The organism is Pantoea sp. App145 (genome assembly GCF_047947045.1).
In the GTDB taxonomy this organism is placed as follows: domain Bacteria; phylum Pseudomonadota; class Gammaproteobacteria; order Enterobacterales; family Enterobacteriaceae; genus Pantoea.
Window position 1 is genome coordinate 115,187 of the sequence record NZ_CP133292.1, and the last position, 57,671, is coordinate 172,857.

The window sequence follows — 57,671 nt, forward strand, 5'->3', positions numbered from 1 at the left end:
AGTCAGGCAGGTTTTTTATTATGGTCAGACATACGTTTACTGGCCCCGCGTTTTTTAAACTCGGGACAATAAAAAGGATCTTGTTTTTCATTTAATGGTGTCTTTTAAAAATTGATAAATTTATCTATGTTTTATCCAGTACCCGTCATAGTCGATATCGTTGAGGTACTTATCAAAATCTTTTTCGCTATAACTCAGCAGAAATACCGGGCTTGTCCAGGCGTAGGACCATAAGCCCCCCATCGACAACGTCCTTCTCTGGGTATAGATATTGATGACCAGCAAACTTAGCAGGGCAAATACCACTAGAAAATTCCTAAGCAGAATGCGAAATTTGACCGAGTTAACCCCGGCAGAAAACAAATAGATATAGCAAAGCCTGATCGCGAGCAAATATTGAGCAATGTTAAGGTAGCGACCCATTGCCGTGTATGAAATAGACATGATGAAACAGCTGGGAATGAATACATTCAGGAATCTATCGAATCCTTTCAATTCACTTTTACTCAGCAAATAAAAGATCAGAGAAGCAAATCCAAGCAACCGCGTAATGAGTGCAACAACAATTGTATTGCTATCGTTGGGGGAGGAACTAAAAGAACCGTCAACATATCCTCCCATTGCATAGTCACCAACACCCATAAAAGAGATGCTGGGCAGAATCGATCGCAATGCAACAGCACTCAACAGGCCAAAAAATATGCTCAGGGGAATGACAAATTTCTTTTCAACTCTAACGAAAAGGCTTCCTAAAAATACCAGCAATACAAACGCCATGGAAAAGTGCATGAGTATTGAAAGTGCAACAAATAGTCCACATCGTATCTTGCCACGGCTGTAGTAGCTGGTAACCGCATAGATCATAAATACCAGTGAAGTACCGTAGCGAATGCCCAATACCAGGTTTAAGATATTGAGTGTTGAAAACACAGTAAAATAAGTTAATGCCAGTTTCCCGGAAGATACCGGACGATCTTCTATCCCTGAATTTTTTATCAGCGTCACATTTCTGAACGAGGCCAGTAACAAATAACACATCAGCCCGCCATAAAAGGCAGGAATAAAAAAGAACGGGATTTTCAGCAACTGGAATATCCAGCCATTGACATAAAGCAGGACATCAGTATGCACCCCGGCAATATCTGAAAATCTTGTTCCCGGACCATAGGCGCTGATCTCCAGATAGCGCCGGTAGAGATCGCCCAATGGCGGAATCTTAATCAGCAGGAAAAAGTAGAACATCGACATGACAAAAAATGGCAGACGGTTCATTCCCTTTTTATCCAGAGAGAAAAAGGAAAGTGCCAAACCGCCTAATGGAATAGTCATGCTCATTGCTAAGCTCAGGGGCATTAGCTTATTCAGTCTCATAGTCATGAGCGCACCTTACATTATTGTCAGTGATTCTTTATTTCTGGATACCAATAAGCTTTCTGACTTTGTGCTTAGCCAGTATCAGCAGATTGTCAATGCCAGGATAGCTCATAAATTCTTTAAAATTTATCTCATCTTTCCTGTTCTGCTTATCCTGAAAATAGAGAGAATTAAGATGCTGACGACTCAGATGTGCTTTATGTGTGGTAATAAATTTCTGATATCCCTGCCAGGCCTTACTTCCTGTTGTAATTCTTGGCCGATCATCTTCAATGTTCACCACATAAGTTGCATCATTCATTCTGTAACATGCGCCGTAACGCAAAATCATGCGATACCAGAGATCATAATCCTGCCAGGCCGGAAAAGTGGTATCAAAACCGCCGATATTTTTCATCATCACCGTTTTAATAAATACCTGGTTCCCAACCCAGTTTTTAAATCCCATCATATTTAACGTGACATCACCGGTATATTCTTTCCATTTGCGTTCGATATCCCTGTTCTTGAAGATCATATTGGCACAGAGGAATGATTTGTTCAGCCTGCGACTGGCTTCGACAAAGTTAGCGATCCTTTCACTTAAGAAATAATCATCATCATCAAGACCGGTGATAAACTCACCCTGTGCAATTTCAATACAGCGATTGCGGGCATAGCAGGCCCCCATCGGTACATCGTTTTTCAGATAAACGATCCGATTGTCACTCTTTTGCATTTCAGCGATGACGACTGCGGTGTCATCTGATGAACCATCATCACAGATAATAATTTCCAGATTTTTATAAGTCTGGTTTTGCACCGATGCGATTGCGCTCTTAACCAGCGACGAACGGTTATGCGTGGGAATGTAAACTGTGACCAATGGCTGTGCTGTGTGCCTGGCATTCATAATCTTATCTCCATGCATAGAAAATAATATGCATCTTTATTTTTAGATAACGTATTTATAATAAAAATTAATTCACCTGATTCGTTTAATAACTGCTATTACCCTTTACCAACGGATTCATATGAATATTGAATATCGCTGTAACTGTAGTAACCATTGGCGCGGATTTTGGCCCCATTCAGAATAAAGCCATTCACTGTGATACCGCTGCGCTCAAAACGACGCAGACTAATTTCGATTTCTTTTACTGTATTTTTTGCACAGCGAACCACCATCATCGTGGTTCCGGCGTAGGTGCCGATAATTTCCGCATCTGTCACCGCCAGCACCGGAGGCGTATCTATCACCACCAGATCGTAATTTTTCTCCGCCCACCGCATTAACTCGCCAAATCGTTTACTCATCAAGAGTTCGGTAAAACCCTGAGCAACTTTGCCACGAGCGATAAAGTGCAGGCTGTCACTGATTTCAACCGGCAGAACTGCTGAGATCGGATAATCCGCCGCAAGTATTTCCGCTAACCCTGCCTTACCCGGGATATTGAAAATTTGATGTGCAGTCCCCTTGCGTAAATCCGCATCAATCAACAGCACTTTTTTTCCTGTTTGTGCAATTACTGCACTGAAGTTAGTGCTGACGAATGTTTTCCCTGCACTCGCGCTGGCACCCGAAATCATCAGGATGTTGTTACGTGCTTCAAGCATGGCAAAATACAGATTGGTACGCAGGCTGCGCATCGCTTCAATTGCCAAATCGTCAGGATTTTCACGTAGCAGAAAAGCCGAAGACATTTGGCAGGACTTTTTCCGATTCCTTTTTTCCAGCCATTCCGAATACGGAATGCTGGAATACACCGCCATGCCGCGTTGTTCTAACTCATCTGACGATTCCACAGCCTTATTCATCGCTATTCTGATAAAGATCACTGTCGCTGAGACAAAAAATCCCAATAACAGGCCCTGAAAAACAATAATGAGTTTTTGCAGTGACAGTGATTCGGAATCATCGACCGCGCTATCGACAATGCGGACGTTGCCTATTGCGCCGGAAATGGCGACTTTCAGTTCCTGCTGCCTTGCCAGCAAACGCATGTAGATATCATGTTTAGCATCCACGTTCCGCGTCAGGCGCAATATCTCCTGCTGGATAAGGGGCATGCCGGAAATCTTCTCATTCAACTTCGCTTTTGCTGTCAGCAACGTGTTACGTTTTTCCTGCAGGGTCTTATAAGCCGGATGATCTTTGGTATAAAGCTGCGCAATTTCAGACTCGCTGATGGTGAGGTCATTCAGCTGGCTATCAATAGCTACCGACTGGTCAAGAACAGACTGCGCCTCTAACGGCAGATCAACCGTCCCATTAATCTCTCTGGCGGCATTGAGCTTATCTTCATAGTGATCTAAATCACTACGGACAATCGGCAGTTGCTGATCTAAATACGCCAGACTTTGACTATCCTGCGCCGCCTGCTCGCTGATATTCTGGCTCAGATAATGCGATGCGATATTATCCAGGATCTTAATGGTTTCACTGCGGCTATTACCTGTCAGTGTCAGGGTCAGCATGCCGCTATTCATGACAGGGTCCAATACTGTCAGATTACGCATCACCGCGTTGATTGCATTTAGCCGTGAGGTATAGGTTGCGATAAATTGCGCACCAGGCAGGGCACTAATTCTGTCTGCCAGAATCTTCACCCCCGCCTGACCGGCCACTTTGCCGGTTTCAGCAATGAATGATTTATTATGATAGTCAACCTGATAGTGATGACTATCAATCACCGTTAATGTGGCCTGGTCCGTTTTATCGTCCGTTGCCCCGGGGAGATAGAGCTGACTTACATCAATTTCGCCCCCGGTTTCACCCGTCAGCTGCGCTAGCGCATTACCTACTATCGGTAAACGCTTTGGTTGTACATTGGCCTGTAAATTCAGGTCATCCACTGTCTCACCGATAATCTGTCTTGACTGTAACAGCTTCACATCAATTGAAGAGACCGGCTTACCGTCTGGCATCAGGCTGCTGCGGCTGGCCAGAACAGTATTGGTCGGTTCTGGTTCAACCTGAATCAGCGCGTTTGCCTGGTACGTGGCGGGCAATAGAAAGGCGTAGCCCAAAGCCAGCAGCATAAAACCAGTGGTGATACCCAGAATCAAATGGCGCGAGTCAAGCAACTCTGCGCAGAGCCGGCTGACCTCAACGCCATCTTCTTCTTCCCTATAAATACTCACAACGGGTTTTGTTGCCATGATTTCATCCTGTTATCTTGCTGCATAATTTACAGGCATAGCCCGCGCCAAATGACAGACAGGCAAATATCTGCGGCAATCTCCATATTGAGATTTTTCGCAGTAATGGCTGCCAGTGGCGAGTGCGCCATAAAATGAATCAATGCCAGAGAGATTAACAAGGCGGCGTTAAAGTGTATGCGCTGCTGTAAAGTAGTCATAAAAGTAAATCCAATCAATTACATCACTGAATATTTTATTTTACGTGTTTGCTGTAAAAATCTTAAAAATGCGAAACCAGTTCTTCCGTAAAGGCATCATTAACAATGAATTCATTTCAATAGCGAAAGCGACTGACTTTTACGGATAAGAATCCGTCCCGTATCTTGTCCAGCAAGCGCCATTTACTGGTTAAATCGTGGGATTGCGCCAGTGAATAATTAAGTGTATTAACCACCTGTATCGCTACATCAATCTTTTCCATTTTCAGCAATTCGAGCCGACTAAAAAATCCGGTATCACAACCATTCAGTGTAAAATGACTGTCGAACACGCTCGCACTTATCGCAGAAAATTTCTCCACCAAAGAGCGATAGATCACCAGGCCTAAACCTAATGATTTTACGTTTACTTCAGTATTGATCTTCAGGCCATCACTGGTTTTGCATACCGAATCGTTAATGATTGGATAGTATACTTTTCCATCCAGTCGGCCCCGGATACTCGGTATCTGTAAATCCACACCATTTTCATGATAACGATCCAGTCTTTTTATATATTCTTTGTTCAGAATGCTGTCATCATCAAAGAAAATAAATCGCTCGTACCTCTCACTGACTCTGATGACGTCGTTGCAGACTTCACCGAGCGGCAGGTCACCAATCGACTCTTTAATATCGATACTATTCACAAAAAAGCCCAGCGTATGAATAAAATCCTTATCAAATTGCAGTGGATTAGGTCCCCGGTTGATAATCAGAAGATCCGTATCAGCATAGGTCCTGTTCATCATGCAATTCAGTACGCGTGAGTCTTTATAGTTTTTACCACTTAAAATCACTACGAATATAGTTTTACGCATAGGAAAACCCTTAACCATTGAGTTTAGCGTTTAAAAGCAGTCTCTTTTGCAGGACGGCAATTTCATTTACTCACAGCTATCGTCCATTTTTTTCTTCTGCATAGGTGTAGTTATATGGGCTATATCCGTAGACATAATAACTACTCATTTTATTGACCACGCCATTAAGAACGCATCCTTTAATTTCCACCCCTGCGCTTGCAAAACGTTTAATGCTGACTTCGACTTCCCTGAGCGTATTAACCTCAAACCGTGCCACCAGCATCGACGTACCGGCATGGCGTCCAATAATGGCTGCATCAGTTACGGCCAGAATCGGTGCAGTATCAACAAGGACCAGATCATAATTGTTGGATGCCCAGGCTAAAAATCCTTCAAATCTTTTGTGAGAGAGCAATTCCGCAGGATTCGGCGGAACACTTCCGCGAGCAATAAAATCGAATGCTGCACAGGGGATCTTCTTATCTAACTCCACTGGGTTCACTGCGCCAGTGATAATGTCCGACAATCCCTGCGTGCCCGTATGGTTAAACAGCTTGTGGGCATAACCTCTGCGCATATCTGCATCAACAAATAATACCCTCTTGCCTGATTGAGCCATCACTGCTGCTAAATTACTGGCAATAAATGTCTTACCCGCATTTTGTGTGGGACCAGAGATCATCAGAACATTGTTTCTGGCTTGCATCATGGCAAAGTAAAGACTGGTGCGCAGACTGCGCATGGCTTCAATGGCAATATCAGCAGGATTCTCGATCGCCAGAAATTTGCTCTCTGAAACGGAGTTCTTCCCTTTGAAGCGTTTTGCTTTCCCGCTGTTATTCAGTTTACTGAGCCATTCGGACAGCGGGACACTGGCATAAACGCTAATACCCTGCTCTTCCAGCTGTTCAGGAGATGCAATTCTGCGGCGCAGCAGAATTTTCAGCACGATCACAAGTAGTGCAAACATCAAACCAAAAACCAGACCTGTGACAACCACCATCGGTTTTTGGGGCTGGACGGGTTTAGGTTGTGTGACGGCCGTGTCAATAATACGCACACTGCCGATGACGCTGTTCTTCGATACATCCAGCTCTTGTTGACGATTGATCAGCTGCATGTAAACCGCGCGGCCAGAATCCACATCGCGGCTCAGTCGCTCAACTTCCTGTTGGGTCGCGGGCATTTCGGCGACACGGTTATTCAGGTTATCGCGTTCCTGCAATAAGGTCTGACGCTTTTCAAGTAACGTCTTATACGTCGGATGACCTTTGGTATACAGCTTGGAAATATCAGCTTCAAGGAAAGCAAGCTCATTCAGCTGGCTATCAACATTCACCATCTGATCAAGCAGGGATTTTGCTTCAAGTGATAAATCTACTGAGTCTTTCTGACTACGATAATGATTAAGTTTGTCTTCTGCGGTATCGAGATCACTACGCACCTGCGGCAGTTGCTGGCCGATAAAATCGAGACTTTGTGAATCCTGGGCCGCTTGTCGGATAACGTTCTGATCTAAATAGTTCTGGGTGATATTGTTGAGGATCGAACCTGCCCTGGCTTTATCGTCGCTGCTCAACCTCAGCAGCAGGATCCCGGTATCTTTACCCTGATCCTCCACGCTGAAGGCATCCTGCAGAGTAGCAATCGCGGCCCGGCGTGAAACATATTGAATGGTGAACTGGGTTCCCGGCTGAGCATTCATGCTGTCAACATTCAGAGCGATGCCATCGCGGGTCACGAGCTTACCCACTTCACCATCAAACTGAATGTTATCACCCTCAACATGAAAGCGGTTGTTGTCCAAAACCGTCAAGGTCATATGCGGGACATCTTTGCTGGTCCGCGGCATATATAACCGGCTGATACTGAGTTTGCCCGGCACTTCTCCGGTCATTCTTGCCCAGCCACGACCAAATAGCGGAAAATAGTTCTGACTAATAACGGCCTGTAAGTTCAAATCCTCTACGGTTTTTCCGAGGATCATGCGCGATTGCAGCAATGCTATTTCGGGTTTAGCAACTGACTGCGTATCCGGCAGTATCTGGTTAATACTTTCGAGGATGACATTACCCTGATTTTTCTCAATCCGAACCATCGCATTTGCCTGATAAACCGGCGTGGCGAATAACGCATAGGTTACCGCAAGCATCGTGGAAACGATTGCCGCGCCAATAATCAATTTACGATGATCAAGCAGCTCACCGTACGCGCGCCCCAAATCGATTTCATCTGATTCGGCGGTGATGATTTTATGTTTGATAGCCGTCGTCATGCCATGATTCCTGTGTAATCAGCCAGTGAGCCTTTTTGCCCCACGCTTACAGGCCTGATCGATAAGTTGAAAAACGGTTCGCAAGCTTCCGTGTTTTGGTGCCAGGTATTGATAATGAATCGCTGGCTTAACCCGTGCCCAAATAGCATGATTTTCCCTCTTACCTGAGGCGAACGCGCAACCATCAGCACATCACCAATGCCGAAACGATATCGAATTTTTCTAATTTCATCTTCCAGCGACTGGCTGGAAATCATCGTTTTCAGTTGCAATGACTCTATTAATTTTTGGTATTAATGGAGAGAGGAGATCCGATATTCATCGGTATCAAACCTGCATCCATTTACTTAACCAGATCTTGACTACTCATGGATAAAACATGTTCAGAAACCAGGACGCAGGCAGGAAAAATAAAACAGATATCGCGGTACCAGATAGCCTGCAAGAAAATGTCTTCGTCCTGGTTGGCACTATCTGCCTATTAAGGTCAAAAGAATATAGCCTCTTTCCGAAAATACGAGAAATGCTGACAATGCATACTCAATGACAACCTTATTCCGGTATCTCGCTATTCCTTTCTGACGCCTTGATTTACTTTCCATAGCGTAGTTTCCCGATTGATATAATAGCGTCAGGTAGAATATTAAAATCTCTAACCTCCGGTTTTTAAAGAAGGATTTTTAGTGATTTTCAATGTTTTTCAGAATCTGGACATGGCGTCATAAACAAGCCTGAATATTTTTTTCAGACTCAGATCACTGAACATAACGGCTCTTTGAGACGCCACCGCAAGGATATTTGATTTAGTGATTATCTTATAGCGATTGTAGGAAAGAGGTGATAGGCCTTGATATGAATGCGTACGAAGAATAAAAACAGGCAGGCTAAAACACTCAAAAAATCATCATAACTACAGAGGGTTATGACATGCCCATCATAATGACACTCAGGTCAGAACTGATCGACAGCGTAAGGCCTTCAGATTCCTGCCACAGGGCATTTCATTCCCTTATCACCCCCAATCTAAAGTAACAGTCATCGGTATTACGCCCTGGCTTTTCACAACCCTCACGAGACGCCTCCCATGGCACATTGATAACCTTTATTGCAGTTACTTATTTTTCTTTTAATGTTTAATGGTCTGTTACTGCGATTTATCTTAGTACCAGACCTTACAGCAAAGCCATTGCCAGATTCTGACCATTTGGGTTACGAGTGATTATTAATATGTGTTCATAATACCTGCATCACATTCATGATTTCTTATTAAGAAAGATTTTAATTCAGGCTAGTCGTCACTTCTCTGCGGAAAATACAATCATCAATTAACATAGAGGCTCGCAGCAACATAGTTATGTGCTGTGAGTAAACCAATGGGCGTGCAGATCACCCCTTCTTTAAACAGGGGGTAAACAATATCAGGATGAGAATGTTGGCGACAGGTCCAGTGAAAAGTACGCTCCCGAACAGCATCATCCCATTCATCGTGGCATCTGACTATAAAACACGACTAATCTGCGGACTTATTATCAGGGTGTCACTGCTATTAATCTGATTTATTGAAAATGGACTTCACTATTTTTATATAAACAACCACACTACCCACCAAATAAAATGCGTAAAACAATGAGTGAGAATATATATCCATCTGAATAAATAGCAGCCTATCAGATAAATATACATTTTGTTCATAAGTAAACAACAAAAATAACTATACATATGAGAGACATGAAATGTACTCTAACGCAATATGGATCATGTTAGAAAAATCAGTCAATATTATCGGGCTGATATATATTAATTCACTTATGGCGAAGTACATTGGACCTGAAAACTTTGGGAAAATAAATATTTCAACCTCGCTGTTTATATTTGTGCAAACATTATCATGGTTTGGTGGTCAGAATATTCTATTTAAACGCATGAGTGAGAGAACAAAATCCGGAATCGCAATGGCGATACACACTCAGAACCAACGGCGGATCCTCTTTCTCCTGTCATCAGGTGCAATTTTAATTTATCTCTACTTATTCACTGATTCGATTGTGTTTTTATTTGGTGTGGCCAATTGCATTGCCACATACTATATCGTGATGGATTTCTTTTCCATTTACAACAACACTCAATTAAAGTCAAAGATCAACACAATAACCAATGTGATTGGGTTGTCTTTCGCGTTATTAATCAGATTTAGTATTTCGCACTTCGAAATGCCGGTTTACTATTTCACAATACCCATTATCATCATCCCCCTCATCCCTTATATCATGCGCCTGATATATTTTAAATACACGACCAAAATCGAAGATAACAGCAAAGGTGCTGGCGTGTATAACAGGTACATGCTATACACCGGGGGGACATTAATTTTATCGAGCCTGTCAGTAGACATATACACTCAGATATCGGGTATCTTTTTAACCAAGATACTTTCTTACTCAAATCTGGGAGTTTATAGCGTCGCATTAACAATAGGAAGCGCCTGGTCGTTCATTGTTTTGGCATTAATCACGAGTTTCTTCTCAAAGATATATAATGAAAAAGACCAGGCAACCATCGATAAGCTACTGATTAAAATCAATCGAATTGTCATCCTGATTTCTCTTATCGCTTTATGCGGATTTTATCTTTTTGGTGATTTTTTTGTACATTTACTATATGGAGATAATTATATAGCTTCAATTAATATCATCCCCATCATAATTATTGCCACAATGTTCTCTGCGTTAGGGACAATTTGTTACAGATATATAATAAAAGAATCCGGGTATAGTTACCTGGCTAAGAAGATGTTTTTATGTTGCATATTAACAATACCATTGTCCTGGATGATGATTAGTACATTTGGGATTAATGGCGCTGCCTATTGCTTTTTGATTGTAGAGGTTTTGTCTTGCACTTTACTTAATTATTTCTTCGGAAATAAAACAATCATCAAAATGCACCTTAATATTTTCAATCCAAGGGTATTAAAATGAGAATGATCAAGCAAACAGTTAGATCGGCTCTGCAAATGAGCGCTAACACCTTCCCTGAGTTTTATGCTAAAGCTCACTACTTTATCAGGTTCAAGCGAAAATTAAACTTATCAAACCCCACCAGCTTTAATGAAAAAATTCAATGGCTTAAGTTCAATGAACTTAACAATGATATCTACACGCAATGTGCTGATAAATATAAGGTCAGAGAGTATGTTTCCTCTAAAGGGTGTGGTGAAATCCTTAATATCCTCTACGGTGTGTATGATAAGCCACAAGATATAGATTACGATGCGTTACCTGAAAAATTTGCACTTAAATGCAACCATGGAGCAGGATATAACATAATATGCAATAATAAATCATCCATGGACTTTGAGAAAACAAACAAAAAACTCACTGAATGGTTAAAACAGGACTACTCGGCGAATTTTGTTGAGCCACAATATAGAAAGATAGAAAGAAAAATCCTATGTGAAAAGTTCATTGAAAATGAACGCGGTGGTTTTCCTGACGATTATAAATTTTACTGTTTCAATGGTAAACCCTACGCGGTAATGGTTTGCGTAGGACGAGACAAAGGAACACCTAAGTTCTATTACTTTGATATGAACTGGAACCCTCTTCCTTTCGAGGACACGATTAAATTAATCAATGAAAATCAGCACCCAAAGATGCCTGATGGTTTTGATATAATGAAAGATTACGCCATTAAATTAGCATCTGATTTTAAGTTTGTCAGGGTTGACTTCTACCTGCTAAATGGCATGGTTATTTTCGGCGAACTGACATTTACCCCTTCAGCGGGACTGGATGTTGCTTTACAGGAAGCAGATAATGTTTTGGGCAGCCAGCTAAAATTATAGTGTGCAAAACGATATAGATACTGACTATTGGAACAGATAACTACGTTACCACTTAGTCTGGCAATAACCACAAGTCGGCAATTCAGCGGTATGCCGCCTTGGTTAGGAATTAAAAGGGATCCACATTCTCCTTTCCTCAGTTCCCGTCACAAAATACCTGCATGAAATACGTTTGAGTCAGGACTGACAGCCTGGTGAGAACGACTACATCTGTATGGCATCTCCTGGTCACGGTTTCATATGGAGTCAGTTAGGGAGCTACGTGTTCAAAATCAGCTGCAATATACACCTGACCCGCACCGCTCCCTCTCAACCACATGACCTGAACGCGACATTTTCACAGTTTTTCCACCAGCGATTTCAATTGCGCAATGACAGCTTCTTTCTCATCTGCGGTATCTCCACCCCTGGACCAGGTTGACTGACGGATAACCAAACGCGTCGGCAACAATTCGCGGATCCTTATCTGCGGAGCCGCCATCTTCTGGATTAACAATTCAACGGCCCGCTTACCCAGCTTATTAAAATTCTGCGCAACGGTCGTGAGCGGCGGCTGAAAATAGAGGCTGTCCGCCGTATCGTCATAGCCGGTGACGGAAACCGCCCTGCTCCCCGTGCGATTCAGTTGCGCCAGTGCGCTTAACACGCCGAGGGCCATCTGGTCGTTCGCCACGACAATCGCGCTGATCCGCGGATACTGATGCAACAATTCGAAGGCCTTGTGCCAGCCGCTGGCCGCACTCCAGTCACCAAAGACCGTCACGGCGTTGCTCACCCCCAGCCGATGCAGCGTTTCACGCCAACTGCTCAGGCGCATGCGTGCCGAAACCGAACTTTCCGGCCCGGCAAGTAGCCCAAACTCCCGGTGCCCTAATTCCCACAGATGGGTTACGCAGGCCCCGCAGCCATCAAGATGATCAAACCGCACGCAGCAAACATCGGTCTCCGGCGAGATATCCAAAAACAGACAGCAAATATCCGGGTTTTCGCTCACCAGCTTTTCGGCAATGCTGCCTTCCAGCGGCAAATTTATAATCACACCGCGAATATTCTGCGCGCGGAACTCATTCAGCCGCGCCTGAAGTGAGGCGTAATCTGCCATTACTGGCATAGCAATCGCCACTTCCAGTTGATGTATACCCGCGTGGCTTTTCACTGCGGCGGCGATTTGCGATGGCGCATGCAAGGTCAAGGACGCGGTGATCAAGCCAATCGACGGTGCGGACTTTCCCGCCAGTAATTGTGCCGAGCGATTTGGCACATAGTGCAACGCCTGCATCGCACGGATGACTTTATCGCGGGTACGTTCAGATACCACATCAGGTTTATTCAATACTCTTGAAACGGTTTGCTCAGACACTCCCGCTGCGCGAGCCACATCTTCTAATGTTGCCGTATGGCGCTGCATCGTCTTCTCCTTTTTTCCTCGACAGTAATGTCGTCCGCTAACATTTTATGTCTAACTGACGACAAAAATCCGCCAATTCCGTCGTGTTTCGTGATCGATAGTGAGTTTCGCCTCCGCCAATATTGTGGATTTAAACAAAATATCTGATAACTCATCCCAACTTGTCTAGCGAATGACATTTCCATTTATCCATCAGGAATGCATATGCATCAACACGATTCCAGTACCTCCCGCGGCCCTTTGTTTCATGAAGTGCTTGTCCGTGAAGACTGGCAAAACCAAACCATTACGCATCTTAACCGTTTACCAGCCCATCCGACTTTCGCCAGCTGGCGCGATGTTGACTGCGCAAAGGATAATCAGCCCTCAGCACACCGCCGCCTGCTGGATGGGCAGTGGCAGTTTTCTTATGCCCGTAGCCCGTTGGAGGTGGATGCCCGTTGGCTGGAAAGCGATCTGGCAGACAGCAGCAGTACGCCGGTCCCCTCTAACTGGCAGATGGAGGGCTATGACACCCCTGTTTATACCAATGTCCGTTACCCCATCGACACTCCCCCACCGCGCGTCCCCGAAGACAACCCGACCGGCTGCTATTCATTGACGCTCACCCTGGACGAAAGCTGGCTGAGCGAAGGACAGACGCAAATCATCTTCGATGGTGTGAACTCCGCTTTTCATCTGTGGTGTAACGGGGAATGGGTGGGCTACTCGCAGGACAGCCGCCTGCCTGCGGCCTTCGATCTCAGCAACCAGCTGCGGGCAGGAGATAACCGTATCTGCGTGATGGTGATGCGCTGGAGCGCGGGCACCTGGCTTGAGGATCAGGATATGTGGCGTATGAGCGGGATTTTCCGTTCTGTCTGGCTGCTGAACAAGCCAACGTTGCACCTGAGTGATGTTCAACTCACCCCGCAGCTCGATGCGCTTTATCGCGACGCCGGGCTGGAGGTCAATGTCACTGTTGCCGCTCCGGCGCAGCTGCTGGAAAAACTGACAGTTAAGGTTGAACTGTGGCATGACACGCAGCGGGTCGCCAGCCATCAGCAACAGCCCGGTTCGCCGATCATTGATGAGCGCGGCAACTATGCAGAACGCGCCGTAATACGTTTGCCGGTAGAGCGCCCGGCGCTGTGGAGTGCGGAGACACCGAACTGCTATCGGGCAGTGGTTTCCCTGTGGCGCGGCGATGAACTGATCGAAGCTGAAGCCTGGGATATCGGCTTTCGCCGGGTCGAAATCAGCAATGGCCTGTTGAAACTGAACGGTAAATCGCTGCTGATCCGTGGCGTCAACCGACATGAGCATCACCACCAGCGTGGTCAGGTTGTTACCGAAGAAGACATGGTGCAGGACATTCTGCTGATGAAGCAGAACAACTTTAATGCCGCACGCTGCTCACACTACCCCAATGCGCCGCGCTGGTATGAGCTCTGTAACCGCTATGGCCTGTACGTGGTTGATGAGGCCAATATTGAAACGCACGGCATGGTGCCAATGAATCGTCTTTCCGACGACCCCTCCTGGCTGCCAGCCTACAGCGCCCGCGTCACACGGATGGTGCAGAACAACCGTAACCACCCGTCGATTATTATCTGGTCACTGGGTAATGAATCCGGCGGTGGTAGCAACCATGAAGCGATGTACCATTGGCTCAAGCGTAATGATCCGTCACGCCCGGTGCAGTATGAAGGCGGCGGGGCCAACAGCACGACAACCGATATTCTCTGCCCGATGTATGCCCGCGTAGAAAACGATCTCCTGATTCCTGCGGTGCCTAAATGGGGGATCAAAAAGTGGATCAGTATGCCTGGCGAGCAGCGCCCGCTGATCCTGTGTGAATACGCCCACGCGATGGGCAACAGCCTGGGCAATTTTGCCGATTACTGGCAGGCATTTCGTGACTACCCGCGCCTGCAGGGCGGGTTTATCTGGGACTGGGCCGATCAGGCCATCAGCAAAACCTTTGACGATGGCAGCACGGGATGGGCCTACGGCGGTGATTTTGGGGATAAACCGAACGACCGTCAGTTCTGCATGAACGGTCTGGTGTTCCCTGACCGTCGCCCGCACCCTTCATTGATTGAAGCCAAACATGCGCAGCAATATTTCCAGTTTGCTCTGCTGGCGCAAAACCCGCTGCGTATCAGCATTACCAGCGAATACCTGTTCCGCGCGACAGATAACGAAGTGCTGCACTGGCAGGTGCGGGCGGCTGGTGAAACCGTTGCCCACGGCAGCGTGACGCTTGAGCTTCGTCCCGAAGCCCAGTGTGAACTGACGCTGTGCGAGGCGCTTACGCTGCCAGCAGGTGCCGAAGCGGTGTGGCTGACGCTGGAAGTTATCCAGCCGCAGGCGACTGTCTGGTCTGATGCCGGTCATCGTGCCGCCTGGCAGCAGTTTGCCCTCGCCGCCCCGCTGGTTTTACCTGCTCCGGCATCGGCAGGAATGGCACCCGTGCTGGAGAGCAGCAGCCGTGCGTGGACGGTACGCTCCGGATCACAACAGTGGGTGATCGACCGTGAAAGCGGTCTGCTTACCCACTGGCAGGTGGACGGTGCCGAGCAACTGCTCACCCCACTGCGCGACCAGTTTGTGCGTGCACCACTGGATAATGACATCGGCGTAAGCGAGGTCGAGCGCATCGATCCCAATGCCTGGATAGAACGCTGGAAAAGTGCCGGTTTGTACACCCTCACCGCGCGCTGTGTGCAATGTGAGGCACAGACGCTGGCCCATGACGTGGTGATTGATAGCCGCTGGCACTACCTGAGTGGTGACGAGGTGGTGATTGTCAGCCACTGGCGGATGACCTTTGATGCCGAAGGCAAACTGCATCTGGCGATTGATGGCGAACGTGCAGGTACCCTGCCGCCACTGCCACGCGTTGGACTGAATTTCCAGGTCCCGGACCAGGGTACGCCGGTCTCGTGGCTGGGTTTTGGCCCGTATGAGAACTACCCGGATCGTCGTACCAGCGCCTGTTTCTCTCGCTGGACGTTGCCGCTGGAGGAGATGAGCACGCCATACATTTTCCCCAGCGAAAACGGACTGCGTTGCGACAGCAAAGTACTGGACTGGGGGCGCTGGCACGTGGCAGGGGATTTCCACTTCTCCGTACACCCCTACAGCACCGCGCAATTAATGGAGACTGACCACTGGCACTGGATGCAGCCGGAAAACGGTGTCTGGATAACGCTTGATGGCCAGCATATGGGCGTTGGTGGTGATGATTCCTGGACACCCAGCGTACTGCCGCAATGGTTGCTGCTCGAAACACAATGGCAATATCAGTTAACGATTCATTTCCAATAATAATCGGGGGTGCGAGCCCCCTACCCTACAGGCATAATAATATGGAAAAGTCACAATGAAACTCTCTGAACTCACACCAAGAGAACGGCATAATTTTATCTACTTTATGCTGTTCTTTTTCTTCTACTACTTCATTATGTCGGCCTATTATCCCTTTTTCCCGGTCTGGCTGGCGGAAGTTAACCACTTAACCAAAACAGAAACGGGGATTGTTTTCTCCTCTATTTCGCTATTCGCGATTATATTCCAGCCGGTGTTTGGTCTGATTTCCGATAAGCTGGGATTACGCAAACACCTGCTGTGGACCATTACGGTCTTACTGATCCTGTTTGCCCCCTTCTTTATTTTTGTCCTGTCCCCTTTGCTCCAGATGAATATTATTATCGGCTCGCTGGCGGGCGGGATCTATCTGGGAATTGTCTTCTCCAGCGGATCCGGGGCGGTAGAAGCTTATATTGAGCGCGTCAGCCGCGCCAACCGTTTCGAATACGGTAGAGTTCGCGTTTCTGGCTGTATTGGCTGGGCATTGTGCGCTTCAATCACCGGGATATTGTTCGGTATCGACCCCAACATAACCTTCTGGATTGCCTCCGGTTTTGCACTGGTCCTTGGCGCATTGTTGTGGTTGTCCCGACCAGAAAGCAGTCACAGCGAGCAGGTTATCGACGCGCTGGGCGCTAACCGCCAGGCTTTTTCGATGCGTACCGCCGCTGAACTGCTGCGGATGCCACGCTTCTGGGGCTTTATTATTTACGTCGTGGGCGTCGCCAGTGTCTATGACGTTTTTGACCAGCAGTTTGCCAACTTCTTTAAAGGCTTTTTCTCCAGCCCACAACGCGGGACCGAAGTTTTTGGTTTTGTCACCACGGGCGGGGAATTACTCAATGCACTGATTATGTTTTGTGCGCCCGCTATCGTTAACCGAATCGGTGCGAAAAACGCCCTGTTAACCGCCGGGATAATTATGTCCGTGCGTATTTTAGGATCGTCGTTTGCTACGTCGGCGGTGGAAGTGGTGATTTTAAAAATGCTGCATATGTTTGAAGTGCCGTTCCTGTTGGTTGGTACCTTTAAATACATCTCTTCGGCATTTAACCCGAAACTCTCGGCTACGTTATTCCTGATTGGTTTTAATTTATCGAAACAGCTTTCGGGGGTGGTGCTGTCGGCGTGGGTAGGACGGATGTATGACACCGTTGGTTTCCACCAGGCATACCTGATTCTGGGCAGTATCACGCTGTGTTTTACCGCGATGTCCCTCTTTACCCTGAAAGGGAGTAAAACACTGCTCCCGGCTACCGGGTATAACAGCGCCACCTGACCAGCACTTAAGACTTGCCGAAGCCGCCCTGATATATACAGTTAGACTGTATATATCAGGGGGGCGTATGACACAAACCAACAAACTTGCAGTATGTCGCTTTAACCATGAGGTGATTGAGGCCGGGGACCGTGAGGCATTTGATCAGCTTGTCGCCGCAAACTTTATCAATCGGTCTGCCGCTCCGGGGGCTCCCGACGATCGTGAAAGTCTGTGGCGGACGTTTGATCGACTGCTCCGTCCGGCATTTTCCGGACTCACTGTCACTATTGAAGAACAGGTGGCTGAACGTGATTGGGTGACCACCCGAAAACGTATCACTGGCATGCACAGCGGCACATTAATGGGCATCGCGCCCACCGGATTAACCGTGACCATAGAGGTGATTGATATGGTTCGCCTGGAAAACGGTCAGTACGTTGAGCATTGGGGAATGAACACATTGAGCAACGTTATTGCTCAACTCCAGCAAACACAAATCCCGTCTTAAAGCAGTTTACGTAGCGCCTCAAGGCCTTTTTTCAGGTCTTGCTGTGCCTGCTCATCCAGCTTTGACGTGATTTCGTTAGCAATCCAGCTGGCACGCCTTGCGCGTGCAGCCATCAGTTGCTGGCTACCCGCTTCGCTGAGCACCATGAGCAACGCTCGTGAATCCAGCACATTTTTTTGCCGCAGCACATTGCCCTGTTGTTCCAGTTCATTAATGACCAGACGCATACTCTGGTGCTTAACGCCGCGCAAACGCGCCAGGTCAGCAATTGACAGCGGGCCGTGGGTTTCCAGAAGTTCCAGGGTTTCATGCTGGGAATTACGCACCGTATCGGTGGCAACGCGAACCTGCCGCACAAAGGTGCTGACCACCTGGCGCAGTTCTTCAGCGAGAGTAAGTGGTGTGCCCAACAGATTTTCCTGCATGTGATTTATTCCAGGGGATATACGGTAAAGCAAGGCCGGACGTTTTTCAAAGCGATGACGCCATTGAGAATCAAATCACCGCTGTCCGGCAACGCTATCATCATTTCTACTTCATCCACGCGATTCTCGTAGTGTGTAATCAGCCATGATCGACCAGTCACGGTCTGCGCCTCCCGCCTCGACGGCTTTGCGCATCTGTCCATGCACGGCCGCCAGAGCAGGTAACGGTGCCGCCAAATTCTGTGCCGCCTCGCACGCCAAACGCAGATCTTTGAGTCCCAACTCAGCTCTAAAGCCCGGTTGGTATTTTCCTTCAGTGATAATCGCCGAATAGACCTGATACGAACGGCTACCAAACAGTGTGCCCAGCATCAGCTCAAAGAAGTCACTGCGTGGAACGTTATTGGCATCCGTCAATGCAACAGCTTCGGCCATCGATTCAATTGCCATCGCAATCATCATGTTACAGGCGATTTTGGCGGCATGCGCACCCGGTGGGTTATCTCCGAGCTGCCAGGTGCGCTTGCCGATTGCGTCCAGCAGCGGCTGCACACGTTGTAATGCCGCCGGATCGCCTGCCGCCAGGATATTCAGCTCGCCTTTTGCTGCCACATCGGGTCTGCCCAGAACCGGAGCAGCTACATAGGCGATCCCTGCCTGGCGATGGTGTTCGGCCAGCTCCTGTGAAAATGCCACCGAGATGGTCGAACTCACGACATGCACAACGCCCGGTTTCGCCTGTGCGAGTATGTTTCCTTCGAGGAGCACGCTGCGTATCGCCGCATCATCCGATAACATCGTCAGCACAGCGTCAGCCTGAAAAGCTTCGGCGGGAGAATCCACCATCTGCACTCCCGGCACGTCTCCGCCGGAGCGGTTCCAGCATTTGACCTGATTGTCTGCCGCGACCAGGTTGATGGCCATTGCGCGCGCCATCGCCCCCAGACCAATAATTCCTATCTCCATGTCATAATCCTTCTATCTGAATGAGATGAAAAGTCGTGAAGTCAACAGCTTAGAAACTCTGTCACCACCTGGTTGAGCGCAACCGGACATTCTTCCGGTAACCAGTGACCGCCGTCCGGCAATACCATTCCGGTTACATCAGTTGCAAAGCGCCGCATCATGTCAATTTGATACTGCCCCATTCCACCCTGCCCGCCGCCACCGATGGCGAGCGCGGGGATGCTTATCTTGCTCTTTGACAGTTCTTTATTATCAGCTACTCCCTGATTAAGGACGCGGTAGTATTCGAACGCGGCATTCAGCGAATGCGGTTTGGCATAAGACTTCGCATACAGATCAAGCCGTTTAGGCGTAAAGGCATCTTTGTTGCTCGCATGCTCTTTGATGAAATGCTCAAAGAACACGCGCTCATTTCCACTGATCAGAGTCTCGGCAAGTTGCTGACTGGCAGCGAAGAAGCTGAAATGCCAGACCAGCGATTCTCCCTGCGGAGTGAAAGCAGGGAACGAATAGATACTCTCATCAGGGATCGGGGCTTCCATGTAAACAACCCGACGGATACGGTCCTGATGCTGGACCAGCATCGGATATGTGTTCCAGATTCCGATATCGTGGGCCACCAGATCGAACTTTTGCCCCGCACTGAACTGCTCAGCCAGTTTGTATAGCAGGGGCGCGATGTCGGTGGCGCGATATGAATGCGGGACGCCGGACTGTCCCAGTCCCGGCAGATCGGGGGCCATGACCGTAAACCGTTTTGCCAGCTCAGGCATCAGTTGGTTCCACTCATACCAGCTCTGACCAAAACCATGCACCAGATAGACCAGCGGGCCGGACCCACCCTTAACGTAGTGCAATTTAACGCCATTGATCGTCCGGTACCCGCTGGTAAAACCAACGGGTACCGGAAACTCTTCAGTTGCAGCGGCTTCGCTTGAGACAGGTGCGTTTAACAAAGGAGAAGACTGCATCGACAAACATCCTTAAAAGGTAAATTGGACAGAAATAGGGGTGCGAACAGACCTGATAACATATGTATCGATTGGTATATTAATAACGCCAAAGCAACCCCGTCAACACATATGTATCGTTTAGTATGTTAATGAGAAGGATTGAGGCCGGGGGGATTTGTGGTCTTAACCCGAAAATGCGCTTAGCACGTCCCGGGTTAGTGAACAGAAGTGGGGTTAAACAGAACCTTCTTTTTCGATCACCAGGACGCGGGCGGCTCCTTGTGGATGGGCTACATGCTCCGTCCCCTCACTGGCATAGAAAATATCACCGGTATGCAGCGTCTTACTTTTAACCTCGCCATTTTCTTTGTAGAGCATCTCGACGCAACCATCCATAACAGCAAAAACTTCCTGTCCATCGTTGATGTGCCACTTGTACGGTTGATCGGTCCAGTGAAGCTTCACGCTGGTGTTATCAAAACTGGCAACAGGTAACGATTCCCAGGCCTGAGAGCCAGTAAATTCTTTGCTGCAATAAAACTTCATTTTTTCCCCGACATAAAAATGGATTAGCTCCGTTCATGCAGAAGTACCAGACGGGATCGTCTGATTCAACACCTTCAACCTCTCTTGTCCGGATCTGTCACCGTTACGTCCGCATCCCGCCTCTGCGTCAACGTCCAGCCTGCCCCCGTGTCGGGGAGCAGGCTGTGCTGGGTCATTCCCTGGCGGGAAGAGGCCGGAACGCCTGCCTGATGTCCCAGACACTCTCCTTCTGGCCCACCGCAAGCGCAAACAACACCCCGCCCACGATAGAGAACAGGCCGAGCACGCTCCATGCCAGCGTCATATCGGTACCGCCACCCAGATGCTTCAGATATCCGGCCACCAGCGGACCGCCAAACTGCCCGATGAAATTGCTGCACGCCCCCACGAATGCCACCGCCGGCACCGCTTTTTTCGTCGGCAGGATTTCCGTCAGCCGGACATAGACCAGCGGCACCAGCATCTTCATGGTCAGGCCGACAAACATGAACAGGGCAATCTGCACCCAGTAGTAAGCAAGCGGAACAAAGGCTGCGGCCGACAGAGCCATTCCGCAAAAAACGGTAGGGATGGCCGCATGCAGCCGCCGTTCCTGGTTGTACTTATCGGAACGCCGGGTGATATACCAGATACCGATCATGGTCATCAGGAAGGGAATGCCGCTTATCAGGCCAACCATAAATTCACTGAGCGTGCCGTAACCTTTGAGGGCCGTCGGCAGCCAGAGCGTAAAGCCATACGCCAGCATGCTGTGCAGCGAATAACCGATTAGCATCAGCCAGAGCGCGGGTATTTTCAGGATGGTCCACCATGGGTCAGATTTATCTTTGACATAGCCCGACTGCTCCGCTGCCAGATCTTTCTGTATATGGTCCCGGTCTTCAGCGCTGAGCCAGCTTGCCGCCTGAATGCTTTTGGGCACCAGATAAAACCAGATGATGCAGAACAGCCACGCTGGCGCGCCTTCAATGATCATCATCATGCGCCAGTTATGGTGCGCAAGGATCCAGCCAGAGATCGGACCGGCAAGAAACGCGCCCGCACCGAGGCTGAGATTCCAGATGCCGAAAGCACGTCCGCGCTCCGGCTTCATAAACCACTGAGCCAGAAACATCGCCGTTGCGGCCTGAATCGGACCTTCCGCCAGCCCGAGAAAGAAGCGGATGGCGACCAGTTCGCTGAAGCTACGCGTCAGGCCGGTCAGCATGGCGCAGGCACCAAACAGAAACAGGCTGACGCCAATGATTCTTCTGGAACCAAAGCGCAGTGCCAGCCAGCCTGCGGTGAACTGCGTAGCGACATATCCCCAGGCAAATGCACCGCCGAGCCAGCCAGCTGCAACCGGGTCAAGCCCCATTTCGGCGGTAATATGGGGCAGCGCCATGCCGATATTGACCCGGTCGAAAAAAGAGATGGTATACATAATAAAGACGGCAGGTAATATTATTGTCCAGCGTTTTGTTCCGATAAGTGCATTACCTTTAAGAGTATTTCCTCTCATGATAATTTCCTCGTTTGGAGCAGATGTAGGGGGAAGCTGAATTCAGATCCTTTTAAATATCAGTCATATATTTTTTATTTATTATTTAGAAACCAGGACAACATAATTATTTCCACAACGCCCCCCGACAACACAAAGAGGCGAAGCAAGGCGATATAACCGGCAGGACTTATTCCGCCAGCGAACGCATTTCTTTAATAAGGTCAGATTTGCCTTCAAAACCGATACCCGGCAGCTCTGGCATAATGATGTGGCCATCTTCGACCTTCACCGAATCCGGGAAACCACCATAGGGCTGGAACAGATCCGGATAGCTTTCGTTACCTCCCAGGCCGAGACCCGCTGCGATGTTGAGGGACATCTGGTGACCACCGTGAGGAATGCAGCGTGACGGTGACCAGCCGAACTGTTCCAGCACATCCAGAGTACGTAGGTACTCCACCAGACCGTACGAGAGCGCGCAGTCAAATTGCAGATAGTCACGATCCGGACGCAGGCCACCATAACGCAGCAAATTGCGTGCATCCTGGTGAGAGAAAAGGTTTTCACCGGTCGCCATCGGACCCGGATAGAATTCTGACAACGCCGCCTGCAGGGAGAAATCCAGCGGATCGCCAACCTCTTCGTACCAGAACAGCGGATATTCACGCAGCATTTTGGCGTAAGCAATACCGGTTTCCAGATCGAAACGGCCATTGGCGTCTACCGCGAGGCGCGCTTCGCTACCAATTTCGTCCAGAACAGCCTCAATACGACGGCGGTCCTCTTCCAGCGACGCACCACCGATTTTCATTTTCACCACGTTATAACCACGGTTCAGATAACCACGCATTTCCTGACGGAGTGCGCTCAGGTCTTTGCCCGGATAATAGTAACCACCCGCCGCATAGACAAAAACGCGCGGATTAGCCTTTACGCCCTTCATTTCCGCCAGCAAGTGGAACAGCGGCTTGTCCGCGATTTTCGCGGTGGCATCCCATATAGCCATGTCCAGCGTACCGACTGCCACTGAGCGTTCCCCGTGGCCGCCGGGCTTTTCATTGCTCATCATCACGTCCCAGATTTTATGCGGATCCAGGTTGTCGCCTTTGGTATTCAGCAGGTTGCCCGGTTCGGCTTCCAGAATACGATTGCGGAAGCGTTCACGGATTAAACCGCCCTGACCGTAACGGCCATTGGAGTTAAATCCATACCCCACTACACGGCGTCCACCCACCTCAACATCAGTCACAACGGCAACCAGGCTCGTCGTCATTTTGCTGAAATCGATGTACGCATTACGGATAGGGGAAGCAATGGGTTGGGTAATTTCTACAACATCCAGGATACGCATGTTCTCTCCTGCGGTTCTCAGTTAATGGCCATCAAACTTAAGTGCCTGTGAAAGGGGTTATGTCATGCCAGATAATTATCGGCATAATGCACCAACGTAGTATTCGAGGACGTCGGAGTCCTGTCTGATGCAATCCTAAGCAGTCAGGGAATTCTGTTCTAATGCCAAAGAGGCAGGCTGTAATGCAAAATCGGCATCATCTGGAGTTAACATGGCTTGAGGACTGCGTTGCACTGGCGCAGTCACTGAATTTCTCCCGGGCAGCAGCTTCACGATATGTGACGCAGCCTGCATTCAGCCGCAGGATTGTTTCGCTTGAAGAGTGGCTGGGGACGCCGCTTTTTGAGCGGAACCGTCGCGGCGTCAGCCTGACGCGTGCGGGAGAAGTTTTCGTCACGCAGATCCCGGAACTTATCCGCGCGCTCTACACCCTGAGAAGCGAAGCCATCGAAGCGGCAGGAGAAACCCGACCAGACGTTATTTTTTCCGCTACGCATTCCCTGTCGTTTTCTTTTTTCCCGGCGCTGATGCGTAACAACGAAAAAATTGCTCGTTTTGGATCCTTCCGCCTGTTATCTGACACGCTGAGTGCCTGTGAACGGATGATTGCAAAAGGTGACGCTCAGTTTCTGCTTTGCTACCACCACCCTCACATGCACATTAACCTCGATGACGCGAAATACCTCAGCGTCCGGCTCGGACGTGAAACATTATTGCCTTACGCAAAATGCGATCCGGCAACCCGACAGCCGCTCTGGCATGCCTCCGGCGGGAAAAAATTCCCTTTCCTCTCCTATTCTGCGGAATCTGGCCTGGGCAGAATCCTTGCGAATATCTCACAGGTAAACCGAGCCAGGCGCGGGATGGATATCGCCTTCACCGCCGATCTGGCGGCCACATTGCTGGCAATGGTCAGAGCCGGGGACGGTATCGCATGGCTGCCGGAAACACTCGCTGGTCCGGATGTCGAAGCCGGGACGATTGCCGCTGCTGCGGGCAAAGAAAGCGCACTGTGGGTGCCAATAGATATCAGGCTTTTTCGGCCAGCAGCGAGAATGTCCAGGGCTGTTGAGGAGCTGTGGGAAATTTTTGTAGATGGTCAGGTCTAGCCTGAGCGAGGGTGTGCCGGGGCATGTTCCTTTAATGCACACCGCCCCTATAGGCATGCCCTATCAGCGTTATAGTTAGCACGATCACAATACCAGCATTTATTGTTAATATGCTAATGGTTACTATGGTTATCATTATTTCCATCGAAAGCAATCATGCTTTCAACCATACAAACTAAGGAATAAGACCATGAAAACTATCAAAGCAATGACCATCGCCGCCGCAGCCGCTCTTTCTCTGATGTCAGCAGCAAGCTTCGCGCAGAGCATCTCTGTTACCGCCGATACTCTGGACGGTGCCGAAGCTCAGGTTGCCGCTCAGGCCGCACAGCATGGCGATCAGTATAAAATTACCGAAGCCAACACCAATAACCGTGTGCATATGACCGCAGAACTGTACAAATAACAGATGGTCGCAAAAGGAAGTGCCGGAAGAGGTCGCCCCACGGGGCGGCCTTTTTCGCATCTGAAGCCGTTTTAACGCTGTTCACACGCCAAAAATAACGTCTGCTTCAGGGAAATGTGTCTCTTCAACTTTCAGGCGAAAACGCCGCGCAAACTCCGGGTCATTGGCGCAGCGTTGTTTGAGCTGCATCATCCGCAGGTTCCGCTGGGCCATTTCATCCTGATACACCCTTTCGATCTGCCCCTGTATTTCCAGATCCTCGTTGGGTGAAGGTTTGGTGATTGCTTTCCACCGGTAAATCTCTGCACGCGACGCTTTTACCGGACCATCGTTTTGCGCTTCAAGTTTCGCCATAAGATTTTCGTAATTCTTGCGGGCTAACGGCGGCATGGCATCACGACGAATGTCACGCTCCGTTTCCGATACCAATGCTTCGAGTAACATCTGCTCAGTGCTGATGGCAGACTTAAAGCCAGCCAGTGCCTTCTGCTTCGTACTGGCAGCGTCAACGAAACGGTCCAGCGCGTTCACCCCGTCAGCAATTGCACTGAGGTGCTGGGAGAGGCTTTTGCGGGGGGCTGCTGACTGCGGTCTGGCTGGTCGGGTATAGTGTGGCGTCTCTACCATGACAGCCTTGACCTGGCTGATGGCCTGGTCGGGAGTGTTGAAAACCACTTTGGCCGGAATGCGCAACACCCTGTAGCCCTCGCCAACGGAAAATGCATCCCGGATGCGGTCACGCTCCTTCTGTTCCGGGGACGAGTGCCATGCAGCACCATCAATCTCAATCACCTGACGACCATTCGCCACAAAATCAAAGCGGTAGTTCCCTACGCTTACCTGCATTTCCAGCGTTAGTGTGGGGGATATTAATTTTCCGTTATCCGGTGTGAGATTAAACGCGGTGACCATCGCACGAAGGAACTGCTCTTCAGCGGGTGACTCACAGCCTGCGCAGAATTTACTGAGCCAGTCCTCATCGCCCGCTTTCACATCACGCCAGGTCGGCGCAGGGGGAACGCTAATGATCGAGGGAGCCTGCAGATCTTGATAGATAGTCCATATCAGCCAGCCAATGACCAGCAGCATAAATGGAAAGAAGAAGCAGACGGGCAACAGCACCGCAATAATCCCGATGCGACGCCAGATGGTCTTATTTTTATTATCCTGCACAACTACACCCCTGTTGTCGTAAATACATTTATCGTTGCTGATTTTTATGCCTCTGCAATGGGCATTTTGACACTTCAATAATATTCCCGCTGGCATTATCACAGACAACCGTTTGAACATGGAGAGTTTTATGGCTCAATAACATCCTCCACCCTGCTTACGAGGTTACACGTGCTTACCGGACTGAATCACATAACTATCGCCGTGAGTGATGTTGCAAGAAGCTTTAATTTTTACGTCAACACCCTCGGTTTTACGCCGAAGGCGAAATGGGCCAGAGGGGCCTATCTTTCTCTGGGGGATCTGTGGCTGTGCCTTTCTGCTGATACCGTCGCGCTCAGAGAAGATTACACTCACTACGCATTCAGTATCCGGAGTGGAGATTTCGATGAGTTTGCGCAGCATCTGAAATCATCGGGTGTCAGGGAGTGGAAAACAAATAAAAGCGAAGGGAAATCGATCTATTTTTTAGATCCGGATGGACACAAGCTGGAAGTTCATGACGGGGATTTGGATAGCCGACTCAGCGCCTGCACGGCTCATCCGTATGAGGGAATGGAATTTTTCTAGTCTGACGGGGCTGGGCGTAACAACAAAAACATAATGGCTAACAGGGGAAGATCAGTGGTCAAGCTGTGACAGCTGTTCTTCGGTCAGACCGGTCATTCTCTTGACGGTGCTGCGGTCCATACCGTTCAGCAATAAATTACGGGCAACTTCAAGTTTGCCCTTCTCGATGCCCTTCTGTTCAAGCTGTTCCGCGATAGTCATCAGTTAGTCCTTGTGTTTCGGCACTGGCCGTGTCCGTTCGCCTGTATATTCCATGAATACTTCCGATAGTGAGGCAGGATATGGATTAGTGCTTAATCTGCGACAGCTGTTCTTCGGTCAGACCGGTCATTCTCATGACGGTGCTGCGGTCCATACCGTCCAGCAACATATTACGGGCAACTTTCTCGATTCCGCGTTGTTCACCGAGCTGAATGCCCTTCTGTTTAAGCTGTTCCGCGATAGTCATCAGTTCGTCCTCGTGTTTAGGCACTCGCCGTGCCAATTTACGTACAAAGGCTTCTGCGTTTGAAGTTTCGCCTGCCTGCGCAATGTAGTTTATCACCGAAACAAACTGCTGTCCTGTCATGGGTTCCGTCTGCAAAAGCGTAGCCAGATTATCCAGCAGCTCGGCCAGATCGCGCCGGTGAATGTGTTTCTGTATCAAAGTCAGGGCCGCCATACTGCGGTGTCCCATGATTTCAGCATCAGGAATGACGGTGACATCAACCAGCGGGAAACCCTTGTTGTAGAGGTTCTCTGCAAGCACCGGGTCACTAAATTCATCCAGCCAGCGGGTTGAATACGGATAAGGGCTGCGCTTACCGGTGTAAAACAATACCGGTATCACCAGCGGAAGCTTTTTATGCCCGGCGTCCAGGTGGCGTTGCATGGCTGCCACAGCATAGCGAAGAAGCCTGAAGGCCATATGTTTGTCCGGGGAAGACTGATGCTCGATAAGCACATGCACATAACCATCATTACCGGTTGTGGTCTTCAGGCTGTAAACGACGTCACTAAAGTAGGGACGCAGGTTTTCCTCAACAAAACTTCCTGACTCCAGTTTAAGGGTTTTGAAGTCGCAAACCGCCTGCAGCCCGGCCGGAAGGTGAAGCTGCATAAAATCCCGGGCGGTCTCGGGATGCGTCAGAAACTGCTTAAATACAAGGTCATGCGGGGTTGGGGTGGCTTTTTTCCCTCTCCTGGCTTTCCTGTACGACATGTCCTTCTCCTTGATTGGGATGCTGCTCACCTGCTATTAACAAAACTCTGCTATACATCTGATCTGATGGGAGTTTCAATAAATGACATTGAATCGCAGAATTTTGATAGATTACTGGCTATCCATACAGCAGCCTGTGCGCAATCTCGGTACTTCGGCCCCGAGATCCGATATCAATACCCTCATCTATTGCCCACCTCAGCGTTTCGTTTGCCTTATAAAGTCGGTTTTCTGGTCAGGTAGATAACGAACATCGGACAAAAAATCAGCACTAACCGGCACACCCTGGTGCATTGATATGCCATGTTGACTGGATACTGATGAGACAGAGAGGACGACGTAATGATCACCTTATGCAAAGCCTGCGGCACATCCTATGCGTTCACCGGCACTCCCCCGAGACAGTGTAAAATCTGCGAAGATGCACGGCAGTTTGTGCCTGCAACCGGGCAGCAATGGGTCGATTTACCCACCCTACTTGCCTCACATACAAATAAGTGGCAACAACATGAAGCCAGTCTCTTTAGCATCACCACCGTGCCTGATTTCGCGATTGGTCAACGCGCGTTCCTGCTAAGAACAGCGGAAGGGAATATTCTGTGGGATTGCATCGCCACTCTCGACAACGCCACGAAAACGTTAATTTCCGCACTGGGTGGGCTCAAAGCCATCGCCATATCACATCCGCATTTCTATACCACCATGCAGGAATGGGCAGCTGAATTTGATGCCCCGGTTTACCTGCACGCCAGCGATCGTCAGTGGATCATGCGCGACAGCCCCTATATCAGGCTTTGGGAAGGCGAGGCGATTAAACTAACTGCTGGCGTTACTGTTATGCATCTTGGTGGGCACTTCGCAGGCAGCTGCGTGCTGCACTGGGAACAGGATGAAGGGATACTGCTTGGCGGGGACACTGTTCAGGTCACACCTGGCGCGAATGCCGTCTCCTTTCTGTGGAGCTATCCCAACATGCTACCGTTACCGGCAGCGACGGTCCGGGATATTACGCAGCGCCTGAGTACCGTGAAGTTTGCGAAACTATATGGTGCGTTTGAAGGAAGGAATATCACGGAAAATGCGGGGGAGATCGTACGCCGTTCAGGTGAAAAATATATCGCCTGTATGAGGATGTAATGCGGACATCTGGGTAGCTTAAAAGCTACCCAGTGCTTATCACTACGCGGGAAATCAGGCTCGCGGATCTAGTGGTTATGGTCTCTGAGGAAAACCGTCAAAACGTCTTTGGGAGGCGTTACTCCACACTCTGATAGTAACCAGCCCACCGCACCGCGATGATATGTCCCGTGGAACAAAACATGATTAAGCATATCCTCAGCCTTCATTTCACCCTCCCCGCCGTCTACGAACTGGAATTTTATCGTAGTGGCGAGATCCTCGGCAGTCATGGCGTTAACCGCCTCGATATACCAATCCGTGCATGCGGCCATTTTATCGAGCAGCTCATCAGCAGAAGGAGTATCCGGCGTATTCAGCGCAGTGTACCCATGTTGCTGCCCTGTCAGGTTGGCCCTGAAAATCATGTCTACGACATAAATATGGTTCATCAGCCGGAGCGTCAGGTGTCGTTTTTCTGCTTTCGCAGAGGTGTCTACTTCTTTAATTGCCTTTAAAGTTTCGAGGTCAATCCAGCGCTTATATTTAAGCAATGTAACGATCGTTGGCGTGCTCATGGTCTGTCCCTGGCATTTTACATTGTGTCATCATATCAATAGCATGCAGAATTGGTACGTTGAATTACACTCCGTTAACAAATACCTTGTGGTATGAGTGCCGCACGATAAATCTGACTTACACTATATGCCCAGGAGGGAGTGGCGAAGGTTCTTTGATAACCTGAATGGCAAAGGTACTTCGGATGTCACGTACACCCGGTAACGGCAGTAACACCGTGGTGTGGAAAATCTCGTAGGCTTTCAAATCAGGCACTACCACATGTAATAGAAAATATGGCCGTTTTCTTGATAGAAACATCCGCTTTCAACGCATTCAGCAACTCTTTTTCAGCGTCATTCTTATCGGCTTTGCTGTACGCCTGATGATGATGATTCATGTGTAATACTCGCTCCATTAATCCCTAACATTTTGCGCCGAAATGCCGATAACCTTGCACGGCTTGGTTTCAGGCCGTGATGAGTTTCCTTTTTCTTTGTATCGAACAGGAGCACACCATGGATGTTTCGCAAATTACTTCACTGGCTTCCGGTCTTGATAATCTGGATCTTAAAAGCCAGGTGAACACCCTCGTACTGAAGAAAGCGTTAGATAACCAACAGTCCTCTGCAGCCAGTATTCTCGCATCCATTCCACAACTGCCAGCAAACCCGGCAATCGGACGGAATATCAATACCACCGCTTAAGCAGCTGCCTGACCGGGATTGATATGCTGGTTTACTCGCGGATGTCATCGCCGGCTCTTGTTAACGGGGAGTGAGAATCTCCCCGCTTTGCGGTAATCAACGCTTGAGCTTTGAGTGTGATAGACGCAGACATAACAAATGTACCCAGCGGTTTCCATTCACCAGACCTGCGAAATCCTCCGCAGTATTACCTCGGTTCATTTCCTATGTGCAACAGTTTGACAAAAACTCCAATCGCAACCGATCAAAATGGGTTTCAGAGCCTAAGGAAGCACAGCACAAGAGCAAAAAAAAAGATTATTTGGGAGGTGTTCAGAGGAGAGTTCAGGAAGGAATCCAGGAAGGTCATCAACAACAAGAGTGTCTAAGTTGTCTTAAAACCACTCAGAACATGATGGAAAATAATAACGGTGAAATTATTGTAATTAAAATGACCGAACTTACATATTATATTCATGGCTTTATATCTTGAAATGAAATATCTAAATAATTTAACCTGCTATCCCATTTTCAGGATAGCAGGTTAATTTATCATTCAAATCCTTGTTTAGGCCGCCAAAACATCTCTTTGCAGGAAGCCATTTAACGTTAGGTAGAAAAGATTTCTTCTCTTTTCAAAAAAAGAGTATGTAAGTTGTGATTTGTATTCCTTCAGTTTTTTCATCGTGATGATTAATGAATCACAAATTTTTTCATCATCCCATCCACGAAGGATCAGAAGAAAGACTCGCATTCTTGCACTATCATCCTTTTCTTTAAAAGGTTTAACTTTCTTGAACGTTTTTTTTCCATTGAAAAAGTCAAATACATCGAGGCTACGGACATCAAGAGCGAAAAACGAAACATTACAGATTGACTGAAGAATAAATACTTCCAACTCATTATTGTAAATCAATACAATATTTCTCGATCGAGAGTTAACCTCACCTCGACTCAACGCCAACAGGAAGTGATGAATATCATATACAAGAAAACTCATCTGAGTGTACGGCATATGAAGAGATAAATTCTCTATCGCATATTCGATGAATTTATTTTGCAACTGCGTGATAAGTCTATCGCTTTTTATCACATTAGCTCCATAGAATAAGTTAGAGGGAATTAATAAGCGCCGTCGCGTTTCAGCACTACGCCAACCGTTTTGAATAAAATCGCAATGTCATTCCATAAAGACCAGTTTTTGACATACCAGGAATCAAAGTAAACACGCGTTTCATAATCAACATCGTTACGACCGCTGACCTGCCACAATCCTGTCATGCCTGGTTTCGCCATCAGGTAATAATCGACATCACCAGCGTAACGACTTAGTTCGGCTTCGATAATGGGACGCGGCCCTACCAGACTCATATCGCCACGGACCACATTCCACAACTGTGGTAATTCATCCAGACTGGTTTTACGGATAAAGTGACCAACTTTGGTAATACGAGGGTCGTTTTTGAGTTTAAAATCTTTGTCCCATTCAGCTCGTGCCACCGGGTCAGTACGCAGTACCTCCTCCAGAACTTCTTTGGAGTTGATTATCATTGATCGGAATTTAAGACATTTAAACTTACGGCCATTAAGTCCAACGCGTTCATGACCATAAATTGGGTTGCCGCCATCACGGCTGACGAGATAGCCGAGAATCAGCAGGGCCGGGGAAAGCGCGACAATAATGCTAAGCGCACCAACAATATCAAACGCACGCTTCAGGAAGCGCGAGGTACGTTTCGCAAGGTTGTTGTTAACGCGTAGAATCATCACTTCATGGCTGAAGATATAAGCCATATCAGTGCCATAAAGCGGTACACCGCGCAGTGTCGGAATGACAGAAACCGAACGGCAATTACGTCGTGCCAAAGTTTTGAGCCAATTATCGCGATACTGACTTTGTTCAGACTCAACTGCGACAATAAACTGAGTTTCAGGATTGGTCAGTAACCAAAGGTCTTGTTCATTACGTAATACTGGAATACCGGCGATGCTTGCTTGCGGGCATTTACCGTCAACATCGTAATAAGCAACAACATCATATCCCATCACTTCTTCGCTTTGCAGAGCCTTCCAGGCCTCCTGGGCGTTCTTACTGCTGCCAATGATAACAGTCTGTTTTTTCCACATGCCAAAATGATTCAGCAAGCGACGTGCGATGGCTCGTCCAATAGGAATCACGATTAAAGCCAGCAACCAGGTAAGAGCCCAAACAAAACGCGACATCTGCCACTGTGAAAGCGCAGTAATTGATAGATCGATAACAGAGAAAATAAGAACAGTGCGGATAATTTCTTTAAGTTCAAACCAGAAAGGTTTGCGGTAAGTAAAATGACGCAGACGAACCCAGAACCATCCAACACAAATTACCGAAAGACAAATATGTGTAATAATTTTTAAATTGAGATCTTTGGCAGAAATATCGGCAAGCGGTGAGTGTGAAAGTGATTCAATCAGCGCCAGCGCAACAAATAGTGCGGCATTGAAAAAAATCAAGTCCGAAAAAGCCAGAGAAATCTTCGTTAGAAGATTTTTATAGGTGAAATCTGAGGTGATGTGTATACGTTGCTGAAGTGTATTCATATGAATAGACCCGTTCAGTTAAACCGTTAATGATTAACTTAATTTGATTTAAAGATTATAAGCTTAATACTTTGATTATGGGGAAATAAAACCTCACACTGGGAGATTATCAAAGTCGCCTATAAGTAAAAATCAATATAAATTTATATTTTAATTTCCAGAACTATTATCCTCTTGACACCTTTATTAATGCGCGTATGCTTTAAACAATACAAATAAAAACACATCAAAGGTTAAGGCCATAAGTTCATCCTAACCATTAAATGGTAAAACCACTAGCATTCATAAACTGTGAATAGGAGAAATAGTTTCAAGATGGTCGTGAATAACGCAATATCAACAATTAGTAAGAGAACTTTTTAAATGTTAACAACAAAAATATCCATGCCATTTTTAAATCCCACTAAATTATAATTAAAAAGCCAGGTGATTATAACCTAAATTACATAATGAACTGGTTATGGGTGAAGTATGTTTTCATTGATAAAATACTTTCACGCAAACGTTCCATTACACGCCATTTACGGGACGGGAAATCGGTTCTGTAAAGAGAGTGCTCAACAGTAGAGACAATTTGTATAGTCACGTCCAGTTTCTCCATTTTCAGAAATTCAAGACGAATGAAGAAACTGTAGTCAACACCACCAAGTGTAAATCTACCATCGAACACTTCCATGCCAACAGCAGTAAACTTATCGACTAATGAACGATAAATAACAAGCCCAGAGCCTATTGTGAGCAGCATATTTCCGGGAGTAATTTTAACGCCATCATTAATTCTTCTGACAGCTTCATTAATTATTGGGTAGTAAACTTTCCCATCTGCTCTGCTGCGAATATTCGGAATTTGCAAATCGACATCGTCAGTGTAATGCAAGTCCAGTTTCTTTAAGTGATTTTTCTTCAGGATACTTTCATCATCAAAAAAGACAAACCGTTCATAGTCTCTGTGTTCATTAATAACACTATTGCATACCGAACTTAATGGTCTGTCATCCAGGAACTCATTGATCGTGATATTATTAACAAAAAAACCCAACGTATGAATAAATTCTTTATCGAATTCTAATGACTTCGGACCGACATTAATAATCAGCAAATCCGTCTCAGTATATTCTTTGTTCATCAGGCAGTTTAGTGTTAGCGAGTCTTTATAGGTTTTATCATACAAAACCACAACTAACATTGTTTTGCACATATGTGAGCCTTTAAGCATTGAGATTAAAAAATCAGGAAATGTTCTACCCTTCCACAGTCTGGTACAGAGCAGTTATAGTTTTACGGTCAGGAGTAGCTAACTTCTTTACTCAGCTTAAATGCCTTCCATTTGCTTTCGATATAGCAATCCAACTCACTGTGGAAACGTTCTGCGGAGAAGCGCATAGCATTAGCACGGCAGTCGACGGGGAGTATCTCATCACGCACCAGATCAAATTTCTCTACGGCATCGACAATGGCTTCAGCTGATTGCTCATAGAAAAACAAGCCACTCGGACGTTCTTCACCATAAGGACGAATGGTTTCCAGCGCACCTCCCTTGCCGAAGGCAATCACCGGGGTGCCGCATGCCTGTGCCTCAACAGGAGTAATGCCAAAATCTTCTTCAGCCGCAAAGACAAACGCTTTGGCACGTTGCATATGGTCTTGCATCACATCATTAGGTTGATAGCCGAGGATCTCAACATTCGGCGTCGCCTTCGATTTGATTTTTGCCATTTCTGAACCATCCCCGATCACCACCAGTTTCTTATCTGGCATACGGCTGAAGGCTTCCACAATCAGATCGATGCGCTTGTACGGCACCATACGTGAGGCAGTGAAATAGAAATCTTCCTTCTGCTCACGCAAGGTGAAGCGGTCAACATCAACGGGTGGATAGATGACATCAGCTTCTCTGCCGTACACCTTTTTGATACGACGGGCAATAAAGTGGGAGTTAGCAATAAAGTAATCAACACCATTAGCGGTGCGATAATCCCACATGCGAATGTTATGCAACATCCAGCGTGCCAGCTTACCCTTCAGGCCTTTATCCATCCCGGACTCACGCAAGTATTGATGCTGGAAATCCCATGCATAACGAATGGGAGAGTGAACATAGCTGATATGCAGCTGATCCGGGCCAGTTAACACCCCTTTTGCCACCGCATGGCTGCTGGATAACACAATATCGTGCTTCGTTACATCCAGCTGCTCAATAGCAAGCGGCATTAAAGGTAAATAGGTTTGATATTTCTTTTTAGCTCCCGGCAGGCGCTGGATAAATGAGGTTGTGGCTTTCTTATCATGAAAAAGATGACGGGAGTCATCGGACAAAAAATCCACTACCGAATAAATTTCCGATGCAGGGAACAGTTCAATAAATTCAGCGATCACTCTCTCTGCCCCGGCGAATCCCACTAACCAGTCGGCAACAATTCCTACACTTAAATTTCGTGACATTATTAAACCCTCTCTAGCCCTGCACGAGACGAAAGAACCCTAAAACTGCGGCGTCTCCGTCGTTATTACTCTATTGCCCCGCATGAGGGACAATGAATTAAAACCAAGTTATCTTATTCAGACACTCTACTGAATAACAAAAAAGCTCCCTGGCACCGCTAATAATACAGCCATGCTTGAAAGGGCTGGCGAAACATCCGATTGCTACGGATTAGAAAAGTGAGAAAACATCACTCATGATTATGGTTTGAATATTGACTCACTTTATAAATTAGAAAGCGATATTATTGTTATTAGCTACGGAGAATAGAAAGAATGTTTTCTGTATGTTGTTGCATCAATGCGACATCAGCTCGCGATTCCACATTCAAGCGAACGACTGGTTCCGTATTGGAACTGCGCAAATTAAAACGCCACTCTGAAAATTCCAGGCTGATACCATCAGTACGGTCCAGAGTTAAAGCACCTTCTTCATAGTGCTGCAGAACACGCTCGATTGCCTGCTGCGGTTGTTCCAGTACGCTATTGATTTCGCCAGATGCTGGGTAAGCTTCCATGCGATCATTCACCAGCTGACGCAGCGATTGCCCTTTAACCTGAAGCAACTCAGCCACCAACAGCCATGGAATCATTCCGCTATCACAGTAGGCAAAATCTCGAAAATAATGGTGTGCACTCATTTCACCACCGTACACCGCATCTTCCTGACGCATGCGTTCTTTGATAAAAGCATGACCCGTTTTAGACATAACCGGGACACCGCCAGCACGGCTGACAACATCAATGGTGTTCCAGCTCAGACGCGGGTCATGGATGATGCGGGCACCAGGATCCTTTTCAAGGAAGGCTTCAGCCAACAGGCCAACAATGTAGTACCCTTCAATGAAGTTCCCTTCGCTATCAAACAGGAAGCAGCGGTCAAAATCACCATCAAACGCGATGCCCATATCAGCCTGAGAAGCGACTACAGCATCGGTAGTATCCTGACGGCACTCCGGTAACAGGGGGTTGGGAATACCATTGGGGAAATTACCATCTGGCTGGTGATGAACTTTAATAAACTCAATGGCGATACCAGCGTGTTTGAAACGTGCCTCTATGGCATCTACAACATGCCCTGCAGCACCGTTGCCGGAGTTGACCACTAACTTCATCGGCTTAGTAAAGTTATCCAGATTAATGTAGCTGAATAGCTTATCAACATAAGCATCCAGTACCGGAATGGTGGTATAGGAACCTGTTTTTTCCAGATCTACCGGTGGGAAGTCATTATCTTCCGCCAGGCGTTGAATATCTCGTAACCCGGTATCACCACTGATAGGTCTTGAACCTTCGCGCACCAGTTTCATGCCATTATAATCTAATGGGTTATGGCTGGCGGTGACTTCAATACCACCATCAACATTCAAATAGGATGTCGCAAAGTAGATCTCTTCAGTGCCAGACAAACCAATATCAATGACGTCTGTACCCGCATCCTGAAGACCTTTGGCTAAAGCAAATTTTAATCCTTCACTGGTCAATCGTACATCACCGCCTACGACCATTTTTTTTGGTTTTAAATATTCTCCATAGGCACGTCCGATGCGATAGGCGATATCTTCATTTAATTCTTCGCCTAACTTCCCTCTAATGTCATAAGCTTTAAAACAAGACAATTTACCAGACATATTTCACCCCTAATTAGCAACGGCCATAATGATCTTTTGTTCGAATGATATCGTCCTCTCCCAAATAGGAGCCGGACTGTATTTCCAATAATTCGAGAGGGATTTTCCCAGGGTTTTCCAACATATGCTGGGCACCAATCGGGATAAACGTCGATTGGTTTTCTGTCAGTAAATAAGTGCTATCGTCAATGGTGACTTTTGCCGTGCCAGAAAGAACCACCCAGTGCTCAGCACGATGGTGATGCATTTGTAGAGAGAACATTCCGCCAGGTTTTACCGTCACGCGGTTAACGTGATAACGCGGCATACTGACGACTTTGTCGTTTTTCCCCCAGGGACGATAAGACTCACGATGGACGCGATGTTCACCACGCTCGCTTTTCTTCAGGAACTCGACAACCTTCTTAACGTCTTGTACCTGAGACTTATCGATGACCAATACCGCGTCTTTGGTATTGATGATAACCAGATTCTCAACGCCTACCGCTGCAACCAGTTTCTCATCAGTGTTGATATAACAATTGCTGGCATGATGAGTGAATACATCACCCGTCAGTGCATTGCCCTGGGTATCTTTATTATTTACATCCCACAATGCTGACCATGAACCAACGTCATTCCAGCCTGCATCCAGTGGAACAACGATCGCATCATTGGTTTTCTCCATCACTGCATAGTCAACTGACTCATCCGGGCAGGCGATAAACGCTTTCTTATCGACGCGGATGAAATCTTGCTGGGCGTCAGTCTCAGAGGTAGCAATAGATTTCTGGCAAGCTTCAAGGATGTCTGGACGGAACTGAGCAATCTCTTCAAGGAAACGGCTGGCGCGGAACAGGAACATACCGCTGTTCCAGTAATACTCACCGCTTTCCAGATACTGAATTGCTGTCGGCAGATCCGGTTTTTCGACAAAACGCTGCACACGAAACACCGGAGCCTGTGGGCTGCCCATCATGCCGCCACGTTGAATGTAGCCATAGCCAGTTTCAGGCTTAGCCGCGACAATACCAAATGTCACCAGCTTACCCTGCTCAGCAAATGGGATAGCATCCTTGACAGCCTGGTGAAATGCGGTGCGGTCACCAATAACGTGGTCAGCAGCAAGTACCAGCAGTAATGGGTCCTCACCCTTTGACGCAGCACTAAGTGCAGCCAATGTAATTGCAGGGGCAGTATTACGCCCTACTGGCTCAAGAATAATGTTGTTAGAAAGTTGATCGATATGGCGCAGTTGTTCAGCGACCAAAAAGCGATGTTGCTCGTTACAGATCACTAATGGTTCAGAAACATCCAAACCATTTAAGCGGATAACAGTCTCCTGCAACATTGAGTTTTCGCCATAGAGACGAAGGAATTGTTTTGGATAAAGCTCACGAGACATCGGCCATAGACGGCTGCCAGTGCCGCCAGCCATGATTACTGGAAGAATCATATTTACCTCGAATTAATAATCGCTACTTTATCAGCAAATGATTAAAGTTAGATATTAAAGAGATTTACTAGAAAAATAGGTGAGATATCAGAAAGACGAAAATTACTTAGCAAATACATTGCACTTTTCGACAAGCTGCCGAGCGTAGTCAAGATGAATGTCTTTATTTTTGATATTAGTATTAATATTAATTTTATCACCAGAGAAAACAAAATTAGCTGTGGCTTCACCCTTAGCATCAACATCTATTCTATTGAAGAAATCGAATAAACCATCAAAGCGACAATTATCGACTTTATTTTTGAACCCACCATTTACAAAAATAACAGGTGTTCCCATAGCGAGGCAGGGTAAAGCTGTATGAATCCTGGATGTCACAACAAGTTTAGCATTGGCGAGACGTTTTAAAAAGTTATCAGCGAGCTTAAAGCCCTCCTGGGCTGATATATAGGGAATGATCTGAGTTTCGAATTTAGCATTTTTAATCAGATCTGGGTGGAAATATTTATTTAATACGCGATTTCTATGATTAAATTCGAAAGCACGCCCGTTCAAAATTCTTTTGCCAAACCTTAATGGTTTGCGCAGTAACTCTGGAATGGTCATTGAATCATACATTACATCGATAAAATATACATCATTTGTAATGTTGTCCCGTTTATATGTCTCACCAAGTGTAAGTGTCATGCAACCAGAGTAATAAGCGTCTATACCTTTAGAAATCAATAGATCTCTTGTATAAAAATCACGACAACCTATTGGCTCATGTTTCTTGAAATGTGCAATAGCAGCTGGTGTGAAAATAGCATCTACGATAGTTGAGTTAATATGTACCGAAACATATAACGGATCAATAGATTTAGCTGGCGGGAAATTTTCAGGAATATCCATATACCATGCATTCATGATCATTTTTACAGCATCACCCTCATATGTATTCATATGATCGCGTGGTATAAGTGAATCTACAGAGCCTAAAAATTGTTTAGCAGCAGTGCTTTGCACATAGTCGCCCAAGTTGATCCAATTTCTTTTCACATAGATATCACTTTCGTACGTCATAACGCCAAATCTATTACTCATAACCTCACCTTTATAATAACCGTAATATAGCCCATTAAAAACGTTTCTTTATCATCCCAAAAATAAAGCGTCTTTCTGCAGAATTGATGGCAAATATAGAAAACATCACAAGTACGAAAATAGCATTAACTATGATCAAACATATTAGTCCCAGTAACCCGTCCAAAAGATATCGAACTATAAATTCACTAAATGCAATAGATAGAACACAAACAAAAGCCAACCTGGGAAAGTCATTCAGCAAGAATGTTTTATATTCCATACTTGATGATTTACTAATATAAATCACTCTATATACGAGAAGAGCAAAAGCACATGCTATTCTTGCTGAATATGCCACATAAATTGAAAAACCACTCATGTAAAGAATAAAGGAGAGTAACAAAGAAGCCAGCATAATTGCGGAGACTGTAATCTGATATCTTTGTAATCTGCCTACTGCATAAATTGCTGTGATGTATGGCCCTGACAACGAGTCGATCAATATATAAACCACCACTAGCTTTATCAGCGTTACTAAGTATGGGGGAACCTGAGAAAGCCATATATTAACAATGAACGCCGTATCAACAAAAACAGGAATTGCAGAAATAAGCACAATGCATGCTGTCAATTTGCACGATAATGAAATTAGTGACGAAACTTCAGAAAAGTTAGAAACCGAGTGTTGCTTGATAATTTGTGGGTTAAACGCAGTTTGCAGTGTTCCGATTATTCTATTAAAAGCGACCATAATCTGTTCAGCCAACCAGATAGAACCATTGGCAACAACACCTACAAAGAAATACGTAAGAAGCGCAATACCCTGTGACAACCCAACAACACTTAATGACCCTATCATTGACCAGCTTGAGAAAACAAATATCTCTCTGAAGAGTCCTTTACTTTCAGTAAATCTTGGTCTTATTTTGCATATATCAAATTTGTTGACGCAGAAAACAACATAAACAATGAAAACACAGAAATATCCGACCAATAAAAACAAAGCATATGAAACTATTTTATGCTCAAAGCTAAACAAGGTGAACAAAAAAACCATCAACCATCGTTGAAAAGCATCAAAGATACCTATCTTCGCAAATGCATCCATTTTTTCCAATGCAATAAGAGCAGCCATAAAGGGTGTTTGCATTATCTGGAGTAAAAGCGATACGACTGAAATTTGGTAAACCCAAAAGACATCTGTAACTCTATCTATTGGCACTTTCATTTTATGCGTCAGAAACCATAAACCTAATGTTTCTGCCAAAAAAAGAATAGCTCCACATATTGATATATGAACTAAAATACTTGTGTTAAAAACTCTATTGGTCCACGCATGATCATTTCTGCCTAATCCAACAGACAAGAAACGCTGTGTCGCTAAAGCCGAAACGTTTTGGATAAACGAAAACAATACTATAATGCTACCTACTACACTGTATAACCCGAAGTCATAAACACCTAGAGCCTTCAATACCATTCGTGATGTATAGAACGTCACGAACATTATGAGTAGCATTCTGCCGTACAACATAATGGTATTTCTTGCCATTAATTTTTTATCGACCACGTAATGTTCTCTTTTATATTAAAGTTATATCAAGATTATCTACTGCTCCCATCTAAATTTCATCTTTAATCAATAGGAAAAATCAAATAGAACTAAGATGTGAATCAATTTTATAGGCCGTCTTTTCCCAAGAGTAATTCTTCGATTGGAGCAGTCCTTTATTGATCAGATCATTTCTTAATCTCTCATCATTATTGATATCATAAATTGCTTTAGATATTTCATTAACATCCTCAGGATTAACTAAGTAGGCCGCACCACCTGCAATCTCACCTAAGGAAGATGTCGAAGATGTTATAACAGGCACACCGCTAGCCATAGCTTCCAAAACAGGCAAACCAAACCCCTCATAAAAGGAAACAAAAATAAGAGCCTTTGCACCTCTATAAATTTTTGGCAATTCTTCCTGTTCTATAAATCCAGTGAAGATAACTTTGTCTTCAATACCCAATTCCTTTATCTTTCTCTTGACAAACTCGTTCTCTTTGCCAGTGAAAACCAACTTTAATGAACCTGGAAGTTCAGCTTTTTTGAATGCCTCCAAGGTGCCTATCTCGTTTTTATGGGCTTTCCTATTGCTAACACACAAAATATATTCAAATGGGTACCCCATTTCGTCACCCTCAGGGGAGAATGCGTCAGAAACGCCATTGCCAACATTAATTACTTTATCTTCTCTGACTCCTGCCCAGTCAATAATTCTGGTCTTTGAAAATTCAGAGACGGTAAAAATATATTTAGCTTTTTTGCACCCTCGCATAATTACCAGTCTGTAAAATATTCTCTTCAATAAACTCGAATTTTCCTTTCTATCCAAGTGGTTAAGATCATGAATAGTAATTACATATGGTGAGCCTGAGTACAAAGGCGGGATGTAACCAGGAAAGAAGAATACTTTATTTCTTGTAAACGCAGTTTTCAGAGTCAGTCTAATAGCATCTAATGGACTATAGGGCTTCCCTGTGAAATAGGCATTATCATAACAATTTATTTTATTTGTCTCATGAGCGAATGTACCAATACCACCGGTCCCACTCCATCTGTTATCTATCAAAATTTTTTTCATGAAAAAATCACCGTTAAATTCAAAATATTAAACCAACAGATTTAGACTCAATAAACTCATCAATTTTATTTGCCAGAGACTTATACTCCTCACCTCCAGTCGAATATAAGAACCTATCTTCTATATAGTCGATCATTCCATCACGAGCGGGGGCAATTACTGGAATTCCCCTCTCCAATGCTTCCAGCATTATCAACGGAACCCCTTCATAGTTAGATGGTATAACTAAAAGATCCACATCATCTGAATAGTCCCAAACCTTCTCCTTCCAACCCATAAATGAAACTGTAACTCTGCTGGAAAGCCCGGATGACAAATCAACTAATTTATTCAGATCAGGCCCATCTCCGATTACTTTTAAATTAACCTTAATATCTGAACTTAAGACCTTAAGTGACTCTATTAATGTATCCTGTCCTTTCTGTCTAAAATAAACCCTCCCTGCCATCAGAATCGTTATAACATTCGGTGAAATTAAACTACGCCGTTCACCTGAAATTCGTTTCTGAAAATCATCATGCTCTACAAAATTCCTTAATATTTTTACATGTGAAGTCGGGTTTTTTTTCTTCAAATCACAATAAAACTGATTGCATATTGTAATGTAGTTTCCACAATTACCGTAAACATGTTTCGCCAGCAAGTCTTTTACAAAAGCACACCTACTCCCCATTTTCTTAAAGCTGTGAGTATAGGGGATGTAGCTAATCACGTTGTTAATTCCTAGTTTTCTACTGGCATTAATCATTCCCGACCCTAACTCAATGTCACCCTGAACAATAACTATATGGTCGAATTTATCTTTAATACTTTTCAAAAAGTCATTAGATTCGCCTTGGTATTTTACATTGAAGAACGAGTGAATGATTTCCAATTTCCTATGTAAAACTTCATGCAAACTAAACTCGATTGATGACTTACTCAAGAAATCTATTAATTTTTTATTATCTCTTGGGACAAACAATGAAATACTGATGCCTTTTTTTATAAATCTTTTTATATGATTTATAGCCATCAACTCATGACCACCTATTATTGATGCTGTAAAAACAACTGCTACCTTCTTATCTATTAGCATATTCCCCTCACAATATGATTACCCCGGAGATACTAACCTTTAACTTATTTTAATTTTAAATTATCTTTAATATTCCAAGCTGTGCAAAGCCCCAGAAGGATAAAAAGATTTGTTGCCGTTGGTGGCAACCAAAAAGCACCATCTGAAATAGAAGCAGTAAAGTATGCAACAAATGGAAGGAAGTATGGTGTCTTAACAATCCCCTTTAGCTTTGAAACAATAAAAAGGAAATAAAAAACAAGCAATGGAAGGCCAAATATTTGTAATATTGCCATTGGCAAGACTTCATAAATCTCATCAAACTTCCTATCAAAAAAAAGCATCCCGTTCATCAAGACCCAGAAGTTTTTATCAAGAAGGCTGAAGTATTCACTTATTTTCTCAATTCTTCCACTGCCCTGAGTGAGGTCACGATTAAATAATCTTTCTCGTGCAATTTCAGAAAAAAGATTATCTGTACTGAACACAACAATTAAAATCGCCGTAAGAAACAGAAACCCAATCAAAAACATAACAACTGCACTACCCGAATTATTCTTAGAAGTGAAAAACATCCAAACTAACCCTGCAATGAGTCCGAGATAAATTGAGACGGAAGCAGTAAGTAAAACCACAATGCAGAGTAATGAAATTGGGATTATTTGTTTCTTATCCGCAACCCTATTGTTTGCTATTACAGCAAAACCAATCAATAACAAGTTTGCACCAAAAAGGTTTCCATTCTGATAGGTTGACGTCGCTTTTAAATAACCTATCCCCCAGATCATATTATTTTTACCTGCAAGAAAATCAGGTGTTATAGCATCTTGATAGTTTGCGGTAATACCCGGAATAGTTACGGTATAATCACCAAAAATCTTCTGCATCAAAGCATATACAATAACTAAATAAAAAATAAGCAGTATGTACTTTCTCCACTCCTCAGAATTATTTAGTTTGAGAGCGCCGTAATAACAAAGAAATGAAAAATATGAGGTTAAATATGCAATTATTGATGCAGAATCAAGATAACTACTACCATAATATTCGCCCCCAGTAAAATTAAATTGATTAAATAGAAACATTACTAATACTAGAGCTACAGGTATTAGGAAAAAAACAATTTCCCTTTTCTTTTTAAGAATATAAAACAGCCCGGTCACCATGAAATAAAAGCTGCTTATCAATGAAATATAGAGTGGGAAGCCACCTATTTTCGCCCCCGCCTTAGGCAAGGCAAATGTCATAAAAAGAAGAAAATTTCGTAATTTTATCATTTTTAACCTTGACTATAGCGTTCAAATTCATTTCTGCTCTGTTACTGAAATGATTGTAGAATATTGTGATGATTTTTTTTCCACCAAATTCCCCCTGATTATAGGAGAACCGTTAAGATTCCTTGGCTTTAACACTTTCACATTAAATACTGGTTTGTCTAAAAACCAATTACTAAGGCTATTAACGTTATTATTTTCCAAATTAATGTTATTCTCATGGTTCATGACATTGGAAACACTCACCACAAACGTCCCAACATCGGGAAATATCTTAAAGAAGAAAGTATTATCTGATATTTCAAGCCTGCCATTGTTAGGGCTCATTAATTTAATTGATACATTTGAGAATGAATTGTTCTTTATAATTAAGTCATTTACAGTTCCATTCTGTTCAAAGTAAGAGTTAACACCATCTCCAATAAATGTATTGTTTATAAACTTTAAGTTCCTATTAGCCTGATTGAGCGTTGAGTTAAAAATTGCAGCAACAATATTTTCTTTTCTTGTTGATATGGAGGTGTTGTTTTCAAACAAAATATTTTTGCACAGAAAGAATGTTGCCAAGTTTCCATGTCTAAAATCTTTAATGATATTATTGGTCGCCTGAGAATCAGTGCAACCTTCGAAATCAACGCCGACATCACGCCCGTGACTGATGTTGTTAGAGTCAATAGAAACTGATTTACCCATCGACCCCCAAATGCCACCTAACTGTACATTTTTTATGTTGTTATTTGAAAATCGAATATTATAGACCTTCCTTTTATTACTCTCCGCCCCATCTTTATTAGGATTGGAATCCCCTCCCCAAAACATCATTCCATGATAATAACCATCGACAACACAACCTTCACATTCTGAGTTTTTTGTATAGTGAAGTTCAATGAAAGCTCTTCTGGTTTTTATCTTTTCCGATCCCCCCTCACAATTAGAAATAGTTATTTTATCGTTAAGATCCATGTCATTTATTAAATTATAGGATTTCATAACATCTGAGACAAACAGACGACATCCATTGCAAGACACATTTTTTATAGAAATTCCATGAGCGTTATTAACCACTTTAATAACCTCAACCGTATCATCATATGAATAAAAAGCACCTCCTTCAAATTCAATATCAGATTCCCCATCAATAATAAAAACACTAGATTCATTTTTTTTATTTTTGTTAACTTTTATAATCGCATCTTTAGAAAATGACAATCTTGAATTAGACGTTATCCTGATTGGCAAATCATCTATAACATACTTCCCTGCTGGAATATTCACTTCCTTTTTTTCTTGTAACATGTTTGATATATACTTAGTAATATCAATCTCATTAGTAGTCAGTGATGCTAAAACGAAACGATTCTTTAGAATCATTCCCAGCATTGAAATAATAATAAAATCCCTCCGCTTCAACTCTTCACCTTCCTATCATCATAATTAATAGAAATCCAGTTGGAACACTCAATTGGGTTCATACTACCATCTCACGAATATAATAACTGCATTTTTAAATCATTCAAAAAAACAATATATCTCAACCCCTACAAAAAATAAAATTTTCAACAACAATTTAAGTAAGAAGGATATCTTTTAGTTGAAAGTATTTTAAATTATCATACTAGCTTACGTGACTGTATATTCGCACTTCGTCATGCTGGCTCAAGTTATGATATTTATATTATCATACATTATAAAAAATGAAATGCTTCTCATTTTATGAAATGACGCAAATATAATCCTATTATTTGCGCCGATCCCCTTAGGTTAGCTTTTTTTAGCATCCGAATATGAATACTGTCTGTACTCATATCCATAATAACTGCTAAGCTTTTTAACAACTCCATTTAAGATGCAACCTTTAATTGCAACTCCGCTTTGTTCAAAACGTTTTATACTCATCTCCATTTCTTTAGGTGTATTTACCTCGAAACGAGTAACTAATAACGATGTTCCTGCGTAACGCCCAACTACCGCAGCATCTGTCACCGCTAAAATGGGTGGGGTATCTATCACGACAATGTCATAATTTTCTGAAGCCCATTTTATTAAATCCTGAAAGCGCCAGTGCATTAAAAGCTCTACGGGGTTAGGGGGTATTTCACCACGAGAAATAAAATCGAACCCGAGCCCATTAACAGTATTAATCCCTTGTTCAATTGTAGATTTTCCTGACAAAATATCTGACAGCCCATGTTCTATATTGCCTTTAAATAACTTATGTGAGTAGCCTTTACGCATATCCGCGTCAATGAATAATACTCGCTGGTTACTCATGGCCAGTAATGCTGTCATATTACTGCTAATAAATGTTTTCCCGGCGTTTGGACTGGCGCTTGATATCATCAATACATTATTTTTAGCTTCCATCATAATAAAGTGTAGGCTGGTTCGAAGCCCGCGTATCGCTTCTATTGCCAAATCAGCTGGGTTTTCCTTTGCCAGAAATAGCAGTTTCTCTTTGTCCCTGTTATTCTTATTTTCCTTCAAACTTTTATGTTTAACTACCATTTCTGAAAGAGGCACACTTGCGTACACATTAATCCCACGTTCTTCCAATTGCTCAGGAGATTCAATCCCCCTATGTAAAAACACCCTCAACAAGACTAAACCTACTGAAAAGACACCTCCTAAAACACACCCAATAAGTACTATTAATATTTTCTTTGGCTTAATTGGTCTTGGTTTAGTGACAGCGCTATCAATTATCCTGACATTACCTATCGCACTTGATTCAGCGATGCTTAACTCCTGCTGGCGATTTAGTAATTGCATATATATTGCCTGCCCAGATTCTACATCTCGACTTAAACGCAATACCTCTTGTTGAGTGGCAGGCATTGCTGATACACGCTGATTTAATTTATCTTTTTCCTGTTCTAATGTTTGTCTTTTCTCCAGCAAAGCTTTATATGTTGGGTGTGATTTTGTATATAGTTGTGATATCTCAGCCTCTCTAAATGTTAGTTCATTTAGTTGGTTATCAACATTAACTATCTGGTCTAAGGCAGATTTTGCTTCTAATGATAAGTCAACCGAATCACTTTTTTTCCGATAAGCGTTCAGCTTATCTTCAGAAGTATTCAAATCCTCTCTGACTTGAGGTAATTGCTTGTTCAGAAATTGAAGACTTTTTGCATCCTGTGCAGCTTGTCGCGAAATATTTTGCGCTAAGTAATTATCACTGATACTTTTCAATATTGATTGAATTAATGCGGGGTCATCTCCTGTTATTGTAAGATTTAATATTCCGGTATCTTTTCCTTGATCTACAACAGTAAGAGAATCCTGTAGATTATCAATTGCATCCAGATATGAAACGTAACTAATAGTGAAGCTTGTACCTGGAGTCGCATTCATCTCACTTACCAATAGTGAAATGCCTTTGTTTTCGATAAGTTCGCCAATCCTACCATCTAAATCCACGCCGTCACCAGAGACATGAAAATTATGATTGTCTTTTACTGTTAATGTTATTTTTTGTTTTCCGTCACCTCCTTGTAAGTAAAGGCGAGTTACAGCCAAGTTTCCCTTTGGTTTACCTGTGATGCGAGCCCAACCTCGTCCGAATATTGGAAAGTAATTCTGCTCTATTTTGGCTTGTAAGTTTAAATCTTCAACCGTTTTACCTAAGATCATGCGAGACTGTAACAATGCTATTTCAGGCGCTGATTCAGGCTGAGCATCTGGCAATATTTGACTGATGCTATTAATAAGTGCATTGCCTTGCTTTTGTTCAACCTGGATCATCGCATCAGCCTGATATATTGGCGTTGCAAATTGAGCATAAATGATTGCAATAGCTGTAAAAAGTGCTGTTAAAAATATTATTATCTTTCGATGGTCGAGTATCTCACCAATTAACCATCCCAGATCAACTTCATCAGAGTTTGGTGTATGAGGCTTTATTGAAGTAATAGATGACATAGATAAATTCCTAATGGTTAGCCACCCAGTTTAACTACCCAGCTTTGGCAGGCTTGATCGATTAACTGATATACAAAGTCAAATACTTCGTTGCTTTGATGGTATGGGTCTGGGATTTCTTTCTGGTCTAACCAATGCCCAAGCAACAACGTTTTCCCTCGCACCTCTGATGCGATACGCGTGACATATTCAATCTGTCGCTTTTCCATGACCAATATCAGGTCATACTGGCTTCCAATTTTTTGTGTAAATTGCCGCCCTTTATGTCCATCCAGGGACACATCATGTAATTCAGCTGTCAGTACTGCGGTTTCATCAGCTGTTGAGTCAACTAATGCTTTCACCCCAGCTGAATCAATTTTTTTACTAGGCAATAACTGCCGCAACCTTCGTTCTGCCATTGGAGAGCGGCAAATATTTCCAGTACATACCACTAATATTGAATCAAACATACTCGTTACCATGTACGGATATAACGTGTGGTTTCAACCATGTCATGCACGCCGCCAATGGTTGGAACAAGCTGGGAGATAACGCGGTTCCAGCGCACTATCGGTGCCGTTGTGACATAAACGATGTCGTAAGGTTGCAGCTGGAAGGCAGTACTCATCACCATTGCCGCTGCATCTTTCGCATTCAGCTGATAAATATTGGCAAGCTTGCCGTTTCCAGTGCTTCTGCTCAGCGGACGTATCACAAAAATGCCGGATGCATCTGCCATTTCCTGCGAGACCCCTTCTGCATTGCCCAGTGCTTCAGCAAGCGTCATGCCACTGCGATCCATCTTGAGGGTGGATTGCTTGTTAACTTCGCCCATGACAAACACTTTCAGGTCATCATTACGCGGAACAAACAAAATATCGCCAGGAGTGAGTAATCGGTTCTGCCGTAAATCGCCCTGCTGCATTAATGCCTGCAGAGAGATAAGGCTATCTTTGCCATCGTGCGTCAGCACCACATTACGCCAGTCCGCATCCGGGGCTAAGCCACCCGCTGCGTTGATGGCATCCATAATGGTCAACGGAATATTGCTGATCGGCTGCTGGCCAGACCTTACCACCTCTCCGGTGACATACGCTTTTTGTGAGCGGAACGCAGCGATGCTGACATCAACCTGCGGGCTTTCAATATAGGTCTTCAGTCGGTCGGCAATGTCAGTACGCACTTCATCGATAGTGCGTCCGGCAACCTTCACCTTGCCAATATAGGGATAGAAGATGGTGCCATCGGTGTTCACCCAGTTGCCGGTATCACTGGCGCTGCGGTACTGACCCGCAGGGGTGGTCAACTCAGGGTGATCCCACACTGTCACCATCAGGACATCACCAATGCCGATGCGGTATTGGTAGTTCTTAATTTGTTCTTCCAGCTGTGGGTTTGCGCTGGACATCACTGTCTTCGGTTGCAGAGATTCAATCAGCTTCGGTGTTAGCGGGTACACCGTAACGAACTTGTCGATATCCGTATTAGAGTCTGTCTGCTCTACCACATCCTTGTTACTGGTGGATAAATATTGTCCGGGAACAATGGTGCACGCGGAAAGTAAAAAAACAGATACCGCGATAGCGGATAATCTGAAAGGCATTGTCATCATCATGAGCTGAACTATCATCCTATTAAAAACACGAAAATAAAGCCTCTTCATAAAGAGACTAAAGAGGCATATAAAATGGAAATGTCATTAACTCGCCCTTAGTAATCCATCCCTGATTGGTTACGTTCTTTTCCATAAAAGAGATTTCTGAATGATGAAATGTCTCTATGCAGCATATGTAAATTATTAACCTTAAGTTTTCTCAGGGCTGAGTTCTTTTGCGCACTGATTGTCTTCGGGCTAAGCCCGGATGTCCGGGATATGCCGAGTATGTTCTCTCCTTTCAGTAATTCGCTGAGTACGTCAATTTCCCGGGGGGTTAAGTACATCGTCTTTCTTTCGGCGATTAACTTGTACAGATTGTGATGCAGCGGTGTTAGTCCATGACTGAGCTGATAGCTCAAAACAAATGTTGTCAGACAATTTCCGACAAAAAATTTCTCATTAGAATAGATGCTTATATCTTTATACAGCCTGATGGTTTTCAGGTCTGAGCTTATCGCTATAGTTATATCCTGCAGTCCCTTTTCGTGGACTCTTAAAGCTTCTCTTAACCCCAGCCTAAGGTAGTAATCATCGGAAATTATCCTCATATCTCTTTAACACCTACGCGATGCCCCCCAATGTTAATGACTATCTTCCGGTAGTGGTGGTGGTCGTGGTCGTACTGGTGTTGCTGCCTCCATTATTGCTGGTCGCCAGAGCCACGCCAGCCAGCAGTCCGATAGTGGACACGCCGATGACTACACTGTTGCCTTGAGCAAAGCTGGTCGCTGTGTCACCAGCGGCCGCACCAGTGTTCTGTGCTGTTGTCACTTCACCGGTCTGAGGATCAGCTGCATTCGCATTAAGGCTCAGCATGCCGGCTAATAACAATGTAGTTATTGCTGTGATTTTCATATTTATACCTTATTTATTTGTTGAGGGAAGATTATTGGCTTTTCATCCAACTTCGATTCAAGCTCATTCGCTTGCTTTCAGACACGCTACCGCCCTTAGCTTACTGGCGCCAATGTCCTGAAAATTAAATAATCAACGCAACAGACGCAGCTTCGCCTGCGCGAACCTGGCACAAAAATAATATGGGCAGAGAAATCCCGCCGCTTTGCTGTGAAAAGAAAAGAAAAAATAAGTAGGGTTATAATATGAATTTATTATTTAGACTTTCGATATTTTCAAGAAGTATGCTTTTAAAACATCCACCTTGTATAGCTTTTATGTCCTTTGCGATTGTCTGGCATTGTTCTGTGCTTTCCAAGCCTTCGATAATAATAAACTGACAGTAACGCATGATGTTTTTGATAATGACCGGCCATATTTTTGAATGGCTATAGAGCTTTAGAAAGTCACTATCGATTTTAACTGCGTCATAGAGATTCTCCTGTAACGCTCTCAGGCTTGCCTCGCCTGACCCTAAATCGCCCAGCCACAATCGGTAATTCTCCGCTAACTCCTGCAGTACCCGGTTGCTTCGTCCATCTGAAAGATTTGGAAAGCCTTCTGAAATCTCTAAACGTAAAAAGTGTTTTGATCTGGTTAATGCAGCGATTTCATCATCCTGTATGAGGATCGCTGCCTTTTCAAAATCAATGTCGATGGAGCATAAAATATTATTATTTTGAAAATATGCTGTTTTTTGATCGATGAGCGTCAGCTGCTCCTTCAGCAGTTTCTTTTTCTGTGCTTTGCTCGCCTTCCCACCCTGCCATGAAAGCCACCCTGGTGAGGCGCTCTCTGTGCGTACCTTAACTGCCAGAACATTCCCTTCTCTGTCTACTATCGGTTCCGCTTCAATACCACTGATAACTTTACCTGTTAAGACTTCGCTGAGATTCATGAGAATGTTTTCCTTAACACACATCAGATGATTCTCATTCTATGATCACTATTACCAATCAATAAACAGTTTAAGATCGGTTTTATCTATGTTTTTACCTATCAAAAAACAGCCGTTGATCGATCAATCCTTTCTTAAAATGAATAAATAGAGGATTACTCCAGCTTATTAGGAGAAATCAGATTAATGATTGGATATTTGCTTATGTATCAGATAGATAAATTATGTGACGGGAAATTTTTTATGAAATACAACTGGATGTTAATGGTTCGATATCGATACCTTAACCTGGATGGCGCCGGAAGCGTGAGATGTTAACGAATTGTTTATTTTTCAGGTCAAACATGGCTTGAATTGCTGCCTAAATGACTGATTAGCTGTCGAAAACAAACACATTAGTAACATTGTGAAATCATTAAACTTTTTGCCGCTTCGTTAAAAACACCGGTAAGTGGCCCTGTTCCAGGCCCAGTCTGGGTTGGACAAGGAAAAAAATACTGGTGAAAATTTCTGCAACATGGCTTTTAAAATTAATAATTAAGAAAACCTTAAGCAAAAAAAAACCACCCTGTCGGGCGGTTACCGGAGGGAGCTCTGCCATTCTCCATGGAACGTCACAGCATCAATTGGATAAATAGCATCATGAAATTGTGACTACTCCGCACATTGTCCATTCAATACCATCTGATACCCCGGAACCGTTTTCCATCTCTCATAATTATTCAGGGATTTACTGGCAGGCATCGTGATTGTGATTCGGATAACAAAATGGCAGGCAAAAAAAAGCCAGGTGGTTAACCTGGCCTTCTTCATCATCATTTGAGGTGGGTTTTTAATTCTTCGGCGGCCTGGCGCAGTGCGGTTTTTACTGCCGGGACGTTGCTCAGCGGATTCAGCAGACCGTAGTCATGAATCAGACCGTTGTAACGTGTCACCGTGACATCCACACCCGCTTCATCCAGTTTGCGGCCAAAGGCTTCGCCTTCGTCACGCAGCACATCCAGTTCCGCCGTCTGAATCAGTGTCGGCGGCAGGCCCTGCAACTGCTCACGGGTGGCACGCAGTGGTGAAGCCAGGATGCTGTTGCGATCCTTGTCACTGGTGGTGTAAGCATCCCAGAACCACTTCATCATATTGCGTGTCAGGAAGTAGCCATTTTCAAACTGGTTATATGAGGCAGTATCAAAATGTGCATCAGTAACCGGCCACAACATCACGTCATAACGAATCGCCGGGGTATGCTGCTGTTTTGCCTGCAACGCCACGGCAGCGACCATGTTGCCCCCTACGCTGTTGCCCACCAGCGCCAGACGTTTACCATCAACGCCGATTTCATGTCCATGCTCCGCCACCCAGCGGGTCGCCGCGTAAGCTTGGTTGATGGCGACCGGGAAGTGCGCTTCCGGTGAGGGCGTGTAGTTGACGAATACCGCTGCCGCGCCGGATTCCACCACCAGGTCACGCACCAGGCGTTCATGAGTCGGGAAGTCTCCCAGTATCCAGCCACCACCGTGGAAGAACATAAACACCGGCAGCGTACCGTGCGCACCTTTTGGTTTAACGATGTTCAGTTTCAGTGGCTGGCCATTTACCTCAATGGTTTTTTCCGTCACATCAGCGGGCGGTAACACTGCGCCTTTCTGCGCGCCAATCAGTACCTGACGGGCATCCTGCGGAGACAGCTGTTCCATGGGTTTTCCACCACTGCTGTTCAGCGCGTTCAGGAATGCCTGTACATGACGTTCCGGCTGCGGCTCTCCCGCTACACTTCCTGCGGATACAGCGGCCAGTGCGATGGCTAAAAATGTCTGTTTAAATTTCATGGTGAACTCCCTTTGATTTCTCACGATTATATCGCGTGCTATTTAAATGGTTGCGATGATTTGTCATCTGTTTGCTTCGGGGTTTAATTTATATAGTGCACTATCTAATAGCAACCTATTTGTTTTAATGAACTTACACCGTGAAGCCTATCCAATTGATAAGTAATCATTTGATGGCAAAGAGATCGCATTTTTTGTTAAAAATTGACGCCAGTCCGATGAAGGTGTTGCGTTACCGCAGGTAGGTTGCGCGATAGCTGCATAATTGAACCCTGGTGAAATATCGCACCGGGTGGTAGCGGCGTGATTTATCACGCGGGGTTTACCGGCACCGTGCAAAGTATTGCGCGATAAATCGCGCCGCTACGGATCCGTGCGGTTAATAGCCTGGTCGGCATAGGGGGTGAATGTATTCGTACCTGGATTGAAGAGAATTAAGACATAAAAAAGCCGACTGGTGAGGTCGGCATTTTTATCATGCAGCCTGAGAGATGACTCTGGCCGGATGTGACAGTCTTCATCTAACGTGAAAATAATATACGCTGACTGACTATTTTGTTACTTCTAATCACTATTAGCTATAGTGTTTTGACTGACTGAACTGTTCTGTCTCTCACCAGTTGCAGAAATTCCAATGCGGTTGTACCCCACAATTTTGGCACAAATGCCCCTTTATATCGCTCTGCAAAATCTTCCTCAACATCCTCACATTCAGAGAGAAACAGATCTATATCATCGACCAAGGCATATTTATTCCCTTTTCCGGCCCATGATAGCCAGGCCTCAATTTTGGGTTCAATCTCATGTCCTGGCTCAAAGTCAGTGTAGTTAGGCCCGAAGTAGACGTAAATCATTGAGTCCAGCTCATTGATATTAATTTTGTCCAATGTCATATCTCCGGAAAAGCAGTAAGAATGAAGTAGGGTTTACCATTCCAGGGTTGGAAATCCAGTACTACCCCGACGCCATGGCATTTAAAAACTTCCTGCGACCCTCTTTTTACCAGGATACCCGTCGATTGGTGAAACGTACGATGCAGGGTCATCCTCGCAGGAAGCCCAGGCGGTATGTTCCTGACCCACATTTCAATTTGGGATTTGTTGTCACGCACCACCTTGCTAATCAATTGCTCCGCCTCCTGAAGCGATCTGAAACAACCCGATTCGTATAGCCTCGGTTCTTTTTCAAATCGAGCTCGTAACTGCTCAGGCGTCTTGCCGATATGCTTTTCAAGTGTATGACCACCAGGTTTTCGACCGGTGAGTGATTCATGCTCAGCAATTTTTATGCGGCCTGACCGGATGGCTGTAACACGCACAGCGCCAATAGCCATAGCAAATCCCATGGGTATAGCTAAATCGACGGTCATACCGACATTCATTGCGGTTTTTTGATCGGCTCCCAGTGATTCTGCCAGAGCAACGGCCGAATTATAGGTATCGGTACTTGTTTGGCGTCCTGTCCAGATTTGCCGAATTGAAGCCTGAATAGTATCCAGACCGTGAGTACCGACAAAAACACAACCGGCCTTTGTCAGCATTGTTGGTTCAGGAACAATACACATTGCGCCAGCACCAAACATTTCTACAACACCGCCAGCCAAACCAAGCCCACCAAATAAACGATTACTGAGGGTCTCCCCCGCACTGATGCTTTTATCTGACAATACAGCTGCCATCTGAACCGGTGACAAAGCCACTTTTATTCCGTATTCATTATCCATGATGATTCGCTTCCTTTTGAGGTCCTTTTCGGATAGTACCAGCATCGGCTGGATTTTGTGCAATCCCGGTTATTCGGAAGAGCCGCAGAATGCGTCACGCCAAGCTGGAACCGGTCGCAGCCTTACACCTTCGCAACTCAATATAGTGCCTGGGCAGCGCTTATGGCCGGACGAGTCGTCACGTAGACACTCACCAAACCAACCCCATCAACGCAGCTGCGCCGGAGATGATCCAAAGCGGTGTTTAAAACGCTCGGCAAAGCGGGAGACGGAGCGGTAGCCACAGGCATCGGCCACTTGCGTGAGATTCCAGTGCGTGGTCTGGATCAGCATCAGCGCATGGTGCATACGGATGTCCAGCAGCAGCTGCTCGAACCTGACGCCTTCCTGCCGGAGGCGACGGCGTAGTGTGGACTCACTCATCGCCAGTGCGTCACCGGCCAGGCGGGCAGTCCAGTTTCGTTCCGGCGCTTCTCGTAACAGATTGCTCAGGCGGGGAAAAATGCCCTGCCGCTGTGGCAGCGCAAAGCGCAGCTGCTGTTCTGCTAACACCAGCAGCAGGTCAAAGATTTTTAGCCGGATGCGGTCATCGCTGACCAGGGGATTCTCAAGGGCCACCAGCAGCTGATGCAGTGAATCATCGAGGCTTGCGCTCATTTCAACCGTGCTGAGCTGGGGATTTTTTTTAACTGCGGAAAGCGGTTCCTGAAAATGCTGGTAAAAGTTTTCCAGCACATCCGGGCTGATATTAATCAACAACGAGCGAAACGGCGTATGTCGGTCAGCGGGATATTTTATATAGTCGATATCCACGCCCTGGTCGATAAATCCCAGCATTGAAGGTGAGTTGAGCGTATGACGCTTTCCGGCACAGGCAACCTCTATCCTGCCAGACAAGACCAGCAGCAGCGTCGGTGCAAAAAAGAAAAACGAACTCGCCTTCTGTTCAATCTTCAGCCTCGGCCAGGCAACCGAAATCAGGTTATCCCGGCTGAGGCTATGGCCGGACAATCCAGACCAGAAGAAATGCTCCTCTGCCGCTAATGATGCACATTCTCTGGTCATGGTGTTCTGCCGTTCAGATCGGATTAAATTTTCACGTCGGGGTTAAGGGTATACAGCCCGGTCAGGCTCGCTTTCGCCAGCACATCACTGTTCTCCACTGCGCGAAGGATATTAGCACCGGTCAGCTCCCCTTCCACGGCTAATGACGGCGCGGACAGGGCATACAAGGTAAACACATAATGGTGGACAATCTCGTCATTCCACGGCGGGCAAGGGCCATCGTAGCCATAATAAGTTCCGCCCATCGCTTCGTCACCGGCAAACCACGCGGTGTAATCATTGATGCCATGCTTCAGGCCTGCTGGCGCATCCGGGCCCGGTTTCCCCTTGGCTGTGATGCCGTTCGATTGCGCACCTTCGGCAATTTCCTGCTGTGTCGCCGGAATATCAAACAACGACCAGTGATAGAAGTCAGTGCGCGGCAGCGAAGCCGGGACCACTTTACCTTCCTGATTCACGTTTTCCCCGCTGGTCGGCACATCGTAGTCATGGCAGATCAGCACCAGTGACTGCGTACCCGCAGGCAAATCGGACCAGCCAAAATGCGGGTTAAGGTTGTCAGATAACCGGACATGACTTGTTGCGTCATAAACCGCAAAGCTGTTCTTACCGGGAATGACATCCCCGTCGTTAAAGCTGTGGCTGAATAATTTCATTCTCTTCTCTCATCTGTGTGCGGATTGAACGATAAACAAAAAACGCCAGCCTGATTATAGGCGGCTTCTTCCGTTGAGAACGTCCTTATCCAGTCAAATTTACTACCAGGACCATCATTTTGACCGGGTAGCGCAGATCCGGG

General features: G+C 45.5%; 52 protein-coding genes and 2 pseudogenes (2 of these 54 running past the window's edge). 10 read left to right on the top strand and 44 right to left on the bottom strand.

Going from position 1 to position 57,671, the window contains the following annotated elements:
* The 7 genes from RCF31_RS23360 to RCF31_RS23390 form a co-directional block, all read right to left on the bottom strand.
* Positions 1-91, bottom strand: the 5' portion of a protein-coding gene (locus RCF31_RS23360; protein ID WP_416414063.1) for a glycosyltransferase family 4 protein. Its footprint begins 947 nt before the window's first position; 91 of the gene's 1,038 nt are visible here — the first part of the coding sequence; its start codon is at positions 89-91; the stop codon falls past the left edge of the window.
* Between the two features lie 29 nt (positions 92-120).
* Complete coding sequence (locus tag RCF31_RS23365) at positions 121-1,377, bottom strand: EpsG family protein (protein ID WP_416414065.1); 1,257 nt, start codon at positions 1,375-1,377, stop codon at positions 121-123.
* A 31-nt stretch (positions 1,378-1,408) separates the two neighbouring features.
* The gene (locus tag RCF31_RS23370) at positions 1,409-2,266 is read right to left on the bottom strand and encodes a glycosyltransferase (RefSeq protein ID WP_416414067.1); all 858 of its coding nucleotides are present in this window, start codon (positions 2,264-2,266) and stop codon (positions 1,409-1,411) included.
* Positions 2,267-2,364: 98 nt separating this feature from the next.
* Entirely contained in the window at positions 2,365-4,515 is a 2,151-nt protein-coding gene (locus RCF31_RS23375; protein WP_416414068.1) for a polysaccharide biosynthesis tyrosine autokinase, read from the bottom strand.
* A gap of 316 nt (positions 4,516-4,831) precedes the next feature.
* Positions 4,832-5,575: a hypothetical protein gene (locus RCF31_RS23380; RefSeq protein WP_416414069.1), complete on the bottom strand. Its 744-nt coding sequence runs from the start codon at positions 5,573-5,575 to the stop codon at positions 4,832-4,834.
* Positions 5,576-5,651: 76 nt separating this feature from the next.
* Positions 5,652-7,832: a polysaccharide biosynthesis tyrosine autokinase gene (locus RCF31_RS23385; RefSeq protein ID WP_416414071.1), complete on the bottom strand. Its 2,181-nt coding sequence runs from the start codon at positions 7,830-7,832 to the stop codon at positions 5,652-5,654.
* On the bottom strand, positions 7,829-8,104 hold the full coding sequence (locus tag RCF31_RS23390; protein WP_416414073.1) for a hypothetical protein: 276 nt from the start codon (positions 8,102-8,104) through the stop codon (positions 7,829-7,831). Before RCF31_RS23390 ends, RCF31_RS23385 begins: the two co-directional genes overlap by 4 nt.
* Positions 8,105-9,589: 1,485 nt before the next feature.
* On the opposite strand from RCF31_RS23390, the gene RCF31_RS23395 reads away from it, so the two are divergent.
* Together RCF31_RS23395 and RCF31_RS23400 are read left to right on the top strand one after the other, a co-directional pair.
* Positions 9,590-10,810 carry an oligosaccharide flippase family protein gene (locus RCF31_RS23395; protein WP_416414074.1) on the top strand — a complete coding sequence of 407 codons (1,221 nt, stop codon included), beginning with the start codon at positions 9,590-9,592 and terminating at the stop codon, positions 10,808-10,810.
* Positions 10,807-11,676, top strand: a complete 870-nt coding sequence (locus RCF31_RS23400; RefSeq protein WP_416414076.1) for an ATP-grasp fold amidoligase family protein — start codon at positions 10,807-10,809, stop codon at positions 11,674-11,676. The genes RCF31_RS23395 and RCF31_RS23400 overlap by 4 nt, the downstream gene beginning before the upstream one ends.
* Positions 11,677-12,013: 337 nt before the next feature.
* Here RCF31_RS23400 and RCF31_RS23405 read toward each other — a convergent pair whose 3' ends face one another.
* On the bottom strand, positions 12,014-13,084 hold the full coding sequence (locus RCF31_RS23405) for a LacI family DNA-binding transcriptional regulator (RefSeq protein ID WP_299456696.1): 1,071 nt from the start codon (positions 13,082-13,084) through the stop codon (positions 12,014-12,016).
* Between the two features lie 204 nt (positions 13,085-13,288).
* On the opposite strand from RCF31_RS23405, the gene RCF31_RS23410 reads away from it, so the two are divergent.
* The 3 genes from RCF31_RS23410 to RCF31_RS23420 all read left to right on the top strand — a co-directional run bounded on the left by RCF31_RS23410 (position 13,289) and on the right by RCF31_RS23420 (position 18,207).
* A complete protein-coding gene (locus RCF31_RS23410; RefSeq protein ID WP_416414077.1) occupies positions 13,289-16,396 on the top strand; it encodes a beta-galactosidase in 3,108 nt (1,035 codons plus the stop codon).
* Between the two features lie 55 nt (positions 16,397-16,451).
* Positions 16,452-17,717 (top strand): MFS transporter, encoded by a 1,266-nt coding sequence (locus tag RCF31_RS23415; protein WP_416414079.1) that lies wholly within the window; start codon positions 16,452-16,454, stop codon positions 17,715-17,717.
* Positions 17,718-17,784: 67 nt separating this feature from the next.
* On the top strand, positions 17,785-18,207 hold the full coding sequence (locus tag RCF31_RS23420) for an ester cyclase (RefSeq protein ID WP_416414081.1): 423 nt from the start codon (positions 17,785-17,787) through the stop codon (positions 18,205-18,207).
* On the opposite strand, the gene RCF31_RS23425 is transcribed toward RCF31_RS23420, so the two are convergent.
* From RCF31_RS23425 to RCF31_RS23450, 6 genes are all read right to left on the bottom strand, one after another.
* Positions 18,204-18,632, bottom strand: coding sequence for a MarR family winged helix-turn-helix transcriptional regulator (locus RCF31_RS23425; protein ID WP_299456702.1), 429 nt, complete (start codon positions 18,630-18,632; stop codon positions 18,204-18,206). The genes RCF31_RS23420 and RCF31_RS23425 overlap by 4 nt on opposite strands.
* A gap of 111 nt (positions 18,633-18,743) precedes the next feature.
* Entirely contained in the window at positions 18,744-19,598 is an 855-nt protein-coding gene (locus RCF31_RS23430) for an NAD(P)-dependent oxidoreductase (RefSeq protein WP_313683243.1), read from the bottom strand.
* 41 nt (positions 19,599-19,639) lie between these two features.
* Positions 19,640-20,569 carry an alpha/beta fold hydrolase gene (locus tag RCF31_RS23435; RefSeq protein WP_416414083.1) on the bottom strand — a complete coding sequence of 310 codons (930 nt, stop codon included), beginning with the start codon at positions 20,567-20,569 and terminating at the stop codon, positions 19,640-19,642.
* A 216-nt stretch (positions 20,570-20,785) separates the two neighbouring features.
* Positions 20,786-21,097: a cupin gene (locus tag RCF31_RS23440; protein WP_299456708.1), complete on the bottom strand. Its 312-nt coding sequence runs from the start codon at positions 21,095-21,097 to the stop codon at positions 20,786-20,788.
* Positions 21,098-21,269: 172 nt separating this feature from the next.
* Positions 21,270-22,598: an MFS transporter gene (locus tag RCF31_RS23445; protein ID WP_416414085.1), complete on the bottom strand. Its 1,329-nt coding sequence runs from the start codon at positions 22,596-22,598 to the stop codon at positions 21,270-21,272.
* A 169-nt stretch (positions 22,599-22,767) separates the two neighbouring features.
* Positions 22,768-23,931, bottom strand: coding sequence for a mandelate racemase/muconate lactonizing enzyme family protein (locus RCF31_RS23450; protein WP_299456712.1), 1,164 nt, complete (start codon positions 23,929-23,931; stop codon positions 22,768-22,770).
* A gap of 182 nt (positions 23,932-24,113) precedes the next feature.
* Between RCF31_RS23450 and RCF31_RS23455 the strand changes: the two genes are divergently transcribed.
* Both RCF31_RS23455 and RCF31_RS23460 read left to right on the top strand, forming a co-directional pair.
* Entirely contained in the window at positions 24,114-25,040 is a 927-nt protein-coding gene (locus RCF31_RS23455) for a LysR family transcriptional regulator (RefSeq protein ID WP_299456713.1), read from the top strand.
* A 190-nt stretch (positions 25,041-25,230) separates the two neighbouring features.
* Entirely contained in the window at positions 25,231-25,446 is a 216-nt protein-coding gene (locus RCF31_RS23460) for a YdgH/BhsA/McbA-like domain containing protein (RefSeq protein ID WP_084872098.1), read from the top strand.
* An 81-nt stretch (positions 25,447-25,527) separates the two neighbouring features.
* Here RCF31_RS23460 and RCF31_RS23465 read toward each other — a convergent pair whose 3' ends face one another.
* Positions 25,528-26,619, bottom strand: coding sequence for an endonuclease domain-containing protein (locus RCF31_RS23465; RefSeq protein WP_416414088.1), 1,092 nt, complete (start codon positions 26,617-26,619; stop codon positions 25,528-25,530).
* 171 nt (positions 26,620-26,790) lie between these two features.
* On the opposite strand from RCF31_RS23465, the gene fos reads away from it, so the two are divergent.
* A complete protein-coding gene (gene fos / locus RCF31_RS23470) occupies positions 26,791-27,189 on the top strand; it encodes a fosfomycin resistance glutathione transferase (protein WP_299456717.1) in 399 nt (132 codons plus the stop codon).
* Between the two features lie 51 nt (positions 27,190-27,240).
* On the opposite strand, the pseudogene RCF31_RS23475 reads toward fos, so the two are convergent.
* Together RCF31_RS23475 and RCF31_RS23480 are read right to left on the bottom strand one after the other, a co-directional pair.
* Positions 27,241-27,397, bottom strand: a pseudogene (locus RCF31_RS23475) (ISNCY family transposase); the annotation flags it as partial.
* A gap of 78 nt (positions 27,398-27,475) precedes the next feature.
* Positions 27,476-28,390: an Rpn family recombination-promoting nuclease/putative transposase gene (locus RCF31_RS23480; RefSeq protein ID WP_416414158.1), complete on the bottom strand. Its 915-nt coding sequence runs from the start codon at positions 28,388-28,390 to the stop codon at positions 27,476-27,478.
* 342 nt (positions 28,391-28,732) lie between these two features.
* Between RCF31_RS23480 and RCF31_RS23485 the strand changes: the two genes are divergently transcribed.
* Positions 28,733-29,527 carry an MBL fold metallo-hydrolase gene (locus tag RCF31_RS23485; RefSeq protein ID WP_416414090.1) on the top strand — a complete coding sequence of 265 codons (795 nt, stop codon included), beginning with the start codon at positions 28,733-28,735 and terminating at the stop codon, positions 29,525-29,527.
* Positions 29,528-29,595: 68 nt separating this feature from the next.
* Here the strand turns inward: RCF31_RS23485 and RCF31_RS23490 are convergent, their stop codons facing one another.
* From RCF31_RS23490 to RCF31_RS23500, 3 genes and pseudogenes are all read right to left on the bottom strand, one after another.
* Positions 29,596-30,084 (bottom strand): DinB family protein, encoded by a 489-nt coding sequence (locus tag RCF31_RS23490; RefSeq protein WP_416414091.1) that lies wholly within the window; start codon positions 30,082-30,084, stop codon positions 29,596-29,598.
* A gap of 118 nt (positions 30,085-30,202) precedes the next feature.
* Positions 30,203-30,358 (bottom strand): annotated as a pseudogene (locus RCF31_RS23495) (Lrp/AsnC ligand binding domain-containing protein); the annotation flags it as partial.
* Positions 30,333-30,464, bottom strand: a complete 132-nt coding sequence (locus RCF31_RS23500) for a hypothetical protein (RefSeq protein WP_416414178.1) — start codon at positions 30,462-30,464, stop codon at positions 30,333-30,335. The pseudogene RCF31_RS23495 and the gene RCF31_RS23500, both read right to left, overlap by 26 nt.
* Before the next feature lie 118 nt (positions 30,465-30,582).
* On the opposite strand from RCF31_RS23500, the gene RCF31_RS23505 reads away from it, so the two are divergent.
* Complete coding sequence (locus RCF31_RS23505) at positions 30,583-30,771, top strand: YjfB family protein (RefSeq protein WP_299456725.1); 189 nt, start codon at positions 30,583-30,585, stop codon at positions 30,769-30,771.
* Positions 30,772-31,318: 547 nt separating this feature from the next.
* Here the strand turns inward: RCF31_RS23505 and RCF31_RS23510 are convergent.
* From RCF31_RS23510 to RCF31_RS23625, 24 genes are all read right to left on the bottom strand, one after another.
* Complete coding sequence (locus RCF31_RS23510) at positions 31,319-31,843, bottom strand: hypothetical protein (RefSeq protein ID WP_416414092.1); 525 nt, start codon at positions 31,841-31,843, stop codon at positions 31,319-31,321.
* A 29-nt stretch (positions 31,844-31,872) separates the two neighbouring features.
* A complete protein-coding gene (wbaP, locus tag RCF31_RS23515) occupies positions 31,873-33,330 on the bottom strand; it encodes an undecaprenyl-phosphate galactose phosphotransferase WbaP (protein WP_416414094.1) in 1,458 nt (485 codons plus the stop codon).
* Positions 33,331-33,772: 442 nt separating this feature from the next.
* Entirely contained in the window at positions 33,773-34,528 is a 756-nt protein-coding gene (locus RCF31_RS23520) for a hypothetical protein (protein ID WP_416414095.1), read from the bottom strand.
* A gap of 86 nt (positions 34,529-34,614) precedes the next feature.
* Entirely contained in the window at positions 34,615-35,772 is a 1,158-nt protein-coding gene (locus RCF31_RS23525; protein WP_416414096.1) for a glycosyltransferase family 4 protein, read from the bottom strand.
* A gap of 293 nt (positions 35,773-36,065) precedes the next feature.
* Positions 36,066-37,442, bottom strand: coding sequence for a phosphomannomutase CpsG (cpsG, locus tag RCF31_RS23530; protein ID WP_416414098.1), 1,377 nt, complete (start codon positions 37,440-37,442; stop codon positions 36,066-36,068).
* 13 nt (positions 37,443-37,455) lie between these two features.
* Entirely contained in the window at positions 37,456-38,877 is a 1,422-nt protein-coding gene (locus RCF31_RS23535; protein ID WP_416414099.1) for a mannose-1-phosphate guanylyltransferase/mannose-6-phosphate isomerase, read from the bottom strand.
* A 102-nt stretch (positions 38,878-38,979) separates the two neighbouring features.
* Positions 38,980-39,960 carry a polysaccharide pyruvyl transferase family protein gene (locus tag RCF31_RS23540; protein WP_416414101.1) on the bottom strand — a complete coding sequence of 327 codons (981 nt, stop codon included), beginning with the start codon at positions 39,958-39,960 and terminating at the stop codon, positions 38,980-38,982.
* A 34-nt stretch (positions 39,961-39,994) separates the two neighbouring features.
* Positions 39,995-41,512 carry a hypothetical protein gene (locus RCF31_RS23545; protein WP_416414102.1) on the bottom strand — a complete coding sequence of 506 codons (1,518 nt, stop codon included), beginning with the start codon at positions 41,510-41,512 and terminating at the stop codon, positions 39,995-39,997.
* A gap of 82 nt (positions 41,513-41,594) precedes the next feature.
* On the bottom strand, positions 41,595-42,578 hold the full coding sequence (locus RCF31_RS23550) for a glycosyltransferase family 4 protein (protein WP_416414103.1): 984 nt from the start codon (positions 42,576-42,578) through the stop codon (positions 41,595-41,597).
* A 19-nt stretch (positions 42,579-42,597) separates the two neighbouring features.
* Positions 42,598-43,656 (bottom strand): glycosyltransferase family 4 protein, encoded by a 1,059-nt coding sequence (locus RCF31_RS23555; RefSeq protein ID WP_416414105.1) that lies wholly within the window; start codon positions 43,654-43,656, stop codon positions 42,598-42,600.
* A gap of 44 nt (positions 43,657-43,700) precedes the next feature.
* Complete coding sequence (locus RCF31_RS23560) at positions 43,701-44,912, bottom strand: hypothetical protein (protein ID WP_416414106.1); 1,212 nt, start codon at positions 44,910-44,912, stop codon at positions 43,701-43,703.
* A 27-nt stretch (positions 44,913-44,939) separates the two neighbouring features.
* Positions 44,940-46,205 carry a right-handed parallel beta-helix repeat-containing protein gene (locus RCF31_RS23565; RefSeq protein ID WP_416414107.1) on the bottom strand — a complete coding sequence of 422 codons (1,266 nt, stop codon included), beginning with the start codon at positions 46,203-46,205 and terminating at the stop codon, positions 44,940-44,942.
* A 465-nt stretch (positions 46,206-46,670) separates the two neighbouring features.
* Positions 46,671-48,830, bottom strand: a complete 2,160-nt coding sequence (locus RCF31_RS23570; protein ID WP_416414109.1) for a polysaccharide biosynthesis tyrosine autokinase — start codon at positions 48,828-48,830, stop codon at positions 46,671-46,673.
* A gap of 17 nt (positions 48,831-48,847) precedes the next feature.
* On the bottom strand, positions 48,848-49,282 hold the full coding sequence (locus tag RCF31_RS23575; RefSeq protein ID WP_416414110.1) for a protein tyrosine phosphatase: 435 nt from the start codon (positions 49,280-49,282) through the stop codon (positions 48,848-48,850).
* Between the two features lie 5 nt (positions 49,283-49,287).
* Entirely contained in the window at positions 49,288-50,424 is a 1,137-nt protein-coding gene (locus RCF31_RS23580) for a polysaccharide export protein (RefSeq protein ID WP_416414159.1), read from the bottom strand.
* A gap of 98 nt (positions 50,425-50,522) precedes the next feature.
* Positions 50,523-51,017, bottom strand: coding sequence for a helix-turn-helix domain-containing protein (locus tag RCF31_RS23585; RefSeq protein WP_416414112.1), 495 nt, complete (start codon positions 51,015-51,017; stop codon positions 50,523-50,525).
* A 40-nt stretch (positions 51,018-51,057) separates the two neighbouring features.
* The gene (gene yjbE / locus RCF31_RS23590) at positions 51,058-51,324 is read right to left on the bottom strand and encodes an exopolysaccharide production protein YjbE (protein ID WP_416414113.1); all 267 of its coding nucleotides are present in this window, start codon (positions 51,322-51,324) and stop codon (positions 51,058-51,060) included.
* Between the two features lie 238 nt (positions 51,325-51,562).
* Positions 51,563-52,261 (bottom strand): EAL domain-containing protein, encoded by a 699-nt coding sequence (locus tag RCF31_RS23595; protein WP_416414115.1) that lies wholly within the window; start codon positions 52,259-52,261, stop codon positions 51,563-51,565.
* Positions 52,262-53,076: 815 nt separating this feature from the next.
* A complete protein-coding gene (locus RCF31_RS23600) occupies positions 53,077-54,084 on the bottom strand; it encodes an alpha/beta hydrolase (RefSeq protein ID WP_084878758.1) in 1,008 nt (335 codons plus the stop codon).
* Between the two features lie 578 nt (positions 54,085-54,662).
* Complete coding sequence (locus tag RCF31_RS23605; protein WP_084878755.1) at positions 54,663-54,977, bottom strand: contact-dependent growth inhibition system immunity protein; 315 nt, start codon at positions 54,975-54,977, stop codon at positions 54,663-54,665.
* On the bottom strand, positions 54,974-55,807 hold the full coding sequence (locus RCF31_RS23610; protein WP_416414116.1) for an RNase A-like domain-containing protein: 834 nt from the start codon (positions 55,805-55,807) through the stop codon (positions 54,974-54,976). The genes RCF31_RS23605 and RCF31_RS23610 overlap by 4 nt, the downstream gene beginning before the upstream one ends.
* A gap of 207 nt (positions 55,808-56,014) precedes the next feature.
* Positions 56,015-56,872, bottom strand: coding sequence for a helix-turn-helix transcriptional regulator (locus RCF31_RS23615; protein WP_416414117.1), 858 nt, complete (start codon positions 56,870-56,872; stop codon positions 56,015-56,017).
* Between the two features lie 23 nt (positions 56,873-56,895).
* Positions 56,896-57,528, bottom strand: coding sequence for a YbhB/YbcL family Raf kinase inhibitor-like protein (locus RCF31_RS23620; protein WP_416414118.1), 633 nt, complete (start codon positions 57,526-57,528; stop codon positions 56,896-56,898).
* An 85-nt stretch (positions 57,529-57,613) separates the two neighbouring features.
* Positions 57,614-57,671, bottom strand: the final stretch of a protein-coding gene (locus RCF31_RS23625; RefSeq protein WP_416414120.1) for a hypothetical protein. 221 nt of this gene lie beyond the right edge of the window; 58 of the gene's 279 nt are visible here — the last part of the coding sequence; the start codon falls outside the window, past its right edge — the gene reads right to left on this strand; it ends in the stop codon at positions 57,614-57,616.

Coding starts and splice junctions, on each gene's coding strand:
- RCF31_RS23410 (WP_416414077.1), top strand. CDS start 13,289: ATGCATCAACACGATTCCAGTACCTCCCGCGGCCCTTTGTTTCATGAA.
- RCF31_RS23370 (WP_416414067.1), bottom strand. CDS start 2,266: ATGAATGCCAGGCACACAGCACAGCCATTGGTCACAGTTTACATTCCC.
- RCF31_RS23395 (WP_416414074.1), top strand. CDS start 9,590: ATGTTAGAAAAATCAGTCAATATTATCGGGCTGATATATATTAATTCA.
- RCF31_RS23560 (WP_416414106.1), bottom strand. CDS start 44,912: ATGATAAAATTACGAAATTTTCTTCTTTTTATGACATTTGCCTTGCCT.
- RCF31_RS23455 (WP_299456713.1), top strand. CDS start 24,114: ATGCAAAATCGGCATCATCTGGAGTTAACATGGCTTGAGGACTGCGTT.
- RCF31_RS23565 (WP_416414107.1), bottom strand. CDS start 46,205: ATGTTACAAGAAAAAAAGGAAGTGAATATTCCAGCAGGGAAGTATGTT.
- RCF31_RS23620 (WP_416414118.1), bottom strand. CDS start 57,528: ATGAAATTATTCAGCCACAGCTTTAACGACGGGGATGTCATTCCCGGT.
- RCF31_RS23575 (WP_416414110.1), bottom strand. CDS start 49,282: ATGTTTGATTCAATATTAGTGGTATGTACTGGAAATATTTGCCGCTCT.
- RCF31_RS23580 (WP_416414159.1), bottom strand. CDS start 50,424: ATGATGACAATGCCTTTCAGATTATCCGCTATCGCGGTATCTGTTTTT.
- RCF31_RS23450 (WP_299456712.1), bottom strand. CDS start 23,931: ATGCGTATCCTGGATGTTGTAGAAATTACCCAACCCATTGCTTCCCCT.
- RCF31_RS23380 (WP_416414069.1), bottom strand. CDS start 5,575: ATGCGTAAAACTATATTCGTAGTGATTTTAAGTGGTAAAAACTATAAA.
- RCF31_RS23500 (WP_416414178.1), bottom strand. CDS start 30,464: ATGAATCATCATCATCAGGCGTACAGCAAAGCCGATAAGAATGACGCT.
- RCF31_RS23460 (WP_084872098.1), top strand. CDS start 25,231: ATGAAAACTATCAAAGCAATGACCATCGCCGCCGCAGCCGCTCTTTCT.
- RCF31_RS23405 (WP_299456696.1), bottom strand. CDS start 13,084: ATGCAGCGCCATACGGCAACATTAGAAGATGTGGCTCGCGCAGCGGGA.
- RCF31_RS23615 (WP_416414117.1), bottom strand. CDS start 56,872: ATGACCAGAGAATGTGCATCATTAGCGGCAGAGGAGCATTTCTTCTGG.
- RCF31_RS23415 (WP_416414079.1), top strand. CDS start 16,452: ATGAAACTCTCTGAACTCACACCAAGAGAACGGCATAATTTTATCTAC.
- RCF31_RS23490 (WP_416414091.1), bottom strand. CDS start 30,084: ATGAGCACGCCAACGATCGTTACATTGCTTAAATATAAGCGCTGGATT.
- RCF31_RS23610 (WP_416414116.1), bottom strand. CDS start 55,807: ATGGATAATGAATACGGAATAAAAGTGGCTTTGTCACCGGTTCAGATG.
- RCF31_RS23525 (WP_416414096.1), bottom strand. CDS start 35,772: ATGTCACGAAATTTAAGTGTAGGAATTGTTGCCGACTGGTTAGTGGGA.
- RCF31_RS23400 (WP_416414076.1), top strand. CDS start 10,807: ATGAGAATGATCAAGCAAACAGTTAGATCGGCTCTGCAAATGAGCGCT.
- RCF31_RS23540 (WP_416414101.1), bottom strand. CDS start 39,960: ATGAGTAATAGATTTGGCGTTATGACGTACGAAAGTGATATCTATGTG.
- RCF31_RS23555 (WP_416414105.1), bottom strand. CDS start 43,656: ATGCTAATAGATAAGAAGGTAGCAGTTGTTTTTACAGCATCAATAATA.
- RCF31_RS23520 (WP_416414095.1), bottom strand. CDS start 34,528: ATGTGCAAAACAATGTTAGTTGTGGTTTTGTATGATAAAACCTATAAA.
- RCF31_RS23570 (WP_416414109.1), bottom strand. CDS start 48,830: ATGTCATCTATTACTTCAATAAAGCCTCATACACCAAACTCTGATGAA.
- RCF31_RS23505 (WP_299456725.1), top strand. CDS start 30,583: ATGGATGTTTCGCAAATTACTTCACTGGCTTCCGGTCTTGATAATCTG.
- RCF31_RS23425 (WP_299456702.1), bottom strand. CDS start 18,632: ATGCAGGAAAATCTGTTGGGCACACCACTTACTCTCGCTGAAGAACTG.
- RCF31_RS23440 (WP_299456708.1), bottom strand. CDS start 21,097: ATGAAGTTTTATTGCAGCAAAGAATTTACTGGCTCTCAGGCCTGGGAA.
- RCF31_RS23420 (WP_416414081.1), top strand. CDS start 17,785: ATGACACAAACCAACAAACTTGCAGTATGTCGCTTTAACCATGAGGTG.
- RCF31_RS23385 (WP_416414071.1), bottom strand. CDS start 7,832: ATGACGACGGCTATCAAACATAAAATCATCACCGCCGAATCAGATGAA.
- RCF31_RS23605 (WP_084878755.1), bottom strand. CDS start 54,977: ATGACATTGGACAAAATTAATATCAATGAGCTGGACTCAATGATTTAC.
- RCF31_RS23585 (WP_416414112.1), bottom strand. CDS start 51,017: ATGAGGATAATTTCCGATGATTACTACCTTAGGCTGGGGTTAAGAGAA.
- wbaP (WP_416414094.1), bottom strand. CDS start 33,330: ATGAATACACTTCAGCAACGTATACACATCACCTCAGATTTCACCTAT.
- RCF31_RS23485 (WP_416414090.1), top strand. CDS start 28,733: ATGATCACCTTATGCAAAGCCTGCGGCACATCCTATGCGTTCACCGGC.
- RCF31_RS23445 (WP_416414085.1), bottom strand. CDS start 22,598: ATGAGAGGAAATACTCTTAAAGGTAATGCACTTATCGGAACAAAACGC.
- RCF31_RS23600 (WP_084878758.1), bottom strand. CDS start 54,084: ATGAAATTTAAACAGACATTTTTAGCCATCGCACTGGCCGCTGTATCC.
- RCF31_RS23595 (WP_416414115.1), bottom strand. CDS start 52,261: ATGAATCTCAGCGAAGTCTTAACAGGTAAAGTTATCAGTGGTATTGAA.
- yjbE (WP_416414113.1), bottom strand. CDS start 51,324: ATGAAAATCACAGCAATAACTACATTGTTATTAGCCGGCATGCTGAGC.
- RCF31_RS23375 (WP_416414068.1), bottom strand. CDS start 4,515: ATGGCAACAAAACCCGTTGTGAGTATTTATAGGGAAGAAGAAGATGGC.
- RCF31_RS23550 (WP_416414103.1), bottom strand. CDS start 42,578: ATGAAAAAAATTTTGATAGATAACAGATGGAGTGGGACCGGTGGTATT.
- RCF31_RS23535 (WP_416414099.1), bottom strand. CDS start 38,877: ATGATTCTTCCAGTAATCATGGCTGGCGGCACTGGCAGCCGTCTATGG.
- RCF31_RS23480 (WP_416414158.1), bottom strand. CDS start 28,390: ATGTCGTACAGGAAAGCCAGGAGAGGGAAAAAAGCCACCCCAACCCCG.
- RCF31_RS23365 (WP_416414065.1), bottom strand. CDS start 1,377: ATGACTATGAGACTGAATAAGCTAATGCCCCTGAGCTTAGCAATGAGC.
- RCF31_RS23430 (WP_313683243.1), bottom strand. CDS start 19,598: ATGGAGATAGGAATTATTGGTCTGGGGGCGATGGCGCGCGCAATGGCC.
- RCF31_RS23435 (WP_416414083.1), bottom strand. CDS start 20,569: ATGCAGTCTTCTCCTTTGTTAAACGCACCTGTCTCAAGCGAAGCCGCT.
- cpsG (WP_416414098.1), bottom strand. CDS start 37,442: ATGTCTGGTAAATTGTCTTGTTTTAAAGCTTATGACATTAGAGGGAAG.